Genomic DNA, 55724 nt, shown 5'->3' with positions numbered 1-55724 from the left:
CCTCGGGGTGGTCGGTGCAGCAGACGGCGAGGCCATAGAACGGGATGTTCGAGACGAAATCCTGAAAGCCCTTCCTCAGCGCGTCGAAACTGCCCCAATGCTCCATATGCTCGGGGTCGATGTTCGTGACGATCGCGATGGTCGCGGGCAGGCGGTTGAAGCTGCCGTCGCTCTCATCCGCCTCGACCACCATCCATTCACCGGCGCCGGCGCGCGCGTTCGAGCCATAGGCATGGATCACGCCGCCATTGATCACGGTCGGATCGAAGCCGCCCGCATCCAGCAGCGTCGCCACCATCGTCGTCGTCGTGGTCTTGCCATGCGTCCCCGCAATCGCGACGTTCGAGCGCAGGCGCATCAGTTCCGCCAGCATCTCGGCCCGGCGCACGATGGGAAGGCCGCGACGGCGCGCCTCCTCAAGCTCGGGGTTGCCCTTCTTGATCGCGGTCGAGATCACCACGACGCCCGCCTCGCCGATATTCTCGGCGCGCTGGCCCTCGAATATCGTCGCGCCCAGCGTCTCCAGCCGGTCGGTGATCTTCGAGCGTTTCGCGTCCGATCCCTGCACGGCATAGCCCAGCGTCATCAGCACCTCGGCGATGCCGGACATGCCGATGCCGCCGATGCCGACGAAATGGATGGGCCCGAGTTCGCCCGGGAGTTTGGTCGCTGCGTTCATGCGGTCAGGTCCGTCACTAGATCTGCAAGTCGCTGCGCCGCATCGGGGCGACCAAGGGCCAGAGCAGCCGCAGCCATCGAGGTGGCGCGTGCGCCATCCGAGAGAATCCCACGCATGTCGCGCCTCAGGCTCTCGGCGTCAAGCACGGATTCGGGAAGAAGCATGGCCGCGCCCGATTCCGCAAGGGCGCGCGCATTGGCGGTCTGGTGGTCGCCGCTGGCCGCCGCGAAGGGCACGAGGATGGAGGGACGCCCGATCACGGTGATGTCCGCAATCGAGGATGCGCCGGCCCGGCTGACGACCAGCTGGCTCTCGGCAAGGCGGCGCGGAACGTCCTCGAAGAAGGGCTGCACATCGGCCTCGACCCCGGCATCGCGATAGGCGGCGGTGACGCGGTTGCCGTCCTCGGCCCGCGCCTGATGGCTGACCCGCAGCCGCGCGCGGACTTCCTCGGGCAGGCCCGCGACGGCGGCGGGCACCATGTCCGACAGGACGCGCGCGCCTTGGCTGCCGCCGATCACAAGGATGTTCAACGCCCCCTCGCCCGGCGGCTGATAGGGCGTGCCGGCGCGGTCGCGCACGGCCTGACGCACGGGATTGCCGATATGGATGCCCTCGACCCCCTGCGGCAGTTCGGCGGGCCAGGTGCCGCAGGCGATCTTGTTGACATGCCGGGCAAAGGCCGCGTTCACGCGCCCCATCACTGCATTCTGTTCATGGATCATGCGCGGGATGCGCAGGGTCAGCGCGGCGGCCAGCGCCGGAATGGTCGGATAGCCGCCGAAGCCCACCACGACGGCGGGCCGGTCGGCCTTCAGCGCGCGCATCGCCGCCAGCACGCCGCTGCCGATCCGAAAGGGCGAGATCAGTTTCGCGCCGATCCCACCCCGGGCCGGTGTGGCGGAGTTCACGACCTCGCGCGTGACGGCATGGGGAAAGCCGCCGGAATAGCGGGCGCCGCGCTCATCCGTCGAGAGGGTGACGCGCCAGCCGCGGTCCAGCAATTCCTCGGCCAGCGACTGCGCCGGGAACATGTGCCCGCCGGTGCCACCGGCAGCGATCAGGCAATAGGGGATCTTCACGGTCATGTCCGCCCCCGCCCGAGGACGTCCGAGATCCGCCCCTGCGGCCGCGACCGGGTCAGCGCGAGGAGCATCCCCGCCGCGATCCCCGAGGCGATGACCGAGGAGCCGCCATAGCTGACGAAAGGCAGCGTCATCCCCTTGGCGGGCAGAAGCCGCACGGCGACGCCCATGTTGATCAGCGCCTGCACCCCGAAGGCGCAGGCAAGCCCGGTCCCCGCGATCCGCGCGAAGGGATCACGCTCGTTGCGCAGGCGCAGCAGCGAGCGCACGACGATGGTGACGTAAAGGACGATGATCGCCAGCACCATGATCAGGCCGTATTCCTCGGCCGCGACGGCGATGATGAAATCGGTATGCGCATCGGGCAGCGACCATTTGACCGAGCCCTCGCCGACGCCGACGCCAAAGAAGCCGCCCTCCTGGATCGCGTTCGCGGCATAGCCAAGCTGGGTGCGAGGATCGACCTCGGCGGCGAGGAAGCCGTCGATGCGGCGGGCAAAGTGTTCGGACGCGCCATAGGCGAAGACTCCCCCGACCACCGCGACGCCAAGGACGCTGCACAGCAGATAAAGCGGCGCGCCGGCGATGAAATACATCACGCACCAGGAAAACAGCACCAGCGAGGCCTGGCCGAAATCGGGCTGCAACGCCAGCAGCACCACGACAAGCCCCGCGATCCCGGCCGAGTAAAGGCGACCGGGCGGCCCGCCAACCTCCTGGCTGGCCGCCATGAACCAGGCGCAGATGCCGATGAAGCAGGGTTTCAGGAACTCGGACGGTTGCACCGACATGCCGCCCGGCAGGCGCAGCCAGCGCACCGCGCCCTTGCCGAAATCGGTGCCGATGAAGGGCAGCAGCACGATCGCGACCAGCGCCAGCGCGAATCCAAGGACCGCAAGCCGGCGCACGAAGCGCGGCGAGAAAGTCGAGATGACCAGCATCACCAGCAGCGCGCCAAAGCCGAACACCGCCTGTCGGGTCACATAGTAGAATTGCGGAAGGTTGTTCTTCTCGGCCAGCGGCACCGAGGCCGCGAGGCCCAACAGCAGCCCCATCGAAAAAAGCCCCAGCACACATGCAAGGGACCACCGATCGACTGTGCGCCACCAGCGTGGGAGAATCGGATCACCAGCCCGAACAGGTGTGGTGCCAAAGACCATTTCGGTCATGGATGAACCGCCGTCACTGCCTCTGCCATAACCCGTTTCCGGGCGCCCGTTTTCCGGGTCTGGGCGGGATGATAGCGCGATCTGCCTCATCGCGCTACAGCGGATTCGCCTTTTCGGCGAGACCCGCCCATCCGGCAGGGGCACCCCCCCTTTTCTATCGGCGCGCGCGGGCTTAACTGTCGCTGGACCCGGCAGAGGATGGCCCATGCTCTACGATACCAAAGCCGAATGGCTGGCGGCACCGCGCAGGCGGGTGCTCTTCTTCGGCATGTCGGGACTTGGCAAGACCTATCTCGCCTCCATGCTCAGGAATGCCGGCGACTGGTTCCATTACTCGGTCGATTACCGCATCGGCACGCGCTATATGGGCGAGCTGATCGCCGACAACTTCAAGCGCGAGGCGATGAAGGTTCCCTTCCTGCGCGAACTGCTGCTGTCGGATTCGGTCTATATCGCCTCGAACATCACCTTCGAGAACCTCGCGCCCCTCTCGACCTATCTGGGCAAGCCGGGCAGCCCGACACGCGGCGGACTTGAGTTCGACGAATACATGCGCCGGCAGGACCAGCACCGCATGGCCGAGATCGCCTCGCTTCTCGACAGCGGCCATTTCATCCGCCGCGCCGAGGAGATCTATGCGATCCCGAACTTTGTCTGCGATTCGGGCGGCTCGGTCTGCGAGGTGGTCGATCCCTTCGCGGATGCGGACCCGGTCCTCGACGCGCTGGAACGCGATATGCTGCTGGTCTGGATCCGCGGATCCGACGCCCATACCGCCGAACTGGTCCGCCGCTTCGACCGCGCGCCGAAACCCATGTATTACCAGCCCGAGTTCCTCGACCGCGCCTGGACCGCCTATCGGGTGGAAAAGGGCCTCCGCGAGGATCAGGTCAATCCCGACGACTTCATCCGCTGGACCTATGCCCGCGCCCTCGCCCATCGCCAGCCCCGGTATGAGGCCATGGCGCGGCGCGGCGTGACGCTGCTGGCCGAGGAAGTCGCCGAAGTCGGCTCGCCCGAGGACCTGATCGGTCTGATCGGACGCGCCATCGACAGAAAGGACGCATGATGCCCATTACCCTGCCAAATGACCTGCCCGCCTTTGACATCCTGTCGAACGAAGGCGTCATGGTCATGTCGCCGGGCCGGGCCGCGACCCAGGACATCCGGCCCCTGCGGATCGGCCTGCTGAACCTGATGCCGAAAAAGATCCAGACCGAGAACCAGTTCGCCCGGCTGATCGGCGCCACGCCCCTGCAGATCGACTTCCAGCTGATCCGCATGTCCGACCATGAAAGCCGCAACACCGCCGCCGATCACATGCAATCCTTCTACCGCCGCTTCTGCGAGGTCGAGGAGACGGGCGAGAAATTCGACGGCCTGATCATCACCGGCGCGCCGATCGAACACCTTCCCTTCCACGAGGTGACGTATTGGGCCGAGCTGGAGCGGGTTTTCGAGTGGACCCAGAGCCATGTGCATTCCACCTTCGGCGTCTGCTGGGGCGGCATGGCCATGGCCTGGCATTTCAACCGTCTGGAAAAGCACATCCTCGACCGCAAGGCCTTCGGCTGCTTCCGCCATCGGAACCTCGCCCCCGCCAGCCCCTATCTGCGCGGCTTTTCCGATGACGTGCTGGTCCCGGTCAGCCGCTGGACCGAGGTGCGCCAGGACGAGGTCGACGAGATCGCCGGCCTTCGCACCCTGATCGCCTCGGATCAGGTTGGCCCCTGCCTGATCGAGGATGCCGGCCACCGCGCCCTCTATGTCTTCAACCATTTCGAATATGACAGCACCACGCTCAAGGACGAGTTTGACCGCGACGTCACCTCGGGCAAGCCAATCAATGTGCCGGTGAACTACTATCCCGACGACGACCCCGCCCAGCAGCCGACGAACCGCTGGCGCAGCCATGCCCATCTGCTTTACGGTAACTGGATCAACGAGATCTACCAGACCACCTATTACGACATGGACCGTATCGGAAAGGGCTAGGCCGTGGCGAAGAAGTCCGACGACAAGGCGCTGACCAAGGCGCAACCCGACCTGCCCTATGTCGGCGCGATCACCCGCTATCTCGAGAAGGACGCGCCGCCGGGGATCCGCAAGGCGATCACGACGGCGGACAAGGATGACATCCTCGGCGACAGCTACCCCTATCCCGAGGAAATGAAGCCCAAGGATTACGACGAGCATATGGAGCTGCTGCAACTCCAGCTCGTCCGCATGATGCGCGACGTGATCCATACCGGCAAACGGGTCGTCGTCCTTTTCGAGGGCCGCGACGCCGCCGGCAAGGGTGGCACCATCGAACGCGTGCGCGAGAACCTTAACCCGCGCTCGGCCTATATCGTCGCCCTGCCCAAGCCCAGCGAGCGCGAGGCCGGGCAATGGTATTTCCAACGCTATGTCGACTGGCTGCCGACCAGCGGCGAGATCGCGCTTTTCGACCGCAGCTGGTACAATCGCGGCGTGGTCGAGCGGGTCTTCGGCTTCTCGACTGAGGCGCAGCGGGAAACCTTCTTCCGCCAGCTCCCCCAATTCGAGGCCATGTTCGCCGATGACGGCATCATCCTCGTCAAACTCTGGCTGAACGTCGGGCGGGCCGAACAACTCAAGAGGTTCCTCGACCGCGAACAGGATCCGCTGAAGCAATGGAAGCTCAGCGCGATCGACGTGGACGGGCTGAAGAAATGGGACGATTACACCGCGGCGATCAAGGACACGCTGAACCGCAGCCATACCCAGGTCGCGCCCTGGACGGTGATCCGCTCGGATGACAAGCGCCGCGCCCGGATCGCGGCGATCCAGACCATCCTGCGCGCCGTCGACTTCGCCGGACGTGACGACGCCCTGATCGGCCGGCCCGATCCCCTGATCGTCGGCGGCCCCGAGATCATCCGCCCCGACTGATCGGCCCCGCACCATTCCACAGCAGTCGAGGGTCGCGCCGCATTTTCCGGCGCGATCCCAGACCCTGACCGCGCAGGGCGCAGCGAATGCTTGCGAGGCAGGGTTGTGGCCGCTAGCGTTCGGGCATCTGCCACGCACAGCTCACAAGGTCCCAGATGAAACTTCTGCGCTCCTCCGCCCTCGCGCTCATCCTGTCGGGCGCGGCGTTTGCCCTGCCCGCCCATGCCGCCGATCCCCAGCTGACGGTCTTCGACTGGGCCGGGTTCGAGGAACCCTCGATCTTCCAGGGCTATATCGACAAGAACGGCGACAGCCCGACCTTCGCCTTCTATGGCGACGATGACGAAGCCTATCAGAAGCTCGCTTCGGGCTTCAAAGCCGACGTCGCCCATCCCTGTTCGCAGATGGTCTCCAAATATCGCGACGCCGGCCTGATCGAGCCCTGGGACGTCTCGAAGATCCCGGCTTTCGAGACGCTTGACCCGAAGTTCCTTGCTTCGCCGATCTTCAAGGACGATTCCGGCGTCTGGTATATTCCGACCGACTGGGGCGCGACCGCCATCGCCTATAACTCCGAGAACGTCCCGGCCGAGGACGTGGCCAGCCTCGATGTCTTCATCAACCCGAAATACCAGGGCCGCACCTCCCTGCCGGATTCGGCCGATGACGTCTGGGCGCTGGCCTATCTCGCGACCGGCGTGACCGACTGGACCAAGGTGACCGATGAACAGTTCGCCGCCGCCGCCGACTGGTTGCGCAAGGCGCATCAGAACGTCGCCGCATACTGGGCCGACCCGTCCGAGCAGGCGCAGCTGATGGCCTCGGGCGCGGTCGATGTCGCCTGGTCCTGGAATGACGGCGTCGTGCTCTTGCAGAACGAGGGCTTCCCCGTCGGCTTCCAGCGCGCACCGAAGGAAGGCTCCTCGACCTTCTTCTGCGGCTTCATCAACCTGAAAAACGGACCGGGCAGCGAAGACAAGGCCTATGACTTCATCAATGCCTGGCTCGCCCCGCCGGCGGCCAAGGGCCTTCTGGACACGATCGGCTACGGCCATACCTCGACCGTCGCCATGGAGACGATCAAGGACGAGCCCGCGGTAAAGGAGGGCCTGAGCGAGGTTGACGCCCCGATCCTCGCCCAGACCCCGAACGATCCCGCACAGCGCGAAAAGCAGCTCGCCGAGTTCGAGAAGATCAAGGCCGGCTTCTGATCCCGCATCGATCCCCGGGCGAATCGCGCGTTGCGAGCTTGGCATGGGTATTTGGAAAACGGTGAAACATCGCAATCTGCGACCCGTTTCACCGTTGAGAAATACCCCGAGGGGTGAATTGGCCCGCGAAGCGGGACAAGAGGGGAGCGGCGCTCCCCTCCCTTGCACTTGTGCGACCCTCCACCTATATTCGTCTGGTCCGGGTTCGCCCGGACTATGGACATAAACGCGCAGGTAATAAGCGGATCGGACCCGGGGGCGGTACCCGGCGACTCCACCAAACATCCCTCGTTGGGGGCGAATGGGGTCGAAACAGGATCGACGAACGTCTAAAGCTGTTTGCTTTGTCTCGGTGAGCTACCACCGATATCGGTGCAAATTGTACAGTTGCCAACGACAACCGTGCTCCGGTGGCTCTGGCTGCTTAAGCAGTTCGAGTACCGAAACTTAAGCCCTTGCGCCTAGCAGCGTAAGGCGGGGCCCGCAGGAGCCTGGCAACAGAATCCTGCACCTTCCCCTTTCCACTGGTTTTTCGCTGCCTGCGGGCCTATGTCTCGGGCCCATGCAAGGGAATGCCGCCATGAAAGACCTGACCTGTTCCGACGCCGATGCTCTGATCGCCGAACTGGGCGAACGGGCGCGAGATGCCGCGACCGTGCTGGCCGAGGCTTCGGCCGAGCGCAAGCATGCCGCGCTGATCGGTGCCGCCGACGCGATCCTGAAGGCCGAGGACGAGATTTTCGACGCCAACAACCTGGACATGCAGTTTGCTGCGGAAAAGGGCCTCGGCCCGGCGATGCTCGACCGTCTGCGCCTCGATGGTCCGCGCATTCGCGCCATGGCCGAGGGGTTGCGCGCTGTCGCAGCCCAACCCGATCCCGTGGGTCGGGTTCTGGCGGAATGGGACCGTCCGAACGGGCTGCACATTCGGCGCGTGGCAACCCCTCTGGGTGTCATCGGTGTCATCTATGAAAGCCGGCCCAACGTGACGGCCGACGCGGCGGCGCTTGCCCTCAAGTCGGGGAATGCGGTCATCCTGCGTGGCGGCTCGGAAAGCCTGAACAGCGCGGCGGCGATCCATCGCGCCCTCGTGACCGGGGTTCTGCAGGCCGGCCTGCCCGAGGCCGCGATCCAGCTTGTCCCGACCCGCGACCGCGAGGCCGTGGCCGCGATGCTGCGCGCGCAAGGCCTGATCGACGTGATCGTGCCGCGCGGCGGCAAGGGCCTTGTCGGCCTTGTCCAGAAGGAAGCCCGCGTCCCGGTCTTTGCCCATCTGGAAGGGATCTGCCATGTCTATGCCGATGGCGATGCCGATCTTGATAAAGCGCGGCGCGTGGTGGTCAATGCCAAGACCCGGCGCACCGGCATCTGCGGCGCTGCCGAATGCCTGCTGATCGACCGCGCCTTCCATGCCAAGCATGGGCCGGTCCTGATCCAGGACCTGCTTGATGCGGGCGTCGAGGTCCGGGCCGAGGGCGAGCTTGCCGCCATTCCCGGCACCGTGGCCGCCGAGCCCGGCGATTTCGGGCAGGAGTTCCTCGACAAGATCATCGCCGTTCGGCTGGTCGATGGCGTGGACGGGGCGATCGACCATATCCGCCGCCACGGCTCGGGCCATACGGAATCCATCCTGACCGAAAGCGATGCCGCCGCCGACCGCTTCTTCAAGCGCCTCGACAGCGCGATCCTGATGCGCAACGCCTCGACCCAGTTCGCCGATGGCGGAGAGTTCGGCATGGGCGCCGAGATCGGCATCGCGACCGGCAAGATGCATGCCCGCGGCCCGGTCGGCGCCGAGCAACTGACGAGCTTCAAGTATCTGGTCACCGGTGACGGCACCATCCGCCCATGATCCCGCCCCGTCGAGGCGGGCGGAACGGCTGCTGGATGATCCCCGCCACCGGGTCACGCTGTTTCGTGCGCCCGGCGGCAGCGACCGGGCTGTCGTCTGCTTCGAACCCGGGCGCGATCGCATGGACGGTTTCGACAAGACCACCTGCCCGCGCTTTGCCGAGCGGCTGGGCATCGACGCGCTGACCGTCCAGACCTCGCGCCGGGACTGGTTTCTTTCGGATGCCAGTGCGGCGCTGGCGGCCAGCCTCGACGCCGCGACGGCGGGCTATGACGAGGTCGTCGCCTCGGGCTTCTCGATGGGGGGCTATGGCGCGCTTCTCTATTCGCGGGCAGCGCGCGTCCGGCGCATCCTCGCCGTCTCGCCGCAATATTGCATCGACCCTGCGGTCGCGCCCTATGACCCCGGACGACACGGGAAATTCCGGCGCATGGGGCGTGCCATGCCGCGACCCGAGGAATGGGGCGATACTGGGATCCGGGGCGCGCTGATCTTTGATCCCGCCATCGTCGCCGATCGGCTGCACGCGCGAAACATCATGGCCGCGTTTCCGCATCTGGTGCCGGTCGCCCTGCCCCATGGCGGCCATCCCGCGACCGGGACCATCGCCGAGGCGGGCCGGATCGGCGCCATCTCGACCATGCTGGTCGAGGACCGGCTCGACGCCCGCCGCATCCGCCGCCTGCATCGCGAGGCGCGCAAGACCTCAGCGCGCTATCGCCTCAGCCTCGCCAGCGCCGGGCTCTTGCGGCATGGCGCGCGGGCCGGGGCTGAATTGCGCGCCCTTGCAGAAGGGGCCGCACCGCAATTGCGGCTGGAGGCGGGCCTCGCTCTTCTCTCGCATGACAGCGAGGCGGGCAGCCGGGCGCTGAGCCAGTTGCTGGACGAATTTCCCGATGCCCCACCCTCATGGGCGCGGCGCATCGGGCGCGCCCTGGCCGGGCTTTCGGACTAGAAGGCGATCTCGCCGCCCCGCTCGTCCAGCTCCCATGTCAGGCCGCGCCCCGCCTGTGCGGCAAAGGCCGCGAGAAGCGGGAAATGGATCTCGGAGGGCTGCGCCTCGGGCAGATCCCGCCCCGGCTCGGCCCCGAGCCAGGACCAGAGCGCCGGGTCGGCCTTGGTCCGCACCGCCTCTGCCACCAGCCGCCAGCCGACCGCGCCGCGGCAGACCAGGATGCCGCCGCCCCAGGGCAGCGCGGTCTCAAGGCACATGAGGCCGAGCAGGATCAGCCGCGCCTCGCTGCGGGGTAGATCGCCCTCGGCCTCCAGCCGAACCCGGATGCGCCCGGATTTCTCGAGGTCCGAGAGCAGCCCCGCAAGCTCGTTCAACCCCGTCCTCTGCTCGGCTGCGGCATGTCCGAAGGCCATGCGGAACCAGCGGATGCGCGCCCGCGCCGCCTCGACGCTGTCGGCGATCAGCGAATATTCCGGGCTTTTCGCCAGCCCCGGATAATCGCCCGACATGAGCAGCAGCTCCAACCCGTTGCCAATCGCGCCCAGGGGCGAGATCAGGTCATGGCAGAGGCGCGAGCTGACGAGGCTCGCCGCCTTTTCGGGCAGGACCGGGAATGGCGATGCCGGCTTGAGGTTGATTGTCACGTCGTCCATTGAGGTCTAGCCTTGCTCGGTAATGCTGGGAGAATGCGCGAGTGAACGAGATCCTTGAACCCGGAATGCTGGTTCGTCACCCGAACGCGCCGGAATGGGGCATCGGACAGGTCCAGTCGCGGATCGGCGACCGCATCACGGTGAATTTTGCCAATGCCGGCAAGCAGGTGGTGGATGGTCGCCATGTCAGCCTGGAACTGGTGGTGGAAGGGGGCTGAGCCCCTGCAACGACAAGCTAATACAACCTATGCGCGAGTCAACTGCCTCCGGGCGCCCACATATCTGTGCGCCAGCGGCATGTTGCAATAAGACCGGGACACGCCTAGACACGGTTGCGCAATGATGATGACAGGTTCGACGCCCAAAGATGACGCCAGAGAGCTCGTATTTCGAAACGCGGCTCGCCACTGACGAGGCGGACCTGCTGGCGGCACAACGCCTGAGGTATCGGGTCTTCGTCGAAGAACTGGGGGCCGAGGGATCGCTGGTCGATCACCACCAGAGGCTTGAGCGGGACGAATTCGACCCCATTGTCGATCATCTGATCCTCGTGGACCGCCGCCGCTCGGCCGCCAATCTGGACCATGTGGTGGGCGCCTATCGCCTGCTGCCGGGCGACCGGGCCGAGACTTTCGGGCGCTTCTATTGCGATTCCGAATATGACCTCGCGCCGCTGCGCAATTCGGGCCGCTCGTTGCTGGAGCTGGGGCGGTCCTGCGTGGACGCCGATCTTCGCGGCGGCTCGGGCATGTTCCTGCTGTGGAACGCGCTTGCGGAATATGTGCTGGATCGCGGGATCGAGCTTCTGTTCGGCGTCGCCTCGTTCCACGGCACCGATGCCGAGGCGCTGGCCCAGCCGCTCTCATGGCTGCATCACCATCACCTCGCCTTGCCGCAGATCCGCCCGCTGGCGCATCAGGGCGGGTTCCAGCGCATGGATCTGGTGCCGCCCGAGGATCTGGACCGGCGCGCGGCGATGACCTCGATGCCGCCGCTGATCAAGGCCTATCTGCGGATTGGCGGCTCGATCGGGGAAGGCGCGTTCCTCGACCGCGAATTCAACACCACCGATGTGTTCCTCCTCGTCGATACCGCCGCGATGTCGGAGAAGCACCGCAAATTCTACGAGACACGCTGGCAGGCCCAATGAGCGAGACCACCGACGCGCCCTCGGGAGCGACCCGCAGCCCGGCCTGGTATGGCGACGAACCGATCCCGAGCGTTCCGCGTCCGGGCCTTCTGGGCTGGTTCCTTGTCGGCACGCGCGGCTTCGGCATCGTCTCGGTCCTGATGATGGGGGTGATCCTCATCATGCCGCTGCGCCTGACCGAAAGATATTTCACCGGCCCGCGCCGGCCCCTGACCGGCCCCTGGGTGCAGGGGGTCTGCCGTCTCTGCCTGTGGATCATGGGGATCCGCTGGCAGCGCGAGGGCAGCCCGATGCGCGGCCCCGGCGCGATCGTGGCGAACCATTCGGGCTGGCTGGACATTCTGGCCCTGAACGCGGCCATGCCGGTGTTCTTCGTCTCCAAGGCCGAGGTGGCGGGCTGGCCGGGCATCAATATCCTGACCCGCGTGACCAATACGCATTTCGTGACCCGCGACCCGCGGCTTGCCCGCCAGCAGGCCGAGGAATTTGCCATGCGGACGCGGGCCGGGCATAGGCTCTTGTTCTTCCCCGAGGGCACCAGCACGGATGGCCAAAGGGTGCTGCCCTTCAAGCCGACATTGTTCCAGGGCTTCCTTGACCCTGCCCTGCCCGCGGATCTGGCAATCCAGCCGATGACCGCCGTTTACCGCGCGCCCGAGGGTCGTGATCCGCGCTTCTACGGCTGGTTCGCCGCCATGTCGCTGGGCACGCATCTGCTGGCCGTGCTGGCGCAGCCGCGTCAGGGAACCGTTACGGTGCGCCTCCATCCGCCGATCCCCGTCGCGGGAGAGAGCCGCAAGACCCTTTCGGCCAAGGCCGAGACGGCGGTGCGGTCGGGCTTCCCCCGCAGCTGAACCGCTCAGAGCGGCCAGAACAGCGGAATGGTCAGGCAGGCGACGATGCCGGTGATGATGTCCAGCGGCACGCCCACCTTGATGAAATCGCTGAACTTATAGCCGCCGGGGCCATAGACCATCATATGCGTCTGGTAGCCGATCGGCGTCGCGAAGGCGACGGTGGCCGAGAACATGACCGCCACGACATAGGCGCGCGGATCATGGCCCAGCGACTTTGCCAGCGCGATCGCGATGGGGGTCAGCAGGACCGCGACGGCATTGTTCGACAGGATCTCGGTCATGATCAGGCCGAGGAAATAGACGCTGACCAGCGTGACGAAGGGCGGCAATCCCGCCAGATAGGGCGCGACCGTATCGACGATCAGGTTGACGGTGCCGGTATATTCCAGCGCCTCGCCCACGGCGAGCATGGCGAAGATCATCGCCAGCAATCGGCCATCGACGAATGAGAACGCCTCCTCGGCATCGACGCAGCGTGTCACCAGAATGACCGCCGCCGCGATGAAGGAAAGCGCAAGGATCGGCGCCACGTCGAGCGAGGCGAGGATCACCACGGCAAGCAGGCAGAGGATCGCGATGGGCGCACGCTCGCGCCGATAGGCCCGCGCGGCCGGGCGCGAGACATCGACCAGTTCCATGTCCGAAGCGAGGCGGGCAATATCCTCGGGCGCGCCTTCCAGCAGCAGCGTATCGCCCACGCGCACGACCAGATCGTCAAGCTGGCGGCCGATATTCTGGCTGCGGCGATGGGCGGCCAGCACATAGACGCCATAGCGCCGGCGCAGGCGCATGTCCCCCAGCTTGCGCCCGATCAGCCGCGCGCCGGGCGAGATCAGCACCTCGACCGTCTCGGTGGCGACGGAACTCAGCTTGTCGACCATCTGGAGGTTCTTGTTGCCCTGCATCTCCAGCAGGTCGGCCATCTCGGTGCGCAGAACGACGCGGTCGCCCGCCTCCAGCACCACCTCGGCCAGGTTGCGGCGCAGCGAGGCATCGCCCCGCAGCACGTCAACAAGCCGCACGGCGTCGCGCTTGAACAGCGGCACTTCGGTGACGTTCTGGCCCAGCAGGGTCGAATCCTCGGGGATCGCCACTTCGGTGAAATATTTCATCTCGCGCCGGGTGCCCAGAAACCCCGCCAGCGAGGTGCGGTCGGGCAGCAGCTTGCGCCCGATCAGCGCGAAATAGATGATGCCCGCAATGGTCACGGCGGCACCGACCGGCGCGATCTCGAAAATGGTGAAATGCGCCAGCCCCGCCTCGCGCGCGACGCCATCGACAAGCAGGTTGGTCGAAGTCCCGATCAGCGACAGCATACCGCCCATGATGGTGAAATAGCTGAGCGGCATCAAAAGCTTGGAGGGCGAGATCCCGATCCTCAGCGCAAGCTGGATCACGATCGGGATCATCACCGCGACCACGGGCGTATTGTTCATGATCGCCGAGGCGAGGATGACGAAACCGAAAAGCGCACAGACCGTCAGGATCGGCTGCGTGCTGGCGCGGGAGGAGACCAGCCGCGACATCATCTCCAGCGCGCCGGTGCGCAGCAGGCCACCCATGATCAGGAACATGAAGGCGATGGTCCAGGGCGCCGCGTTCGACAGGACGCCCGCCGCGTCCTTCACCGGCAGCAGACCCAGAAGCATCATGGTCGCGGCAGAGCCGATCGCCACGACCTCGGGCGGATGCTTCTCGCGAATGAACTGCACGAAGGTGATGGCGACGATGATCAGCATCGCGATCGCCGCGTTGTTTCCGGTCAGTTGGAATCCCAGCATCCAGATCCTGTCCCATGCGCCGTTAATCACGGCCCTTTCGATGGGTTTTAGAATCTTTTTCTCCGCCGCCGCAAGCGAAAGCGCAGGCGGCAGCCCCCGGTCAGGCGGGAAGCTGCGTCTGGCTGAGGCAACCGCCCTGACGGACGGGTTCGATCGCGACGGCCTTGCCGCTGCGGTCGTCGGTGGTGACGAGGACGCCGCAGATCGTGGCCTCGCCCTCAGCCGGTGTGAATCGCTCAGAGGCCATGCCGGTCAGGAAGCGGCGCAGCGGCTCGGTCTTCTCCATGCCGATGATGCTGTCATAATCGCCGCACATCCCGGCATCGGACTGATAGCCGGTGCCGCGCGGCAGGATCATGGTATCGGCGGTCGGGACGTGGGTATGGGTGCCGACGACGAGGCTCGCGCGGCCATCGCACCAATGGCCGATCGCCATCTTCTCGCTGGTGGCCTCGGCATGGATGTCAACCACCGTCGCCTGCACAAGCCCGCCCAGCGGATGAGTTTTCAGCACCGTGTCGATGGCCGAGAAGGGATCGTCGAAGGGCCGCTTCATGAAGACCTGCCCCAGCACCTGCGCGACAAGGATCTTGCGGCCCCGCGTCGCCTCATAGACCCGCGCGCCGCGACCCGGCGCGACCTTCGAGAAGTTCAGCGGGCGGATGATGCGCGGCTCGGTCTCGATATAAGACAGCATCTCCTTCTGGTCGAAGGCATGGTCGCCCAGCGTGATGCAATCGGCCCCGGCATCGAGGATCAGCTTGGCATGCGCCCCGGTCAGGCCCATGCCGCCCGAGGCGTTCTCGCCATTGACGATGGTGAAATCCACCCCCAGCCGTTCCTTGAGCGGCTGGAGCCCTTCGGCGATGACGCGACGACCGGCCCGGCCCATCACGTCTCCAAGATAAAGAATGCGCATGGCCCGACCGTTAGGGCAAAGCCGCGCCACGCTCAAGCCCCGAGGCGCAGATCAGCCGAGCCATGCCCCAACGAGGACCGAGGCCAGCGCGACCACCGCCCCCACCGCCATGCCGCGCAGATAGCCCGACGGGCGCGGGCGGTCGTCGGGATGCTGCCCGTTCTCGCGCAGCATCTGCGGCATCCGGCGCTCCAGAAACTCGGGCAGTAGCGGGGCAAAGCGGCTGACCACCTGCACCGACCGCGCAAGATCGCGCATCGCCGCCTTGGGGCCGAGATTGTCGCGGATATAGCTTTCGACCACCGGCCGCGCGACTTCCCACATATTCATCTGCGGATCGAGCGAGCGGGACACCCCCTCGACCACGACCATGGTGCGTTGCAGCAGGATCAGCTCGGTCCGGGTGCGCATCCCGAAACGCTCGGTCACCTCGAAAAGATAGGCCAGCAGGTTTGCCATCGAGATGCGGCTGGCATCCGCGCCAAAGATCGGTTCGCCCACCGCACGAAGCGCGCGGGCAAATTCGGTCATGTCGCGGTCGGCGGGGACATAGCCCGCCTCGAAATGGACGCGCGCCACCCGCATGTAGTCGCGGCGGATGAAGCCCATCAGGATCTCGGCATAGACGCGGCGGGTATATTCGTCGATCTCGCCCATGATGCCGAAATCATACATGACGATATCGCCATCCGCCCCGACCTTCAGGTTGCCCTGATGCATGTCGGCATGGAAGAAGCCGTCGCGCAGCGCGTGCTGGAGGAAAAGCTGAAGCACCCGCGAGGCCAGCGCCGGTAGATCGTGCCCGGCCGCGCGCAGGGCCGCGACATCGCCAAGCGGCGTCCCCTCGGCCCAGTCGCTGGTCAGGACGCGCCGCGCGCTCAGATGCCAATGCGGGCGCGGCACCTTCATGCCCTCGTCCTCGCGCGTGTTCTCGGCAAATTCCGAGGCGGCCGCGGCCTCACGGCGCAGATCCAGCTCGCCCGTCACCACGGTCTCGAAATGGGTCACGACATCGCGGGGGCGCAGGCGGCGCGTCGCGGGCGAGATCAGTTCGATCATCCCGGCGGCGAAATGGAAGGCGTCAATGTCGCGGCGGAACCCGGCCTCGACCGAGGGGCGCAGCACCTTGACCGCGACCTCGCGCCCGTTATCGGCCCGCCGCGCCCGGTGGACCTGCGCGATCGAGGCCGCCGCGACCGGCTCGGAAAACTCGCTGAACATCGCCTCGACCGGCTGCCCCAGCGCATCCTCGACGATGCGCAGCGCCTGATCCTGCGGGAAGGGCGGCAGGCGGTCCTGCAGCATCGAAAGCTGCTCGGCCAGCTCTGGCCCGACCACGTCCGGGCGGGTCGAGAGGATCTGGCCGAACTTGATATAGGCCGGACCAAGCGCCGTGATCGCGCGTGTGACCGGCGGCAGCGCCGGATCGCCCTTGTAGCCCAGCCATGCGAAAGGCCAGCCCAGCACATGCGCCGCCATCCTGATCCGCGCGGGTGCGTTCATCGCATCGAGCGCAGCGCCCATCGCGCCGGTCCGCTCGAAGGTGGCGCCGGTGCGGATCAGGCGCCAGATATTATGTGGTCCCCGCATGGATCAGATCTTCCAGCCGGAATGCAGCGCCGCGATCCCCATGGACATGTTGCGATACTGCACCCGGCCAAAGCCCGCATGGCGGATCATCGTGGCGAAGCTTTCCTGATCGGGAAAGTTGCGGATCGATTCGACTAGATATTGATAGCTGTCGCGGTCATTGGCGACGACCTGCCCCATCGCCGGGATCACGTTGAAGCTGTAGCGGTCATAGAGCCATTGCAGCATCGGGACCGGCATCTGGCTGAATTCCAGCACCATCAGGCGGCCACCGGGCTTCAGCACGCGCCGCGCCTCGGCCAGCGCATCGGGGATGCGGGTGACGTTGCGAATGCCGAAGCTGATCGTATAGCGGTCGAAGCTTTCATCGGCGAAAGGCAGCGCCATCGCATCGCCCGTGACCCAGGCGAGCCGGTCGGCAAGGCGCCCGGCCTCGGCGCGCTTGCGCCCCTCGACCAGCATCGACTCGGTCATGTCGCAGACCGTGACGCGCGCGCCCGAGGCGCGCCCGAGGAAGCGGAAGGCGATGTCGCCGGTCCCGCCCGCCACATCCAGCAGGTGCTGGCCGTCGCGCGGGGCGAGCCAGTCCATCATCGCGGTCTTCCAGACGCGGTGGATGCCCACGCTCATCAGGTCGTTCATCACGTCATAGCGCGAGGCCACGCGTGAAAAGACGCCATGCACCAGCCCGGCCTTTTCCTCTTCCGCCACGGTGCGAAAGCCGAAATGGGTTTCCTTGCGCTGGTCATCGGTCATCTTGCTTGTCCATCCGTCGTTTCGCGCCCAGATAGACCAGACGCGCGCCGCGCACCATGCGACGAATGGAAGATAAATGCCAGAACTGCCTGAGGTCGAAACCGTCCGCCGGGGCCTTGCCCCGCATCTGGAAGGCCGGGTGATCGCCCGGATCGAAGCCCGCCGCCCCGACCTGCGCTGGCCCCTGCCGCCGGATCTGGTGCAGGTGGTCACGGGGGCGCGGGTGACGGGGCTGCGCCGGCGCTCGAAATACATCCTTGTCGATCTGGAAGGGCGAGGCAGCATCCTTCTGCATCTGGGCATGTCCGGGCGGATGCTGATCGAGGACGCGGTCCAGGGCGATTTCCACCGCGATCCCGCCATCCTGCCGCGCCATGACCATGTCGTGTTCTGGAACGACCTTGGCACCCGGATCACCTTCAACGACGCCCGCCGCTTCGGCATGGTCGATCTGGTGGCGGAGGGGAGCGAGCATCCGATGCTGGCCCATCTGGGGCCCGAGCCCCTGTCGGAGGGGTTCACGGCGGAAGTGCTGATCCGCGCGCTTGCCGGACGCCGGATGCCGATCAAGGCGGCTCTGCTCGACCAGCGCATCGTCGCGGGGCTGGGCAATATCTATGTCTCCGAGGCGTTGAGCCGCGCCGGGATCGATCCGCGCCGGCTGGGCGGGGAGGTCACGCAGGCAGAGGCCGCCCTGCTGGTCGGCCATGTCCGGGACGTCCTCGAGGAGGCGATCGCCGCGGGGGGATCGAGCCTGCGCGACCACCGGCAGGCCAGCGGAGAACTCGGCTATTTCCAGCATTCCTTCCGCGTCTATGGCCGCGAGGGCGCGCCCTGCCCGACCCCCGGCTGCGGCGGGACCGTCGAGCGCATCGTGCAATCCGGGCGATCGAGCTTTTTCTGCCCGAACTGCCAGAAGTGAAGCGGCGCTGGCGCGCCGCTGCCTCCGGCGGGGGTATTTGGAAAACGCTGAAGGACGCAGGGCGCTAGCCAGATGGTCGCGGCTTTGTTACGAGTCGCGAGCTAGATGCGAAAGGCTAGGTGCGATGGCTTACCAGACCCTCACCGTTGAGGTCGAAGATTATGTTGCGCTGATCCGGCTGAACCGGCCCGAGGCGCTGAATGCCCTGAACTCGCAACTTCTGAGCGAACTGGGGACGGCGCTTGCCGAGGCCGACCGGAACGAGAAGGTCCGCTGCATCGTCCTGACCGGCAGCGACAAGGCCTTTGCCGCAGGCGCAGATATCAAGGAGATGTCGACGAAGAGCTTTGTCGATGTCTATACGAGCGACCTTTTCGGCGCTGAGATCGACCGCATCACCGCGACCCGCAAGCCCATCATCGCGGCGGTGTCGGGCTATGCCCTGGGCGGTGGCTGCGAGCTGGCCATGGCCTGCGATTTCATCATCTGCGCCGATACCGCCAAGTTCGGCCAGCCGGAGATCAACCTGGGCGTGATGGCCGGGATCGGCGGCACGCAGCGCTTGACCCGCTTTGTCGGCAAGTCGAAGGCGATGGAGATGCATCTGACCGGCCGCTTCATGGACGCGGCCGAGGCCGAGCGTTCGGGCCTTGTCAGCCGCGTCGTGCCCGCGACGAAGCTGGTGGCCGAGGCCGTGGCCGCCGCAAGGAAGATCGCCGAGAAGTCGCAGATCGCCGTCCTTGCCGCCAAGGAAGCGCTGAACCGCGCCTATGAGACCACCCTGCGCGAGGGGATCCTGTTCGAGCGGCGCAGCTTTCAGGCCCTCTTCGCGACCGAGGACCAGAAGGAAGGCATGGCCGCCTTTCTGGAGAAACGCGAGCCGCAATTCCGCGACCGGTAGTTTCCCCTTGGCAATCCTGCCTACCGCCTGTATAGGCCCGAGCTTACATGCGCGTGGGCCCGCTTTAAGGCAAGAATCATGACCGTCCCGACTGGACGGTGCCGTGGGGCTTTTGCGTAATCGACATTCGAAGAACAGACAGGACCGCATCCCATGGCCAACACGCCCCAGTCGAAGAAACGCGCCCGCCAGATCGAGCGCGTCACCGCCGTCAACAAAGCGCGCCGCTCGCGCATCCGCACCTTCCTGCGCAAGGTCGAGGAAGCGATCGAGAGCGGTGATGCCGCTGTCGCCCGCGAGGCGCTGCTGCAGGCCCAGCCTGAACTGATGCGCGGCGTGACCAAGGGCGTCGTTCACAAGAACACCGCCGCACGCAAGATCTCGCGGCTGTCGTCGCGCGTGAAGGCGCTTGCCACCGCCTGACAGGCTGAGGCATTTCCGCAACTTGCGGTAGAATACATTTGGGCGCGCTCGCTCTGAGCGTGCCCTTTTCCGTTAGCGTTCTGTGCTAGCGCATTGAAACATATATAACTTCGTGCTGTCACGAACACGTCACCGCTCCGTGAGATTCGGAGAGGCAAAGTGACTGTCAAGCACGAAGATCGGTTGTCGGCGGAGCGCCGTTCTTGCTAGCTTCGGTCCTGCGATTCACATCGCACCTGGGGGACAAGCCCCGTGGATCGGCCTCTGCGCCGAAGGACGGGAAGCAGCATGATCGGGGGACGTTCAGCTGCCATTGAAGTCGGGGACCGGCTGCCACCGGTCACGATTCATGTATGGAGACGAGGCCGCAGTTGGCCTTTGCGCCGCGCACGTGGCGTAGGGGTTCTGTTGTCGTCACCTGTCCGTCGGGCGCCGATGTCGAATCAAACTCACGCCGGGCAAACCCGGCGGAACATGGGCAACGGAACGGACTTGGGCGAGATGGAAAAGATTTGGGGGCAGGCGCGTGAAGAACTTCAAAAGATCGTCGGAGCCGACAGTTTTGCGACCTGGATCGAACCTCTCCGCCTGGCCGGCGTAACCGACGGCACCGCCGTCATCGCCTGTCCGACCCGCTTTCTTTCGGACTGGGTCTCGCGCCATTACAGCGATGACATCCTGAAGGTCCTCGACCGCATTGGCGGCCCGGTTCACCGGCTGAATTTCGAGACCCGCAGCGCCGCCAGCCGCCAGCCCACGCCCGAGGCGGCCGAGCAGCGCCAGACCGCGCCCCGCGCCCCCGTCGCGGCCGCCGAGGAGGAGCTTACGGCCCCCCTCGACCAGCGCTTCACCTTTGACAATTTCGTCGTCGGCAAGCCGAACGAGCTGGCCCATGCCGCCGCGCGCCGCGTGGCCGAGGGCGGTCCCGTCACCTTCAACCCGCTTTTCCTTTATGGTGGCGTCGGGCTGGGCAAGACCCACCTGATGCACGCAATCGCGCGGGAGACGCAGGCCCGCCAGCCCGATGCGCGGGTGCTCTATCTTTCGGCCGAGCAGTTCATGTACCGCTTCGTCCAGGCGCTGCGCGACCGCACCGTCATGGATTTCAAGGAGCTTTTCCGCACCGTCTCGGTCCTGATGGTCGATGACGTCCAGTTCATCGCCGGCAAGGATTCGACGCAGGAAGAGTTCTTCCACACGTTCAACACGCTGGTCGACCAGGGCAAGCAGATCATCATCTCGGCCGACCGCGCGCCGGGCGAGATCAAGGACATGGAGGAGCGCATCAAGTCGCGCCTGCAATGTGGCCTTGTCGTCGACCTGCATCCGACCGATTACGAGCTGCGCCTCGGCATCCTGCAATCCAAGACCGACAGCTTCCGCGTGCAATATCCGGGGCTGCGGCTTGCGCCGGGCGTGCTGGAATTCCTGGCCCATCGCATCACCTCGAATGTGCGCGTGCTGGAAGGCGCGCTGCAGCGCCTCTTCGCCTTCGCGAGCCTGATGGGGCGCGAGATCACGCTGGACATGACCCAGGAATGCCTGGCCGACATCCTGCGGGCGAATGACCGCAAGGTCTCGATCGAGGAGATCCAGCGCAAGGTGGCAGAGCATTACAATATCCGGCTTTCCGACATGATCGGGCCGAAGCGGGTGCGCACCGTGGCGCGGCCGCGCCAGATCGCGATGTATCTTTCGAAACAGATGACCTCGCGGTCCCTGCCCGAGATCGGGCGGCGTTTTGGCGGCCGCGATCACACCACCATCATGCATGGCGTGAGGAAGATCGAGGAGCTGCGCGGCTCGGATCGGAGCCTTGCCGAAGATATCGACCTGCTGCGGCGCCTTCTTGAAGCCTGATCCGCTTGACCCGCCGGGCAAATCTGCGAAATTGCCCGGCACCGGGTTGGGCCTTATAGTCGTCCTTCCCGCCGCGAGAGTGACATAAGGACCGACCATGAAATTTGCGATCGAACGTGCCGATCTGGTGAAGGCAGTTTCTCAGGCCCAGTCCGTTGTCGAGCGGCGCAATACGATCCCGATTCTGGCCAATGTCCTGATCGAGACGACGCCGAATGGCGTCAGCTTCCGCGCGACCGATCTGGATACCGAAATCATCTATCTGGCCAATGCCCAGGTCGAGCGTCCCGGCGCGACGACCGTATCGGCCAGCATGCTCAACGACATTGCCCGCAAGCTGCCGGACGGGGCGCTGGTGCAGCTTGACCTCGACCCGTCCTCGGGCCGGTTGGCGGTGATTGCCGGGCGCTCGAACTTCAGCCTCGCCACGCTGCCGCGCGAGGATTTCCCGGTCATGTCGACCTCGGAATATTCGGCGAATTTCGCGGCTCCGGCCTCGGTCCTGCGCCGGCTTTTCGACAAGTCCAAATTCGCGATCTCGAACGAGGAGACGCGCTATTACCTGAACGGCGTCTATATGCATGTCGCGCAATCGGACGAGGGCCCCTGCCTGCGCTGCGTCGCGACCGATGGCCATCGGTTGGCGCGGATCGACGCCCCCCTGCCCGCGGGCGCCGGGGAGATGCCGGGCGTGATCGTGCCGCGCAAGACCGTGGGCGAGCTGCGCAAGCTTCTGGACGATGACGCGACCGAGATCGCGGTTTCGGTCAGCGAGACCAAGGTGCGCTTCGCCACCCCGACCATCACGCTGACCTCGAAGGTGATCGACGGCACCTTCCCCGATTATTCGCGGGTGATCCCGGCGGGCAATTCGCGCAAGCTGGAGGTGGATGCAGGCGATTTCGCCAAGGCGGTCGATCGCGTCGCCACGGTCAGCAGCGAGCGTTCGCGCGCGGTCAAGCTGTCTTTGGACGAGGACCGGCTGGTTCTTTCGGTCAATGCCCCCGATTCGGGCGCGGCCGAGGAAGAACTGCCAGTCGCCTATGCCGACGAGCCGCTGGAAATCGGCTTCAACGCCAAATACCTGCATGAGATCGCCGGCCAGATCGACCGCGAGAATGCGGTGTTCCTGTTCAACGGCTCGGGCGATGCGGCGCTGATCCGCGAGGGCGGCGATGTCTCTGCCGTTTATGTCGTCATGCCGATGCGCGTGTGAGGCTGACACGCCTGCACCTGACCCAGTTTCGGAGTTGGGCGCGTCTGGAACTTGAACCGGATGAAAGGCCCGTGGCGATTCACGGGCCGAATGGCGCCGGAAAGACCAATATCCTCGAAGCGATCTCGATGCTCTCGCCCGGCCGCGGGATGCGTGGGGCGACGCCCGGCGAGCAGGCCCGCCGTGGGCCTGATGTCGGCTGGCAGATCCGGGCGAGCGTCGGCGAGCGTGACATCCTGACCCGCGCTTTGCCCGGCCAGCCGCGCGAGGTTCTGATCGACGACAAGCCCGCGACGCAGGTGGCGCTTGGCGGTTTGCTGCGGGTGATCTGGCTGACCCCGGCGATGGACCGGCTCTGGACCGATGCGCCCGAGGGACGCCGCCGTTTCCTCGACCGCGTGACGCTGAGCTTTACCCCCGGCCATGCCGAGGAGTCGCTCGCCTATGAGAAATCCATGCGCGAGCGTAACCGCCTGCTGCGGGACGAGGTGCGCGACGCCGGCTGGTATCGCGCGCTGGAGGCCCGCATGGCCGAGGCGGGGGCCGCGATTACCAGGAACCGCCTCGACGCGATCGCCCGGATCACCGCGGCGCAGGAAGGGGCGGAAACCGCCTTTCCCGCCGCCCGCCTGACCCTTCTGCCGGGCGAGGGGGCGGCGGATGATCCCGAACCCGAAAGCATCGCCCTGCGCCTCGCCGAGACGCGGTCGCGCGACATGGCGGCGGGCCGCAGTCTGACCGGACCGCATCGCGCCGATCTGGGCGCGCATTGGGGGCCGCAGGACATGCCGGCGGCGCTTTCCTCGACCGGAGAGCAGAAGGCCCTGCTGCTCTCACTGATCCTTGCCAATGCACGGGCGCTGGACGGAGAGATCCCGGTCCTGCTGCTCGACGAGGTGGCGGCGCATCTGGACGCCGACCGCCGCGCCGCGCTTTACGACGAGATCTGCGCGCTTTCGGCGCAAGCGTGGCTGACCGGGACCGGGCCGGAACTGTTCGCGGCGCTGGAGGGGCGGGCGCAGTTCCTTTCCGTCGAGCGTCGGGGCGAGACTTCGGGCCTTGCAGTGGGTATTTGAAAAACGGTGAAACTCACGGGTCGAGCAAAAGATCGACCAGTTCGAAACTGCGCACGTCGACGATGCCCAGATCCGAGATGCGGAGTTCGGGAATCACCACCAGCGCCAGCAGCGAGTGCTGCATATAGGCGTTGTTGAGCGTGCAGCCGCAATCCTGCATCGCCCTGACGATACCCTGCGCGGCCTCGGCCACCTCCTCGGCGGGGCGGTCGGACATCAGCCCGGCAATGGGCAAAGCGACGCTGGCAAGCTCCGCCCCGTCGCGAAAGACGGTGACGCCGCCGCCGATCCGGCCCAGATGGTTCGCGGCCGCCGCCATCGTCTCGCGGTCGGTGCCGACGACGATCATGTGGTGGCTGTCATGGGCCACGGTCGAAGCGACCGCGACCTTGCCCTGATAGCCGAAGCCCGCGACGAAGCCGTTGACCACGCCGCCGGTGCCGCGATGGCGTTCGACCAGCGCGATCTGGCAGATCTCGCCCGTGCCCTCGACGATCCCGTCGCGGATCGGCAGATCGGCTTCCAGCGCGCGGGTGGGCGCCTGATTCTCGACCACGCCGATCACGCGGACGCGGGCGCTGTCGCCCTCGGCCCGGACCTCGAAATCCGGGGCGGCGAGTTTCTTGCCGAGGCGGACCGAATGGCGCGCGCGGTCGGGCCAGTCGATGCGCGGGCAATCGACGAGCAGGCGGCCACCCTCGGCCACGAGCCGGCCTTGCGCAATCACCACCTCGACCGGAAGTTCGCGGAGGTTGGAGGTAAGGATCACATCCGCCCGCCGGCCGGGGGTGATGGAGCCAAGCTCGCGCTCCTGCCCGAAATGGCTGGCGGGATTGATCGTCGCCATCTGGATCGCCACCAGCGGGTCGCAGCCGCAGGCAATGGCGTGGCGCACCACCCGGTTCATATGCCCCTCATGCACCAGCGTGCCGGAATGGCTGTCATCGGTGCAGAGGATGAAGAAGCGCGGGTCGAGGCCCTTTTCGGTGATCGCGGTGATCTGGGTCTCGACATCATACCAGGCCGAACCCAGCCGCATCATGCAGCCCATGCCCTGCCGGACACGGGCGATGCCCTGCGCCTCGCTGGTGGTCTCGTGATCGTCAGCCGCGCCGCCGGCGACATAGGCATGGAAGGGCCGGCCCAGATCGGGGCTGGCGTAATGGCCGCCGACGGTCTTGCCCGCCGCGCGCGTCGCCGCGATCTCGCCCAGCATCTGAGCATTACCCGCCGCGACGCCGGGGAAGTTCATCATCTCGCCCAGACCGATGATCCCCTCCCAGCCCATGGCCTGCGCGACCTCGCCCTCGGTGATCGGGCTGCCGGTGGTTTCCAGTCCGGGGGCCGAGGGCGCGCAGCTGGGCATCTGGGTGAACATGCTGATCGGCTGGATCAGCGATTCGTCCCGCATCAGCCTGACCCCTTCGAGGCCGAGGACATTCGCCACCTCATGCGGGTCGTGGAAGATCGTGGTGGTGCCATGCGGGATGACGGCGGCGGCGAAACCGGCCGGCGTCAGCATACCCGATTCGACATGCATATGCGCGTCGATCAGGCCGGGCAGCATGTAGCGGCCCCGCGCCTCGATCACCTGCGTTTCGGGTCCGATCGAGACCGTCGCATCCGGCCCGACATAGGCCACCCGTCCGTCCGCCACGGCCACGTCGGTCCCCTCGATCAACTCGCGCGTGTGGACGTTGACCCAGATCCCGCCCCGGATCACCAGATCCGCGAATGCCCGCCCCGCCGCCACTTCGACCAGTCTGGCTTGCGCTTCGATCCAGGGTTTCAACATGACATTCTCCTTGTTCACTTCCGCCAATCTGCGGCAGGGTGACGGCGAAGGAAAGGCGTGACGATGGAATGGCAGGGCGAGGCGACCGTGATGCGTCAGCGCAAGCATGGCGAGAACGCCGTGATCCTGACCGTCCTGTCGCGCGATGCCGGGCTTGTCTCGGGCCTTGTCCCCGGCGGGGCGAGCAGCAAGCGCGGCGCGATGCTGCAACCCGGAAACCGCCTTGGCCTGCGCTGGCGCGCCCGGATCGAGGAGCATCTGGGCACCTTCTCGGTCGAGCCGCTGCGCGCGCGCCCAGGCCTCATGCAAAGCGGCGATGCGCTGGCGGGGGTGAATGCGGTCACGGCGCTGCTAACCTATGCCCTGCCCGAGCGCGATCCCCATCCCCTGCTTGCCGATGCGACCGAGGCGCTGCTGGATCAGATCGACGCCGGGACGCCCTGGGCCGAGGCGTATCTGCGTTGGGAGATGCTGCTGCTGGAGGAGATGGGCTTCGGCCTCGACCTTGGCAGTTGCGCGGTGACCGGTACGCGCGAGGGGCTGGCCTATGTCAGTCCGCGTTCGGGCCGGGCGGTCAGTGCGGGTGCTGCGGGCGAATGGGCGTCGCGCCTGCTGCCGCTGCCGGCGATGCTGGGCGGGCGCGGCAATGGCGGGCTGGCCGAGGCTTTCGCCCTGACCGGCCATTTCCTGCACACCCGTCTGGCCGAGATCCACACCGGCAAGCCCCTGCCAGCCGCGCGGGCGCGGCTGGTGGCGCGGCTGGCCCCCGGAGAGGGGCAGCCGGGGCTAGAGGACCGTGGGGACGGTCACTCCTTCCGGTAGCCCGGCTCGAAGGTCAGGTATTCCGCCCCGGTGATGGTCAGAACCCCGCCGAGATAGCTGATGCCATCCGCCTGCGAGAGCGCGTTGAAATACCGCTGCTCAAGCCGGCCACGATTGCCGCCACAGGCCATTCGCGTCGTGGTCAGCGGCGAGAGCTTGAAGCCCGGCGGTTCCGCGGTCTGCGAGGCCGAGTAATGGTTGCAGGGCGCCTGCCCCGAGACCGAGCCATTCGCCTCGATCGTGATGCCGACATTGCGCTGCGGCACGGTATCCGAGCCGATGCCGACGAGAATGTAGGGCCCGGTCGGGATACTGCTGCCCGCCCCGCTGGATGTCGTAGGCTCGCAGGCGGCGAGCGTGGCCAGCGCGGCGGCCGCGGCAGAGAGACTGAGAAGGCGGGTCATTGGCAGCTCCGTTCTGTGCATTCCCGACATAATGCCTGAACGCCAACATCTGTCCAGTCGGGGTCCGTTTTTTCGCGCAAGGACAGTCACCTGCATGCAATGGCCTGCGCCGTCGCGGCCTTGCATCCGCCGGCCGAGCGGCTAAGGGTGGCGCATGCTCGGCCTCGACCCCACCGTTTTCTGGATCGCGATCGCGGTCACGCTGTTCTCCGGCTTCGTGAAGGGCGCGATCGGCTTTGCCATGCCGATGATCATGCTGTCGGCGCTGGGGTCGATCCTGACGGCGCAGCAGGCGCTGGCGGCAGTGATTCTGCCGGTGCTGGTCACGAATGTCCGGCAGGCTTTGCGACAGGGCATCGGCCCGGCATGGCAGACCACATGGGCCTTCCGCTGGCATATCGCCATGGTCGCGGTCTTCATCCCGATCAGCGCGATGTTCGCGACCCGTGTGCCGCAATGGGCGATGTTCGCGCTGCTGGGCGGTCCGATCATGCTTTTCGCCCTGTGGCAGCTCGCGGGCCGCAGCCTCGTGCTGCCGGTCCATCACCGCCGCCGGGTCGAGATCGTGACCGGCATCATCGGCGGCCTCTATGGCGGCATCTCGGGGATCTGGGGACCGCCGCTGCTGGTCTATCTGCTGTCGATCCATGCCCCCAAGGACGAACAGATGCGCGCGCAAGGCGTGGTCTTCACGCTGGGCGCGGCGGTGCTGACCCTCTCGCACCTGCATTCGGGCCTGCTGGCGGGGCCGAACCTGCAGCTTTCTGCGGCGCTGGTGATTCCCGCCGTAATCGGCATGGGGCTTGGCTATCTTGCGCATGACCGGCTGGATGTGGCCCAGTTCCGGCGCTGGACGCTGATCCTTCTGGTGCTGACCGGCCTCAATCTGCTGCGGCGCGCGCTGGAACTGCTGGGCGTGCCGGTGTAATCCGCCTGTGAACATCAGGAGACGACCATGACCGCAATCCCGGATCCCGCCGACCTGACCGCCCGTCTGATCCGCTGTCCCTCCGTCACGCCCGAGGAGGGCGGCGCGCTGGTCCTGCTGGCCGAGGAACTCGGCGCGGCGGGGTTCGAATGCCACCGCGTCGACCGGAACGGCACCCCGAACCTGTTCGCACGCTGGGGCGCCAAGGGCGCGGCGCGCAGCTTCGGCTTCAACGGCCATACCGATGTCGTGCCGCCGGGCGATCCGGCAAGCTGGACCCATCCCCCCTTCTCGGGCCATGAGGAGAACGGCTGGATCTGGGGCCGGGGCGCCACCGACATGAAATCCGGCGTCGCGGCCTTCACCGCCGCCGCCATCGCCTTCTCGCGCGGATGCAGCCCGGATGACGCGATCATCCTCGCCATCACCGGGGACGAGGAAGGCCCCAGCACCGATGGCACCACCGCGCTGCTCGACTGGATGGCCGAGAATGGCGAGCGCATGGATGTCTGCATCGTGGGCGAGCCATCGAACCCCGACCATATGGGCGAGATGATCAAGATCGGCCGTCGCGGGTCGATGAACCTCAGGATCGAGGCGCGGGGCGTGCAGGGCCATTCCGCCTATCCCCATCGCGCCCGGAACCCGATCCATGCCCTGACCCGCCTGCTGAACGAGCTGATCGCCGAGCCGCTGGACCACGGGACCGAGCATTTCGACCCCTCGGGCCTGCAGGTCACGACGGTGGATTGCGGCAATGCCGCCACGAACGTCATTCCCGAAAGGGCGCGCGCCGGCATCAACATCCGCTTCAACGACGCCCATACCTCGCATACGCTGGACCGGATGATCCGCGACAAGGCCGCCGGGATCGAGGTCGAGACGGGGGTGGAGTTCACGATCGAGACGCAGGTATCGGGCGAAAGCTTCCTGACCCGCCCCGGCCCCTTCGTCGAGATGGTGCGCGACGTCGTGCGCGAGGAGACCGGCCTCGACCCGGTCCTTTCCACCTCGGGCGGGACTTCGGACGCGCGCTTCGTCAAGGATCATTGCCCGGTCCTTGAATTCGGGCTGGTCGGCCATTTCATGCATCAGGTGAACGAGCGGGTGCCAGCCGATCAGGTCCGGCAACTCTCGCGCATCTACCTGCGCATTCTGGAGCGTTATTTCGCATGATCGAGAAAACCGACGATATTCCCGCCTGTCGGGCCATCCGGCGCGAGGTCTTCGTGGTCGAGCAATCCGTCCCCGAGGAAGACGAATGGGACGACCTCGACGGCGAGGCGATCCATCTGCTGGCGTTGGACGATGCCCGCCAGCCGATCGGCACGGCGCGCATCCTGCTGCAGGGCGACACCGGCAAGATCGGTCGCGTCGCGGTGGTGAAATCTGCGCGCGGCACCGGCATGGGCGCGGCGCTGATCCGCGCCGCGCTGGACGAGCTTCGGGCCCTGCCCGGCATCACCCGCGCCAAGCTGGGCGCGCAGACCCATGCGATCGGTTTTTACGAAAAGCTGGGCTTTACCGCCTATGGCCCGGAATATGACGATGCCGGGATCCCGCATCGCGACATGGTCCGGGAGTTGTGATTGATCCGGCCCGAGCTTGCCGAGAAACTGCGACCCTGGGCCGAGACGCTTTCGGCGCTGGCCGCAATGGCTTTCGGCTTCTGGGTGATCTCGCTCGGCGGCTGGGTGTTCTGGCCGCTTGGCGGGCTGATCGCTGCGGTATCGGGGGCATGGGCGCTTGATGCGCGCCGGCGGATGCGCTTTCGCCGCAGCGTCACCGCGCCGGGCGTCATCGAACTGGACGAGGGCGCGATCCGCTACCTCTCACCCGACCGTATCCTTGGCGGAGAGATCGCGCTGCGCGACCTGTCCGAAATTCGGCTGATGCGGCTTTCCGGGCGCAGCCATTGGCGACTGAAAAGCGTTGACGGACAGGCGCTTCTGATCCCGGTCGATGCCCGCGGGGCCGAGTTGCTGGCCAGCGCCTTCGCCGCGCTGCCGGGCCTCGACATGGGGCGCGTCTCGGCCGCGCTGGCCGAAGACGGGCCTGCGATCCAGACCCTTTGGCGCAGGCACGGATACACCCGCTTGACTTGAAGCGCAGGGCTTGCCACCTGTGGCATCCAAGGCAGATGAAAGGCCACCGATGTCCATTCCCCAACAGGGCGGCGGCCCGATCGAACGTCCCGAGCAGCTTGCCGAATACATTGCCTCGGGCGAAAAACCCAAGGAGGCGTGGCGCATCGGGACCGAACACGAGAAGTTCGGCTATCGCCATTCCGACCTGATGCCCCTGCCCTATGACGCGCCCGATGGCGCCCCCAGCGTGCGCGCCATGCTGGAGGGGATCGGCAAGCGCTTCAACTGGAACCCCGTCAGCGAGGCGGGAAAGATCATCGGCCTCGAACGCGACGGCGCGAATATCAGCCTCGAGCCGGGCGGCCAGCTTGAGCTTTCCGGCGCCCCGGTCGAGACGATCCACCAGACCTGCGACGAGGTGAACGGCCATCTGGCCGAGGTCAAGGCCGTCGCGGACGAGCTTGGCGCTGGCTTCATCGGCCTTGGCGCCGCGCCGATCTGGACGCAGGACCAGATGCCGATGATGCCCAAGGGGCGCTACCGGCTGATGACCGACTATATGGGCCGGGTCGGAGAGCTTGGCACGCAGATGATGTATCGCACCTGCACCGTGCAGGTGAACCTCGACTTCGCGAGCGAGGCGGACATGGTCCAGAAGCTGCGCGTGGCGCTGGCGCTGCAACCGGTCGCGACGGCGCTTTTCGCCAATTCGCCCTTCCTCGACGGCAAGCCCAACGGCATGAAAAGCTGGCGCGCGCATATCTGGCAGAACCTCGACGAGGCGCGCACGGGCCTGCTGCCCTTCGCCTTCGAAAACGGCATGGGCTATGAGGCTTGGGTGGACTACGTCCTCGATGTGCCCATGTATTTCGTCTATCGCGACGGGAAATATATCGACGCGCTCGGCCAGAGCTTCCGCGACTTCATGCAGGGCAAGCTGCCCGCCCTGCCAGGCGAGATCCCGACGCTTTCCGACTGGGCCGACCACCTGACCACGGTGTTCCCCGAGGCGCGGGTCAAGAAATTCATCGAGATGCGCGGCGCGGATGGCGGCCCATGGCGGCGGCTTTGCGCGCTGCCCGCGCTCTGGGTCGGGCTGATCTATGACCAAGGCGCGCTCGATGCCGCGTGGGATCTCTGCCGCGGCTGGAACGCCGAGCAGCGCAACGGCCTGCGCGTCGCCGCCGCCCGTCAGGGCCTTCAGGGCGAGTTCGAGGGGCTGAACCTGCGCGACATCTCCCGCGAGGTGCTGGACATCGCCGAACACGGGCTGAAGGCGCGGGCACGGACCGGCGCGGGCGGGTTGATCCCGGATGAGACGCATTTCCTGAACACGCTTCGGGAAAGCGTCGATACCGGCAAGGCCCCGGCCGATGAACTGCTGGAGAAGTATCACGGCGAATGGGGCGGCGATCTCAGCCGCATCTACGCCGAATATTCCTATTGAACGGAAAAGGGCCGGGGTGATCCCCGGCCCGTTTCACATCTGACTGGTCTTAGCTTTGCAGATCGCGCGGTTCGTTGCGGTTCTGCATGAACTGGTCGAACTCGGCCTTGTCCTTGGCCTCGCGCAGCTTTTGCAGGAAATCGACAAATTCGCGATGCTCGTCCTCGAGGCGCTTCAGCGTTTCGTCGCGATAGGCGTCGAAAGCTGCGTTTCCGGTCGGCCCCGAGAGGCCGCGTCCCGAAAAGCGGGCGTGGCGGTCATGGTGATGGCGGTGACGGCAGGAAAACATGCGTTTGCTCCAGATCATATAGCCGAGAATGGCGAGGCCGACGGGCCAGCAAAAGACGAAGCCGAGGATCATGGCGATGATCCAGGCCCCCTTGCCGCGTTCGTCCAGCCAGTCCCGGATCCCGGCAAGCGCCGATCCGATCCTGTCCATGAGGGACGGTCGCGGGGCGATAATGGTGTTCATTGGCGGTCCCTTTCAATGTGAATGTTAATCACATTTACATAGATGTGGCGCGCCAAAGCCGGCTTCAATAGGTCGGTCGAAAATTTATTCGGTGATGACGCCCAGCCCGCGCAGATAGATCAGGGTGCCGCTTTCCAGCATATCCTGAGGCGAGATGGGAGAGCGCCCGCCCGGCTTGCCGCGGCTGAAAAGCTCGACCACGCCATGGCTCAGCGCCCAGATATGGTCGGCGGCCATGCCCGCGGGCGGACGGCGACCGGCGGGGATGTGCTGGAACAGATCCTCGGCCGCGCGCAGCAGGGTGCCGCGCGCCCGCTCGGCCGCCAGCGTCAGGGCCGAGTTCCCGGCGATCGAGATGCCGGATTCGAACATGGCGATGTAATAACCCCGCCGCTCGGCCGCGAAGGCCAGATAGGCCTGCCCCATGGCGAGGAAGGAACTGAGCGGCGTGCGCCCCGTCTCCAGCGCCGCACCCAGCCGGTCGGCAAATTCCTCGAAGCCCTGCCGGGCGATCTCCTCGACCAGCTCGTCACGGCCGGTGAAATGCCGATAGGGCGCGGCGGCGCTGACGCCGACCAGACGCGCCGCTTCGGCCAGGGTAAAGCCCTGCGGCCCCTTCTCCTCGATCAGACGGACCGAGGCATCGACCAGCGCCTGGCGCAGATTGCCATGGTGATAGGATTCGCGGGCCACGGCGCAGGCCTTACATGCCTTCGCCGAAATAATCCCCGACAAGCGCGCTCAGCGCCTCGGCCAGCTCATGCGCCTGAACGCCGCGCGTGATCACCCGGATCGTGCTGCCGCGCGGCGCGGTCAGCATCAGCAGGCCCATGATCGAATCGCCCGACACGCTCAGCCCGTCCTTTTCCACGGTGGCGCTGGCATCGAAGCGTTCGACCGTCTCGACGAATTTCGCGCTGGCCCGCGCGTGCAGGCCCTTTTCGTTGATGATTTTCAGATCGCGGGCAACAGACCCGTTGCTCATGTCATTCATGAAGCGGCACGGTTCGGCACGGGAATGATATCGGCGGGCAGGACATCATAGCTGTTGATGTATTTCCGCCCCGCATCCTTGGCCAGCGTCACCGCATCGGCGACCGAGAGTTTGCGCGACTTCGCCAGCTTCACCAGCATCGGCAGGTTCGCACCATATAGTATCGAGCGGTTGCGCGCATGACAGGCCAGAAGCGACAGGTTCGACGGCGATCCCCCGAACAGATCGGTCACGACGACCACACCATCGCCGGTATCGACGGAGTCGGCGGCGGCGCAGATTTCTGCCTGCTTCTCTCCGCGATCGTGATTCTCCTCGATCATCACGGCTCGAATTCCAGCTTGTGGTCCCACGACATGCTCTACCGCCGAAAGATATTCCCGCGCGAGCCCTCCGTGCGCCACGATGACAATTCCGATCAACTTACCCCACCAAATATGGTCTGCCGTCAAAGCTGCGCCGGAACCGCGCGCTGGTCCAAGGTCTGACCGTCGTCCGCAGGTGCCGGCGCCTTCTCACGGCGTTCAAGTTCCCTATGTCTAGTTGACACCTGCCAGCCGCCTTTCGCAAGCGCATCAGCCATCTTTTCAGCCATAGTGACGGAACGGTGTTGCCCGCCAGTGCATCCGAAACCGATCACGAGATGCGCCTTGCCCTCTTCAAGATGGGCAGGCAGGGCAAAAAGAACAAGATCACGCACCCTTTCAAAGAACTCCGCGAATCGGGGATCGGCGGTGACATAGGCCTGCACCTCGGGATTGCGGCCATCCAAGGGGCGCAGCCCCGGTTCCCAATGTGGGTTGGCCAGAAAGCGGCAATCGAACATCATGTCGACGCCTCGAGGCACGCCGCGCTTATAGGAAAACGACTGGACCGACACGGTAAGACGCCGGCCCCGGTCGACCTCGAACCACCGCGCGAGTTCCGCCTTGAGGTCATGCGGCGACAGTTCGGAGGTGTCGACCAGCACATCGGCGCGCGATTTGACTGCGGCCAACATGTCACGCTCTGCAATAATCGCATCAAGCGGCGACCCCTCGCTGCGCAGCGGGTGGCGGCGACGGGTTTCATTGAAACGCCGCAAAAGCTGCTCGGTCGAACAGTCGAGATAAAGCACTTCCGGCTCGTAATCGGGCAGCCGGGTCAGCCGGTCGATCAGCTCGATCAGGTTCGCGGCCGAGAAATCGCGATTGCGGACATCCAGCCCCAGCGCCAGCGGCACGCCGCGCGCCGGCCCGTCCAGCAGGCGCGGCACCAGCGACAGCGGCAGGTTGTCGATCGCCTCGTAGCCAAGATCCTCGAGCACGTCGATCGCGGTCGACCGCCCCGCCCCCGAGGGGCCGGTGACCAGCACGACGCGCTGGGTATGATCGTCGGATTTCACCGTCTCTTCCATGCCGTCCATGGCCTGCCGCCGAATTGCCGCCAGAGTATCACCGCCGCAGTCAGGGGACCCGCGCCCATGCGCTGAGGTCAAGCCCCGTCGCGGTCCCAGCGTCCCGCAAGCAAATATTGTCGCAGGACTGGTGCAAGATGACCATGTCCCTGACCAAGGACAAGGGGCAGTTGAACGCCCAAGAGGCCAATCGTCCTGAAAGGCGGCAACCGGTCGGGCTCCGGGCGGTCCAGATCGACCGCAAGCGCCAGCTCGACCGGCCCCGCCGGGCTGGCAGAGAGGATCCCCACCCCCCGTGCCTCGATCCGACCGCGAATCGCTTCCGGGCAATCCGCGATCAGGACCGCACCGCGCCGTTCGATCCGCGTGCGGTCATCGGCGACAAGCCCCGCGCCAAGCGCCATCATCGAGAGCGCGAGCGAGGACTTCCCCGCCCCCGAGGCGCCGAGAATCACCACTCCCCTGCCCCCGATCGCGACACAGGAGGCGTGAATCGTCTGCGGTTCTCTATCATGCATCGTAGAAACTATTTTCTCGTTTTGGTTAAAAATCCGGCCGCCTGCCGCTCCGATCTTGTCCTGCAAGCCCCGGCAGGCACGAATGTTGGCGCGAACATTCGCTGGTTGCGCTAAACATTCGTTCATCGCCGGTTTCGCCACAGTTCTGCCATGCTATAGCACGGGCCAACGGCAGGTCTCGTACCGGCCAAGGATCATCAGGAGCTTTCAGGACATGTCCGAACCGCGCGTTAATCCGAATTGCCGTCTCGAGGATCAGGGGATCTCGGGGCTTGGCAATGTCCATTACAACCTGATCGAGCCCGCCCTGGTCGAGGCTGCCATCGCGCGCGGCGAAGGCAAGCTTGGTCTGGGTGGCACCTTCCTCGTCTCGACCGGCGCGCATACCGGCCGCTCGCCCAAGGACAAGCATGTCGTCCGCACCCCCTCGGTCGAGGATTCGATCTGGTGGGAAAACAACAAGCCGATGTCCCCCGAGGCCTTTGATACCCTCTATGCCGACATGCTCGCGCATATGAAGGGCAAGGACTATTTCGTGCAGGACCTTTATGGCGGCGCGGACCCGGCGCTGCGCCTTGACGTGCGCGTCGTGACCGAACTTGCCTGGCACAACCTGTTCATCCGCCACCTGCTGCGCCGCCCCGAGGCCGCGGAACTGGCCAGCTTCGTGCCGGAATTCACCATCATCAACTGCCCGACCTTCAAGGCCGACCCCGCGCGCCACGGCTGCCGCTCGGAAACGGTGATCGCGCTCAACTTCGACAAGAAGCTGATCCTGATCGGCAATACCGCCTATGCGGGCGAGAACAAGAAGTCGGTCTTCACGCTGCTGAACTACCTCCTGCCCGAGAAGGGCGTGATGCCGATGCATTGCTCGGCCAACCACGCGATCGGCAACCCGGACGATTCGGCCATCTTCTTCGGCCTGTCGGGCACCGGCAAGACCACGCTCTCGGCCGACCCGTCGCGCGTGCTGATCGGCGATGACGAGCATGGCTGGTCCGACCACGGCATCTTCAACTTCGAAGGCGGCTGCTACGCGAAGACGATCAACCTCTCGGCCGAGGCCGAGCCCGAGATCTACGCCACCTGCTTCAACTTCGGCACCGTGATCGAGAACATGGTCTACGACCCCGACACGCTGGAGCTGGACTTCGACGACAACTCGATCACCGACAACATGCGTTGCGCCTACCCGCTCGACCAGATCTCGAACGCGTCCGAGACCTCGCTGGGCGGCATGCCGAAGAACGTGATCATGCTGACCTGCGACGCCTATGGCGTGCTGCCGCCGATCGCGCGGCTGACCCCGGCGCAGGCGATGTATCACTTCCTGTCGGGCTTCACCTCGAAGACCCCGGGCACCGAAGTCGGCGTGACCGAGCCGACGCCGACCTTCTCGACCTGCTTCGGCGCCCCCTTCATGCCGCGCCGCCCCGAGGTCTATGGCAAGCTGCTGCAGGAGAAGATCAACTCGAACGGCGCGACCTGCTGGCTGGTGAATACCGGCTGGACCGGCGGCGCCTTCGGCACCGGCAAGCGCATGCCCATCAAGGCGACCCGCGCGCTGCTGACCGCCGCGCTCGACGGTTCGCTGAATGACGCACAGTTCCGCAAGGATCCGAATTTCGGCTTCGAGGTTCCGGTCTCGGTTCCGGGCGTCGAGGACAAGCTGCTGGACCCGCGCCAGACCTGGGCCGAACCCGAGGCCTATGATGCGCAGGCAAGGAAGCTGGTCGGCATGTTCAGCGACAACTTCGCCCAATATGCCGACAAGATCGACGCCGACGTCCGCGCGGCAGCCATCGGCTGAGCCCGCGTCCAGGGAATGAAGAAAAGGGCGGCCCGTCGAGGCCGCCCTTTTTCTGTTCAGGACCGTCGCCCGAGAGGGGGCTTCGCCCCCGCGCGTTCCGCGCTCCCCCAAGGGTATTTTGAAAACGGTGAATATCTGGGAGCCGCCAGAATGCGTCTTTCACTGTTTCTCAAATACCCCGCGGGGGTCCGGGGGCGCAAAGCCCCCGGCGCTAACGATCGCGGCGGATGCGGCGGCGCTTCTGCGCGCGCTTGACCTCGGCCAGCCGCGCCTGTGTGGCGCGCTTGCGCATCGGCCCCTTGCCGCGTTGGCCCGCGCCACCCTGCGGCATCGGGCGGCCACCGACCTCCAGCAGTTCCAGCATCAGCCCGCCGGTGGTCGGCACTGCCTCGGCGAGGCGGACGGTCACGCGCTGGCCGATGCCGATCTCGAGCCCGGATTCGGAGCCCATCAGGATCTGCGCCACGGGATCGTAGTGGAAATACTCGCGCCCGATCTCGCGGATGGGCAGGAGGCCGTCGGCGCCGGTCTCATCGAGGCGGACGAAGGCGCCGAATTTCTGCACGCCGCTGATGCGGCCGGTGAACTCAGCCCCCACGCGTTCGGCGAGGAAAGCGGCGAGGTAGCGGTCGGTCGTGTCGCGCTCAGCCGCCATCGAGCGGCGTTCGGTTTCGGAGATCTGTTTCGCCGTCTCGCTCAGATTCTCGATATCCCAGTGCGAGAGGCCGTCATCACCCCATTTATGGCCCATGATCAGGGCGCGATGCACGATCAGGTCGGAATAGCGCCGGATCGGCGAGGTGAAATGCGCGTATGAGCGCAGGGCCAGTCCGAAATGGCCGTAATTCTCGGGGTGGTAATAGGCCTGCTGCATCGAGCGCAGCGCGGTCATGTTGATCAGCTCGTCGAAATCCGAGCCCTCGGCCTGTTCGAGGAGGTTGTTCAGGTGGCGGGTCTGCAGCACCTGCCCCTTGGCCAGCGTGAAGCCCGAGGCCTCGGCCACCTCGCGCAGGGCCTCGAGCTTTTCGACCGAGGGTTCCTCGTGGACGCGGTAAAGCAATGGCCGGCGCAAGCGCTCGAGTTCCTCGGCGGCGGCGACATTGGCCAGGACCATAAATTCCTCGATCAGCCGGTGGGCGTCGAAGCGGTCGCGGAAGTTTACCGATTTCACCCTTCCGTCCGGGGTCAGGACGATTTTGCGTTCAGGCAGGTCCAGTTCCAGCGGCTGACGGCGGGCGCGCGCGGCCTTGAGCAGGTCATAGGCATGCCAGAGCGGGCGAATGACGCTCTCTCCCAGCGGCGCGGTCTGTTCGTCCGGGTTCCCGTCCGCCGCGGACTGCGCCTGTTCATAGCTGAGGCTCGCCGCCGAATGCATCATGCCGCGGTGGAAGCTGTGGCTCGTCTTGTTGCCCAGCGCGTCAAGCCGCATCCTGACCGCGATCACCGGCCGGTCCACCCCCTCATGCAGCGAGCAGAGATCGCCCGAAAGGATATCGGGCAGCATCGGCACCACCCGGTCGGGGAAATAGCTGGAATTGCCGCGCTTCCGCGCCTCGTGGTCGAGCGGAGTGTTCGGGCGGACGTAATGCGCCACATCGGCGATGGCGACCCAGATATCGGCGCCGCCATCCTCGCGGATCTCGGCCGCGACGGCGTCGTCATGGTCGCGCGCATCCGAGGGGTCGATGGTGACGAGCGGCAGGTGGCGCAGATCCTCGCGCCCCTTCATGGTCGCGGGCTTCGCCGCATCGGCCTCGGCCACGACCTCGTCGGGGAAATCGTCGGGAATACCGTGCTGGTGGATCGCGATAAGGCTGACCGCGCGCGGGGCCGAAGGGTCGCCCAGCCGTTCGAGGATGCGCGCGAAGGGCAGGCCCATGCGGCCCTTGGGGCCGGCCTGCTCGGCCTCGACCAGCTCGCCGTTCTGGGCGCCGTGGACGTCCTCGGGGCGGACCTGCCATTCCTTGTCCTGCCCCTTGTCGATCGGCAGGATGCGCCCGCCCGCCTCGGGATTGGCCGAATTACGGCGGAAGATCCCAACAAGGCGATGCTGGGTGGTGCCAATCCGGCGGATCAGCCGGGCCTGATACTGGTGATCCTCGTTATGGACCTCGATCAGGCGGGCGAGGATACGCTCGCCCGGCGCGGTCGCGGGATCGGCTTTCAGCGGAACATAGAGAATGCGCGGCATCGGCCCGTCGCCCTGCCATTCCATGGGCTTGGCGAAGATATCGCCATCCTTGTCGGGCGGCAGAAGCTGGATGACCGTCACCGGAGGCAGGCGCTCGGCGTCGTGGTAATGGCGGCGGCGGCGCTCCAGCAGCCCCTCGCCCTCCAGCTCCTTCAGCAGGCGCTTCAGCTCGATGCGCTCTGCGCCCTTGATGCCGAAGGCCTTGGCGATGTCGCGCTTGGCGGTGGCGTCAGGATGCGCATGCACCCAGTCGAGAATCTGTTGTCGGGAAGGTAGCTGTGCCATGCGGCCAAGCTAGCACGCGCCCCCGGCCGGGGGCAGGGGCAAAATCAGGCGGCATCGGGCAAGCGGACAAAGCGCGCCGCCTCGCGCACGACCGGATCGGCCTCGGCCCCACCTTCGATGTGGCGCACGAAGTCCTGCCGCATCCGCGGTGTCCAGAAGGCGTTGATATGGGCCGCCACCTCCTTGGCCGGCGCGCCGGGCTGGCTGCGGAAGAAATCGGCGATCTGGCCGGCCATGCGGATCAGCTTGTCATTGGGGTTATGGGACATCTCGGCCTCGGCTTCCGGCAATGCGCCGGGGATGGGTGTAGAGTTCGAATGCGGCGCCGCGCGCGCGGGCGATCAGCGTGATTCCAGCCCGGTCGGCCCAGTCGAGCGCGAGGCCGGTGGGCGCGCTTGCCCCGATCAGGACGGGGGCGCCGAGGCGCGCGGCCTTTTGCACCAGATCGACCGAGAGGCGCGAGGACATGACGATCGCGCCCTGCCCCGCGTCGATGCCCCGGCCCGCCAGCGCGCCCGCAAGCTTGTCGAGCGCGTTGTGCCGGCCGACATCCTCGCGCACCAGCGCCCGCCTGCCGTCCCAGAAAGCCGCGCCGTGGATCGCGGGCGTCTCGCGCCGCTTGATCTGCCCGTCGGCCAGCGCATTGACGGCGCGGGCCACGTCCTCGGGCGGCATGGTCCAGCCCGAGGCGACCTCGACGACCGCGGGCAGCGCCACGGCGATGCTGTCGACGCCGCAAAGACCGCAGCCGACCGGACCGAGCATGCTGCGCCGCCGCTCGGCCAGCCGGGCGGCAAGGCCCGGCCGCAGCCACAGCCGCGCCTCGCGCGCGGCAAAGCCGCCGGCCTCGACCTCGACCTCATCGAAACCCTCGACATCGGCGAGCGAGGCGATCAGCCCCTCGGTCAGGCTGAAGCCCAGGGCGAAGTCGCGCAGGTCATGCGGCGTCGCCATCAGGACAGCCTGCGAGGTGCCGTCGATGACGATGGCGACGGGGCATTCCTCGGGGCTGGGCGGCGGGGCGGCGGGGCGCCAGCCATCGCCGTCCCAGCGCAGGGGACCATCTGTCCTGTCCTTCATGCCGCCCTCACTCGGCGGCTTCGGCCAGGATGCGGCGGGCGAGGTCGGAATGGCTGCGATACTCCTCTTGCCAGTCCGACGGGCCGTTCGAGGGGCTGACCTGCACGGCGGTCACCTTGAACTCGGGACAGTTGGTGGCCCAGTCGGAATTGTCCGTGGTCACCACATTGGCCTGAGTCGTCGGGTGATGGAAGGTGGTGTAGACCACACCCGGCGCCACACGCTCGGTAATCAGCGCGCGAAGCGTCGTATCGCCCGAGCGCGAGGCGACGCGCACCCAGTCGCCGTCGCGCACGCCCCGGTTCTCGGCATCCGAGGGATGGATCTCAAGAATATCCTCGGGATGCCAGACCATGTTGTCGGTCCGCCGCGTCTGGGCGCCGACATTGTATTGCGACAGGATCCGCCCGGTGGTCAGAAGCAAGGGGAAGCGCGCCCCGGTGCGTTCCTCGGTCGCGACATATTCGGTGTGGATGAAATGCCCCTTGCCACGCACGAAACCGTCGACATGCATGAGCGGCGTGCCCAGCGGCGCCTTTTCGTTGCAGGGCCATTGCACCGAACCCTCGCGATCCAGCAGGTCATAGCTGACGCCCGAGAAGCTGGGCGTGGTCATCGCGATCTCGGCCATGATCTCGCGCGGGTGGGTATAGGTCCAGTTCCCGCCCAGCCGGTTCGCGAGCATCTGGGTGATCTGCCAGTCCTCATAGCCGTTCTTGGGCGTCATGGCCCGGCGGACCATGTTGATGCGACGCTCGGCATTGGTGAAGGTGCCGTTCTTTTCCAGGAAGGACGATCCCGGCAGGAAGACATGGGCATAGTTCGAGGTCTCGTTCAGGAACAGGTCCTGCACGATCACGATGTCCATGGCTGAAAGCGCCGAGGTGACATGCCGCGTATCCGGGTCGGATTGCACGATATCCTCGCCCTGGCAGTAAAGCCCGCGGAAGCGTCCGGCCAAGGCCTCGTCGAACATGTTCGGGATGCGCAGCCCCGGTTCCGGCGACAGCTCGACCCCCCAGGCGCGTTCATAGATCGCGCGCGTGGCCGGGTCCGAGACATGGCGATAGCCCGGATATTCATGCGGGAAGCTGCCCATGTCGCAGGAGCCCTGCACGTTGTTCTGGCCGCGCAGCGGGTTCACCCCGGTCCCCGGCACGCCGATATTGCCGGTCAGCATGGCAAGGTTCGCAATCGCCATCACCGTGGTCGAACCCTGCGAATGCTCGGTCACGCCAAGGCCGTAATAGATCGAGCCGCGCGGCGCAGCCGCATAGGCCCGCGCCGCCTGACGGATCAGTTCGGCCGGAACCGTGCTGAGCTTTTCGACCTCTTCGGGCGAATGCTTGGGGTCGAGCAGGAATTCGGAATAGGCCAGAAACTCGTCCCAGTCGCAACGGCTGCGGATGAACGCCTCGTCATAGAGCTTCTCGGCCACGATGACATGCGCGATCGAGGTGATGACCGCGACATTGGTGCCCGGCCGCAGCGGCAGATGCAGCCCCTGCCCCATATGCGGGGTGCTGAGCAGGTCGATCTCGCGCGGGTCGATGACGATCAGCCCCGCACCTTGGCGCAGGCGCTTCCTGAGGCGGCTGGCAAAGACCGGATGCCCGTCGGTCGGGTTCGCGCCGATCACCAGCGCCAGATCGGTCTCCTCGACCGAATCGAAGTCATGCGTCCCCGCCGAGGTGCCGAAGGTCGCGCCAAGGCCGTAGCCGGTCGGCGAATGGCAGACGCGGGCGCAGGTATCGGTGTTGTTCGTGTGCAGGACGGCGCGGGCCAGCTTCTGGACCAGATAGGTCTCCTCGTTGGTGCAGCGCGACGAGGTGATGACGCCGACGGAATCCACGCCATGCTCGGCCTGCGTCTTCCGCATCCGCCCGGCCGCGAAATCCAGCGCCTCGTCCCAGCTGACCACCTTCCAGGGATCGGTGATCCTGTCGCGGATCATCGGCTCCAGCATTCGGTCCTGATGCGTGGCATAGCCCCAGGCGAAGCGGCCCTTGACGCAGCTATGGCCACGGTTCGCCTTGCCATCCTTCGACGGCACCATGCGCACCACTTCCTCGCCGCGCATATGCGCGTCGAAGGAGCAGCCGACGCCGCAATAGGCGCAGGTGGTTTTCACGATATGCTCGGGCGTCCCGATCTCGATCACCTTGTTCTCGATCAGCGTCGCCGTCGGGCAGACCTGCACGCAGGCCCCGCAGGAGACGCAATCCGAGCTGAGGAAACTGTCGCTCTCCATCCCGGCGGAAACGCGGCTGTCGAAGCCCCGCCCCTCGATCGTCAGCGCGAAGGTGCCCTGCACCTCCTCGCAGGCCCGCACGCAACGCGAGCAGACGATGCATTTCGCCGGATCGAAGGTGAAATAGGGGTTCGACTGGTCCTTGGGCCGGTATTCGGGGTTCGGCCCCTCGGCGTCGCGGCGGGCGAAGTGGTTCGCCCCCGCCTCATAGCGCACCTCGCGCAGGCCGACCGCGCCCGCCATGTCCTGAAGCTCGCAGTCGCCATTCGCCGCGCAGGTCAGGCAATCGAGCGGATGGTCGCTGATGTAAAGCTCCATCACGCCCTTGCGGATGCGGGCAATGTCATCGGTCTGGGTATGGACGACCATACCCTCGGCCACCGGCGTCGTGCAGGAGGCGGGGGTGCCGCGCATCCCCTCGATCTGCACCACGCAAAGCCGGCACGAGCCGAAGGCGCTGACATGATCGGTCGCGCAAAGCTTCGGGACCGAGATCCCGGCCACCGCCGCCGCCCGCATGACGCTGGTTCCGGCCGGAACCGCAACCGGGATGCCATCGACCAGCAGGTTGACGGTCACGTCGGACTTCGCCGCGGGCGTGCCGAAATCGCGGTCGGGGATGATGAAATCCTTCATTCTGCGGCCTCCTTGACCGGCTCGCGCCGGCCGTCGAAATCTTCGGGGAAATGGGTCAGCGCCGACATCACCGGGAAGGGTGCAAAGCCCCCCAGCGCGCAGAGCGAGCCCCATTTCATCGTGTTGCAAAGATCGGTCAGGACCGGGATCGCCTCGGCATCGCCCGCCGCGATCCGGTCGATCGTCTCGACCCCGCGGACCGAACCGATGCGGCAGGGCGTGCATTTGCCGCAGCTTTCGACGGCGCAGAACTCCATCGCGAAACGGGCAAGCTTCAGCATGTCGGCACTGTCGTCAAAGACCGTGATGCCCGCATGGCCCAAAAGCCCGTCGCGCCCCGCCAGTTCCTCATAGCCGAAGGGCACGTCGAAATCCTTGGCCGGGATATAGGCCCCGAGCGGCCCCCCGACCTGAGCAGCCTTGACCGGCCGCCCGGAGGCCGTGCCACCGCCCACCTCGTTGATGATCTCGCCCAGCGTCATGCCGAAGGCAGCCTCGAAAAGGCCGCCATGCCGCACATTGCCCGAAATCTGGATCGGGATCGTGCCTTTCGACCTCCCGATCCCCAGCTTGGCATATTCCGCCCCGCCCTGCGCCAGGATCCACGGGATCGTCGCCAGCGAGACAAGGTTGTTGACCACGGTGGGCCGCCCAAGGAACCCCTCCAGCGCCGGGATCGGAGGCTTCGCCCTGACGGTGCCGCGCTTGCCCTCGAGGCTGTTCAGCAGGCTCGTCTCCTCGCCGCAGACATAGGCGCCGGCGCCGACTCTGACCTCCATGTCGAAGGCGTGGCCGGAACCCAGCACCGACGGCCCAAGGATGCCCGCCTGCCGCGCCAGCCCGATCGCCGCCTCGGTCACGCGGATCGCGTCGGGATATTCGCTGCGGCAATAGACATAGCCTCGCGTCGCGCCGACCGCGATCCCGGCAATCGCCATCCCCTCGATCAGGGTCAGCGGGTCGCCTTCCATCAGCATACGGTCGGCAAAACTGCCGCTGTCGCCCTCATCGGCATTGCAGACAATGTATTTCTGCGCGGCCTTGGCGCCCGCGACGGTCTTCCACTTGATGCCGGTCGGAAAACCCGCCCCGCCGCGCCCGCGCAGGCCCGATTGGGTGACTTCCTCGACAATCGCCTCCGGCCCCATCGCAATCGCGCGGCGCAGTCCGGCCAGCCCGCCATTCGCCTCGTATTCCTCGACCGAGAGCGGGTCGATCACTCCCACCCGGGCGAAGGTCAGCCGCAGCTGCGCCTTCATCCAGGGCAGCTCCTCGACCGGACCCAGCGCCAGCGGATGATCCTTGCCCGAACGGATCGCCTCGACCAGGACCGCGACATCGCCCGGCTCGACCGGCCCATAGCCATGCCGGACCCCGTCCCGCTCGACCTCGACCAGCGGCTCCAGCCAGATCATGCCGCGCGTTCCATTCCGCGTCACCTCGAAGTCACGCGCAAGCACTGCGGCAACCTCATCCGCGCCCAATGCCTTCGCGGCGGCGTCAAGGGGAACCCAGACCCTCATGCTCCCGCCTCCGCCACCAGCTTCTGCACCTTGGCCAAGGTCGCACGCCCGACCAGCCTCTCGCCCATCTGGGCCGAGGGCGCGCAGGCGCAAAGGCCCAGACAAAACACCGGCTCCAGTGTCAGCCGCCCGTCCGGCGTCGTCTCGTGGAAATCAATGCCCAAGGCCGCGCGAATCTCGGCGGCCAGCGCCTCCGCCCCCATCGACTGGCAGGCCTCGGCCCGGCAAAGCCGCAGCACATGCCTCCCCGAGGGGTGGTCGCGGAAGTCGTGATAGAAGCTGACGACGCCATGAACCTCAGCCCGCGTCATCCCCAGCGCCTCGGCGATTATCGGCTGCGCCGCCTCGGGAACAAAGCCCCATTCGGCCTGAATATCGTGAAGGATCGGCAAAAGCGGCCCCTCGCGATCCTTGTGAAATGTGATGATCGCGTCAAGGCGTTCGCGGAAATCAGCGGGAATCGCTGCAGAAGTCATGGCTAGGTCGGATCCGGGCTCAATTCCTGTACCCAGCAAGCCTAGGCCGGTGCGATAGGCCCAGCAATGTTGAAGTCCCGTCTATTGATTGGACTTTTCTATCAATCCCGCCGATTTCAGCAGCGCCTCGACCAGCGGCGGATGCGGCTCGCGCCGTGCCGTCACCAGCCCGACCATGTGACCCTTGCCGGTCAGGTTCCGCGCCGTCACCCCCTCGGGCAAAGGCAGGCCGCGCGCCAGGCTCCGCGGCAGGATCGCGGCCCAGTCGCCGGTCGCCACATGGGCAAGGATCGCCAGCATCGAGGTCGACTCGACCCGCGGCAGCGCATCCGCCCCGGCCTCCAGCAGATGACGCGTGACGATACGGCGGTTCTGCATGTCAGGGGTCAGCAGGCAAAGCGGCCGTTCCGCCGCCTCCGCCCAGTCGACCGGCCCCGAGGCGCTGTCGCGCGCGATCAGGCAGTAGGTCTCGCGGTAAAGCGGCAGGGCCGAAACCCGCCCCAGCGGCTCGCTGTCCAGATAGGTCACGCCGGCATCCAGCTCCAGCGCCTCGATCTCTTCGCGGATCTCGTCCGAGGACCGCGACAGGATCGACACCCGCGCCTCGGGATGGCGATGCAGAAAAGGACCGGTCAATTCCACGATGCGCGGCATGGCGGTCGGGATGACACCCAGCCGCAAAAGCCCGGTGACGCCCTTGCGGCTCGCCTGCATCTCGGCCTGCATGGTGCGGGCATCGCCGACGATGCGCCGCGCCCAGCCCAGCACCCGCTCACCCTCGGGGGTCAGCCCCTGAAAGCGCGACCCGCGCCGGACCAGCTGCACGCCAAGCTGCTCCTCCAGTGACTTGATCGCCGAGGACAGCGTCGGCTGGGTAATTCCCAGCACCTCGGCCGCGCGGCCGAAATGCTCCTCGCGGGCAAGGACCATGAACATGGACAGCTTGTCGATCACGAGGCGCGCGCCCTCCCCAAGCGCCCGTCTTCACCGTTTCCGAAATACCCCCGGGGTCCGGGGGCGGCGCCCCCGGCGGCGAGGTTTCAGACGATCTCGACGGCGTATTTCTCGATCACGGTATTGGCCAGCAGGCCCTCGCACATGCGCGCGACCTCGGCCTTGGCCGCATCGGCGTCGCCCGAGGTCAGGTCAAGCTCGATCACCTTGCCCTGCCGCACCCCGGAGACCCCCGAAAAGCCAAGTCCGCCAAGGGCATGGCGGATCGCCTCGCCCTGCGGGTCCAGAACGCCATCCTTCAGCATGATGGTGACACGGGCTTTCATCGGCGGGCCTTTCAGTTGATCAGCGTAGGCTTGGTGATATTGGTGGTGTTGGCGGGCATCAGACCCAGCCGGCGCGCCACCTCGGTATAGGCGTCGGTCAGGCTGCCAAGGTCGCGGCGGAACACGTCCTTGTCGAGCTTCTGCCCGGTCTTCACGTCCCAGAGACGGCACGAATCCGGGCTGATCTCGTCGGCAACGACAAGGCGCATGAAATCGCCGTCCCAGATCCGGCCGATCTCGATCTTGAAGTCGATCAGCTTGATCCCGGCGCCGAAGAACACGCCCGACAGGAAGTCGTTCACCCTGAGCGCGAGGCTCACGATATCGTCCAGATCCTGCTGCGAGGCCCAGCCGAAGGCGATGATATATTCTTCGGAAACGAAGGGATCGCCCAGCTCGTCGTTCTTGAAGCTGTATTCGACGATCGGGCGCGGCAGGGGCGTGCCCTCCTCCATGCCCAGACGCTTGGCGATGGACCCGGCGGCAAAGTTCCGCACGATCACTTCCAGCGGGATGATCTCGACCTGACGGACCAACTGCTCGCGCATGTTGATGCGGCGGATGAAGTGGTTCGGCACGCCGATATTGGTCAGCCCGGTCATGAAGAACTCGGACAGGCGGTTGTTCAGCACGCCCTTGCCCTCGATCGTGGCCTTTTTCTGGGCGTTGAAGGCAGTGGCGTCATCCTTGAAATACTGGATCAGGGTGCCGGGCTCGGTGCCTTCGTAAAGGATCTTCGCCTTGCCTTCGTAGATTTTCTTGCGCCTTGGTGCCATGCTGCGCGTCTCCCGTCCGCAAGGTCAGTGATATTCTTCTGGCGCTATAGGCCAGAATGAGGGTCATGGGCAATACGGGCTTGCGATGTAGCCCTCCTGCAAGCATACCATGGGAACGTGTCGAACCGACACGGACGAGGAGGCCCCGATGACGACTTTCGACGAGCGTGAGCGCTCTTACGAGGCGAAATTCGCCCGTGATGCCGAGTTGAATTTCAAGGCAGAGGCACGCCGCAACCGCCTGCTCGGCGAATGGGCGGCCACCCTTCTGGGAAAGACCGGCGACGACGCTCGTGCCTATGCGCTGACCGTGGTGACTTCGGATTTCGACGAGCCGGGGGACGAGGACGTCTTCCGCAAGCTCGCCAAAGACCTCGACGGCAAGATCGAGGAGGCCGCCTTGCGCGCCAAGATGGCCGAGCTGCGCCTGATGGCGCGCGAACAGATCGTGCGGGAACTCTGAGGCACAAGGCACTGTAATTCCACTAAGGAAGGCGGTCGGCCCGTCAGGCGCCGGCCCTCGCCACCTGCGGATAGAGGCGCCACATCGTCACCCCGCGCAACGCGTTCAGCGCCATCAGAGCCGCCCAGAGCCCGTGATTGCCCATGAAGCGCGGCAGCACCAGAACCAGCACCGCATAGATCCCGACCGCGACGATCATGGCATTGCGCATCTCGCGCGTGCGCGTCGCCCCGATGAAGATGCCGTCGAGCATCCATGACGCGACCCCGATCAGCGGCGCCGCCACTAGCCAGGGCAGATAGTGCCGCGCCTCGGCCCGGACATCGGGCGCCGTAGTCAGCAGATCAATGATCGCGGGTCCGAAAAGCGCGAAGACCAGCGCCAGCAGCAAGGCGCCGATGCCCCCGAGCTGCGAGCTTTTCAGCGCCGCCTCGCGCAGCCGGTCGGGCCGGCGCGCGCCGACGGCCTGCCCGACCAGCGATTCGGCCGCGAAGGCGAAGCCGTCCAGCAGATAGGCGACGAAGGACAGGAATTGCAGCAAGACCTGATTTGCCGCGAGCGTCGTGTCCCCCTGCCCGGCCGCGAGGAACATGAAGCTGGTGAACGAGCCCTGCAGCAGGACCGAGCGGATCAGGATGTCGCCATTCACCCGCCAGAGCCGCCTGAGCGGTTCGGCCGCGAAAAGCCCGGCCCGCAGGCCCGGCCGGATCGCTTCGCGCGCGAACCACAGCGCCAGCGCCAGACCCGACCATTCCGCGATCAGCGTCGCCGTCGCCACCCCGCCGACACCCCAGCCAAGGCCCAGGACGAACCACAGGTCGAGGACCACGTTCAACCCGTTCATCACCAGTTGCAGCACGAAGACCAGTCGCGTCCGCTCCAGCGCGATCAGCCAGCCGGTCAGCGCATAAAGCCCGATCGTGGCGGGCGCGCCCCAGATGCGGATGGAAAGATAGGTCCGCGCCATCTCCTCGACCTCGGCCGAGGCCGGGGCAAGGCGCAGCGCGCCCGCGACCAGCACGCCCTGCATCAGGATCAGGCCGAAGCCCGCCGCCGCAGCGATGACCAGCGCCCGGATCAGATGCGCCGCGACTTCGGCCCGGTCGCCCGCGCCATGCGCCTGCGCGACCAGCCCCGACGTGCCCATGCGCAGGAAGCCGAAGACCCAGTAGACCGAGGTGAGGATCACCGCGCCCAACCCCACCGCCCCGATCGGCGCGGCCTCGCCCAGCCTGCCGATGACGCCGGTATCGACAGCCCCCAGCAAAGGCACCGTCGCGTTCGAAAGCACGATGGGCAGCGCGATCGCCAGCACGCGCCGATAGGTCAGCGCGCCCCCGGTCGCCGCGCCGACCGCGCTCAAGCCAGAGCCTCAGCCATTCTGCGGCATCAGGAAATGCCCGGTCGCCTGCGCGAAAAGCCGGGTGCGCTGGTCCTGCCACGCCTCGACCTGCACGCTGGCATAGCGCCGGCCGGACCGCACCACGCGGGCCCGCGCATAGGCATCGCGCGGCAGACCCGAGCGCAGGTAATCCACGGTGAAGTCGATGGTTTTCGGCAGGCGCGGCAGGCTGTCGGGCATGGCGGCATCGGGCGCGATCCGCCCCTGCTCCATGTCCTCCCAGATCGCGGTCCATGTCAGTTCGACCATCGCCGCCACTTCGAGGAACGCGGCCGTGGCCCCGCCATGAATGGCGGGCAGCATCGGATTGCCGATCAGCTTCTCGTTGAAGGGCAGGATCGCGGTCAGCTCATCCCCGCGGCGGTCGAACTGGATGCCCAGCCAGCGGATATAGGGCACGCTCGCGACCAGCGCATTCAGCGTGTTGTTCCGGCGCGACTTGATCGCGGCAAGGGGTTCGTTGCGGTCGGCCATGATCAGCGCTCGAAGGTGAAGGCGCCGGTGGCCGAAGCCACGGGCCGGGTTTCGTCCTCGTCCATCGCCCAGGCGCGGACAAAGGCGACGCTGCGGGTGACGTGATAGCATTCGGCCCGCGCCCTGATCCCATGCCGGGGCGTCGCCGCCCGCATGTAGTCGATCCTGAGGTCAATGGTCGCGGTCATCCTGGGCCCGTCGGGATGGGCCATCACCGCCGCACCGCAGCAGGTGTCCATCAGGGCCGAGATCACCCCGCCATGGATCACGCCGCTATGCGGATCGCCGACCAGATCCGGGTTCCAGGGCAGCGAAATCTCGGCGCCGCTGGGCGAGAGATCGTCAAGCGACATCCCCAGCGCCTTGGCATGGGGAATCGCCTCGATGAACTGCCGCGCGATGCGTCGGCGCTGGTCCGATGCGCTTTCCTCGGTCATCACGGTCTCATTTTCCGAATGTGTTCATTGTTTATCAGGCTTATCCCCCCCACCTTGCTGTAACAAGGCCGCTTCCTTGCGGATAGTTGAGTTTGCGCAGACCCTCGGCTAGGTTTGGCGCCAAGATCGGCAGGTCCATTCATGACAGACAACGATTTCATCACGTTCAAGGAGATGTGCGCGCGCTTCGACGTGACGCCGCGAACCTTGCGCTATTACGAATATATCGAACTGCTCAGCCCCCGGAAGGAGGGCCGGTCGCGCTTCTATGGCCCGCGCGAGATCGCGCGGATGAAGCTGATCCTGCGCGGCCGCCGCTTCGGCTTCTCGCTCGAGGATATCCGGCAATGGCTGCTGATCTACGGCGAGAAAGGCACCCATGAGCAATACAAGGTCTGGATCGACTTTGCGAACCGGCAACTGGACGTGCTGACCCAGCAGCGCGACGAGATCGAGGGCGCGATCAACGACCTGCGCGCCCTGCGTGACGAAACCACCCAGATCCTCGCGAACATGGATCTGGAGGCGCAGAAGAACACGAAATCCGCCTGACGGCAGCGTAAGGCAGCGGCTTTGCGACGCCCGGCGGGAAACCTCGCCGGGCGCTTTCCATTTCTGGCCCCCGGCTCTGACGCCACGTCGCAGCTTACGCGCACGTCAACCTGACCTATATTCGACTCGAGCGACTGGAACCTTCGGGAGGGACGGCCATGAGCGATCAGTTGATGACCATCCGCCAGATGTGCGACGCCTTCGACGTCACGCCGCGCACCCTTCGTTTCTATGAATCCCGGGAATTGATCTTCCCCGAACGCCGCGGCCAGAACCGGTTCTACGGCCGCTCGGACCGCGCCCGGCTGACGCTGATCCTGCGCGGCAAACGCTTCGGCTTCTCGCTCGAACAGATCCGCCAATTGCTGGAACTCTACGACCCGGCCGAGCGCAATGTCACCCAGACCGAAGCGACGCTTGCCACCGCGCGCGAGCGGCTGGCCGACATGGAACGCCAGCATCGCGAGCTTGAAACCGCCATCACCGACCTTCGCCAGCAGATCGCCTCGGGCGAAGGCTGGCTTGCCGACCTTAAATCCGAAGCCCGCAATCGGGCCTGAATTCCCCGGAGGACACATGACCATCTACAACGCCCCCGTGCGCGACATCCAGTTCATCCTGCATGATGTGCTCGGGATCTCGCAGCAGGACGTGCCGGGCTATGCCGATCTCGACCGGGAATTCACCGAGGCGATCCTCGAGGCCGCAGGCAAGCTCGCCTCCGAGGTGCTGGCGCCCCTGAACGCGGTCGGCGACCAGCAGGGCTGCCACTTGGAAAACGGTGTCGTGCGCACGCCCGAGGGCTTCAAGGCGGCCTTCGACCAGGTCCGCGAAGGCGGCTGGACCGCGCTCGACTGCGACCCGGAATTTGGCGGCCAGGGGATGCCCTATGTGGTGGGCCTGTCGGCGGGCGAGTTCTTCAGCGCCTCGAACATGGCCTTCGCCATGTATCAGGGCCTGACCCACGGCGCCTACTCCGCCATCCACACCCATGGCACCGACGAGCAGAAGGCGACCTACCTGCCGAAGATGGTCAGCTGCGAATGGACCGGGACCATGAACCTGACCGAGCCCCATGCCGGCACGGATCTGGGTCTTCTGCGCACCAAGGCCGAGCCGCAGGCGGATGGCAGCTATCTGATCACCGGACAGAAGATTTTCATCTCGGCCGGCGACCACGACATGTCCGAAAACGTCATCCACCTCGTCCTGGCGAAGGCTCCGAGCGGCGGGGCGGGAACGCGGGGCATCTCGCTTTTCATCGTGCCGAAGTTCCTGGTGAACGCGGATGGCGCGCCTGGCGAGCGCAACAAGGTCTCGGTCGGCAATCTCGAGCACAAGATGGGCATCCACGGCAACTCGACCTGCGTGATGAACTATGACGGGGCGAAAGGCTGGCTGCTCGGCGACCTTCACAAGGGCATGAAAGCCATGTTCACGATGATGAACGAGGCGCGGATCGGCGTCGGCCTGCAAGGCTATGCGGTGGCGGACGCGGCCTATCAGAACGCGGTCGCCTATGCCCGCGACCGCTTGCAGGGCCGCGCGGTCACCGGGGACGCAAACCCGGCCGGCCCCGCCGATCCGCTGATCGTCCATCCCGACATCCGCCGCAACCTGATGGACCAGAAAAGCTTCCTCGAAGGGGCGCGAATGTTGGCTACCTGGTGCGCGCATCTGATCGACCGCAGCCATATTGCGGAGGATGCCGAGGCCGAAGGCCTGGTCTCGCTGCTGACGCCGGTGGTCAAGGGCTTCCTGACCGACAAGGGGTTCGAGACCACGGTGCTCGCCCAGCAGGTCTTCGGCGGCCATGGCTTCATCGAGGAACAGGGCATGTCGCAGTTCGTGCGCGACAGCCGCATCACCATGATCTACGAGGGCGCGAACGGCGTCCAGGCGCTGGACCTTGTCGGCAGGAAGCTCGCCGCCGAGGGCGGAAAGCCGATGATGCGCTTCTTCGAACTCGTCAAGGCCGAGATCAAGACCCATGAAGCGGACGAGGAATTGCGCGCAGGCTTCCTCGATCCCCTCAAATCAGCCTCGAAACATCTCCAGACGGCAACCATGTTCTTCATGGAACAGGCCATGAAAAACCCGAACGCGGCGCTCGCGGGTTCCTATGACTTCATGCATCTCTTCGGCCATGTGGCCCTGGGGCTGATGTGGACCCGGATGGCCGCCGCATCCCGCAAGGCGCTTGCCGAAGGCGCATCGGACGGCGATTTCTACGAAAGCAAGATCGCCACCGGCCGCTACTACATGGCTCGCCAATTGCCGATGACCGCAACGCATCTCGCGCGGATCCAGTCCGGTGCGGACCCGGTCATGGCCTTGGCCGAGGATCGGTTCTGACCGGAAAACCCTGTGAGAGCGGCAAGCATGGCATGGGTATTTATGAAACGGTGAAACACGAAAGTCGCGCCCCGGACTGCCGGGCCCTCCCTGCGGGACAGCGGAATGCCGGGCAACCGGGGCGCTTTCACCGTTTGCGGTCATCGGCTCCCCACCCTGTACCGCGAATCCGAGACTAGGGTGGATCGGTTAAGACAAACCTAACCGCTTCACCGTTTTCAAAATACCCGATCGCGGCAGCGGTCGCTGTCGAAAGGCTGGAGGAGGAAAACACATGGTGGCAAAACTTCACTGCTTCGGAGAGTCCGGCCACTCCTACAAGGTGGCGATGATGATGGAGATGACCGGGCAGCCCTGGCAGCCGATCTTCGTCGATTTCTTCGGCGGAGCCACCCGCAGCTCCGATTACCGCAACAGCCTGAACGAGATGGGCGAAGCGCCGGTGCTTGTCGAGGATGGGCAAGTCCTGACCCAATCCGGCGTCATCCTGCTGCATCTTGCCGAAAGGAGTGGCCGCTTCCTCGACGGTGACCGTAACGAGATCTTGCGCTGGTTGTTCTGGGACAATCACAAGGGGTCCGCGCAATTCGGCACCCTGCGCTTCCTGATGAACTTCCTGCCGCCCGAGAAGCGCCCGCCCGAAGTCATCGCCTTCCTGCAGGGCCGCGTGCGCGCGGCGTTGAAGACCCTCGACGGACATCTTGAGGGCCGGACATGGCTGGTGGGCGGGCAGGCAACCATCGCCGACCTCTCATGCTGCAGCTATCTCTATTATCCCGAGCCGTTCGGCTTCGAGCGCAGCAAATGGCCCCATATCGACGCCTGGCTGGACCGGATTGCGGAACTGCCCGGCTGGAAACACCCCTATGATCTGATGCCCGGAAACCCTGCGGACCGGGCAGCGAAGGAGGACGCATGACCGACGCATATATCTACGACGCCGCCCGCACCCCGCGCGGCAAGGGCCGCGCCGATGGCAGCCTGCACGAAGTCACCTCGGTCGCGCTCTCGGCGCGGCTCCTGAACGCGGTCAAGGAGCGCAATGGCCTCGAAGGGCACGCGGTCGAGGACGTGATCTGGGGCAACGTCACCCAGGTCAAGGAACAGGGCGGCTGCCTCGCGCGCTCCGCCGTGCTGGAATCCGATCTCGACCAGTCGATCCCGGGGCTCGCGATCAACCGCTTCTGCGCCAGCGGCATGGAGGCGGTGAACCTCGCCGCGAACCAGATCAAGGGCGGCGCGGGCCAGGCCTATATCGCCGGCGGGGTCGAGATGATGGGCCGCGTTGCCATGGGCAGCGACGGGGCCGCGATCGCGGTCGATCCATCCCTGACCTTCAAGACCTATTTCGTGCCGCAGGGCATCTCGGCCGACATCATCGCCACCGAATACGGCTTCACCCGCGAAGAAGCCGATGCGCTCGCCGTCGAATCCCAGCGCCGCGCGGCATTGGCATGGCAGGAGAACCGCTTTGCGAAATCCATCGTGCCGGTCCTTGACCAGAACGGGCTGACCATCCTCGGCCGCGACGAATACATGCGCCCCGGCACCAGCGTCGAGGATCTGGCGAAGCTCAAGGCCAGCTTCAAGGAGATGGGCGAGATGATGCCCGGCTTCGACAAGGTCGCGATGCTGAAATACCCCCATCTCGACCATATCGAGCATATCCACCATGCCGGGAACAGCTCGGGCATCGTCGATGGCGCCGCGGCCGTGCTGATCGGGAACGCGGAATTCGGCAAGGCCCATGGCCTGAAACCCCGCGCCCGCATCCGCGCCACCGCCAAGATCGGCACCGACCCGACGATCATGCTGACCGGCCCGGTCCCGGTGACCGAGAAGATCCTGCGCGATAGCGGCATGTCGATCTCGGACATCGACCTTTTCGAGGTGAACGAGGCCTTCGCCTCGGTCGTCTTGCGCTTCATGCAGGCCTTCCAGGTCGATCCCGGCATCGTCAACGTGAATGGCGGCGCGATCGCCATGGGCCATCCGCTTGGTGCGACCGGCGCGATCATCATCGGCACCCTGCTTGATGAGCTTGAGCGGCAGGACAAGACCGTCGGCCTCGCCACGCTCTGCATCGCCTCGGGCATGGGCGCCGCCACCATCATCGAGCGGGTGTGATGGCGAAAATCGACATCGAAGCCGCCCCGATCAAGCGGGGCACCACCTTCATGCCGGAACCCTTCGCCGCGCAGCTCGACGGGCGCTGGATGTATCGTCTGGGGGATCAGGCCGGCCTGACGCAATTCGGCGTCAATATCGTCACGGTCGAACCCGGCCGGATCAGTTCGATGCGGCATTGGCACCTGCAAGAGGATGAATTCGCCATCGTGCTCGAGGGCGAGTTGATCCTCGCCGAGGATGGCGGCGAGACCGTCATGCGCGCAGGCGATTGTGCCGCCTGGCAGGCCGGGATAGCGGTCGGCCATCACTTCGTGAACCGGACCGATCGTCCGGCGCGCTTCCTGGTCGTCGGCGGCAAGGCTGGCGACGAAGTGGTCACCTATACCGAAACCGACATGCAGCTGCGGCTGCAGGACGGTTCTGCGCGCATTACCCATCACGACGGCAGCGACTGGAGCGGCCCCCGCGACCTCGCGCCGAAGGGAGAGACAGAATGACCGATTTCACCATGCAGAAGGACGCCGATGGCGTCGCCGTCATCACCTGGGACGTGCCGGGCAAGTCGATGAACGTGCTGAGCCTCGACGGCGCGGCGGCCCTGAGCGGGCTGATCGACGACGCGCTGTCGGATGACGCCGTCAAGGGCATCGTCATCACCTCGGGCAAGAAGGATTTCGCCGGAGGCATGGACCTGAACGTCATCGCAAAGATGAAAGAAGGCGGCGCGCAGGCGGTCTTTGACGGCGTGATGACGCTCCACCACCTGCTG

The 55724-nt window shown here is 66.0% G+C and carries 57 protein-coding genes, 1 other RNA gene and 1 pseudogene (1 of these 59 running past the window's edge); 31 read left to right on the top strand and 28 right to left on the bottom strand.

Features of this window, described 5'->3' with window-relative positions:
• The 3 genes in view from murC to VNQ78_RS10915 are tightly spaced (each overlapping or abutting the next) and all read right to left on the bottom strand, a layout consistent with a single transcriptional unit that may run on beyond the window.
• Nucleotides 1-679, bottom strand: partial view of a UDP-N-acetylmuramate--L-alanine ligase gene (gene murC, locus VNQ78_RS10925; RefSeq protein WP_325689571.1) — the 5' end (the start) only. It extends 749 nt beyond the left edge of the window; the window shows 679 of its 1428 coding nt (coding positions 1-679); it begins with the start codon at nt 677-679; its stop codon lies beyond the left edge, outside the window.
• Nucleotides 676-1767, bottom strand: a complete 1092-nt coding sequence (gene murG / locus VNQ78_RS10920) for an undecaprenyldiphospho-muramoylpentapeptide beta-N-acetylglucosaminyltransferase (protein WP_325689569.1) — start codon at nt 1765-1767, stop codon at nt 676-678. Before murG ends, murC begins: the two co-directional genes overlap by 4 nt.
• Nucleotides 1764-2933, bottom strand: a complete 1170-nt coding sequence (locus VNQ78_RS10915; RefSeq protein WP_325689567.1) for a putative peptidoglycan glycosyltransferase FtsW — start codon at nt 2931-2933, stop codon at nt 1764-1766. The genes murG and VNQ78_RS10915 overlap by 4 nt, the downstream gene beginning before the upstream one ends.
• Before the next feature lie 205 nt (nt 2934-3138).
• Between VNQ78_RS10915 and VNQ78_RS10910 the strand changes: the two genes are divergently transcribed.
• The 7 genes from VNQ78_RS10910 to VNQ78_RS10880 all read left to right on the top strand — a co-directional run bounded on the left by VNQ78_RS10910 (nt 3139) and on the right by VNQ78_RS10880 (nt 9864).
• A complete protein-coding gene (locus tag VNQ78_RS10910) occupies nt 3139-4002 on the top strand; it encodes an ATPase (protein WP_325689564.1) in 864 nt (287 codons plus the stop codon).
• Entirely contained in the window at nt 4002-4928 is a 927-nt protein-coding gene (locus VNQ78_RS10905) for a homoserine O-succinyltransferase (protein WP_325689562.1), read from the top strand. The genes VNQ78_RS10910 and VNQ78_RS10905 overlap by 1 nt, the downstream gene beginning before the upstream one ends.
• A 3-nt stretch (nt 4929-4931) precedes the next feature.
• Complete coding sequence (gene ppk2, locus VNQ78_RS10900) at nt 4932-5846, top strand: polyphosphate kinase 2 (RefSeq protein ID WP_325689560.1); 915 nt, start codon at nt 4932-4934, stop codon at nt 5844-5846.
• 155 nt (nt 5847-6001) lie between these two features.
• The gene (locus VNQ78_RS10895) at nt 6002-7057 is read left to right on the top strand and encodes an ABC transporter substrate-binding protein (RefSeq protein WP_325689558.1); all 1056 of its coding nucleotides are present in this window, start codon (nt 6002-6004) and stop codon (nt 7055-7057) included.
• Between the two features lie 158 nt (nt 7058-7215).
• Nucleotides 7216-7569: a transfer-messenger RNA gene (gene ssrA, locus VNQ78_RS10890) on the top strand.
• Nucleotides 7570-7637: 68 nt separating this feature from the next.
• The gene (locus tag VNQ78_RS10885; protein ID WP_325689557.1) at nt 7638-8909 is read left to right on the top strand and encodes a glutamate-5-semialdehyde dehydrogenase; all 1272 of its coding nucleotides are present in this window, start codon (nt 7638-7640) and stop codon (nt 8907-8909) included.
• Nucleotides 8887-9864, top strand: coding sequence for an alpha/beta hydrolase (locus tag VNQ78_RS10880; RefSeq protein WP_325689555.1), 978 nt, complete (start codon nt 8887-8889; stop codon nt 9862-9864). The genes VNQ78_RS10885 and VNQ78_RS10880 overlap by 23 nt, the downstream gene beginning before the upstream one ends.
• Here VNQ78_RS10880 and VNQ78_RS10875 read toward each other — a convergent pair.
• Entirely contained in the window at nt 9861-10517 is a 657-nt protein-coding gene (locus tag VNQ78_RS10875) for a histidine phosphotransferase family protein (protein WP_325689553.1), read from the bottom strand. The two genes, VNQ78_RS10880 and VNQ78_RS10875, sit on opposite strands and share 4 nt — an antisense overlap.
• 41 nt (nt 10518-10558) lie before the next feature.
• On the opposite strand from VNQ78_RS10875, the gene VNQ78_RS10870 reads away from it, so the two are divergent.
• The 3 genes from VNQ78_RS10870 (at nt 10559) to VNQ78_RS10860 (ending at nt 12521) form a co-directional block, all read left to right on the top strand.
• A complete protein-coding gene (locus tag VNQ78_RS10870; RefSeq protein WP_325689551.1) occupies nt 10559-10735 on the top strand; it encodes a DUF3553 domain-containing protein in 177 nt (58 codons plus the stop codon).
• Between the two features lie 149 nt (nt 10736-10884).
• Entirely contained in the window at nt 10885-11667 is a 783-nt protein-coding gene (locus VNQ78_RS10865; protein ID WP_325689549.1) for a GNAT family N-acetyltransferase, read from the top strand.
• Nucleotides 11664-12521 carry a lysophospholipid acyltransferase family protein gene (locus VNQ78_RS10860; protein WP_325689547.1) on the top strand — a complete coding sequence of 286 codons (858 nt, stop codon included), beginning with the start codon at nt 11664-11666 and terminating at the stop codon, nt 12519-12521. Before VNQ78_RS10865 ends, VNQ78_RS10860 begins: the two co-directional genes overlap by 4 nt.
• Nucleotides 12522-12526: 5 nt before the next feature.
• Here VNQ78_RS10860 and VNQ78_RS10855 read toward each other — a convergent pair whose 3' ends face one another.
• The 4 genes from VNQ78_RS10855 to ubiE all read right to left on the bottom strand — a co-directional run bounded on the left by VNQ78_RS10855 (nt 12527) and on the right by ubiE (nt 17570).
• Nucleotides 12527-14305 carry an SLC13 family permease gene (locus VNQ78_RS10855; protein ID WP_325689545.1) on the bottom strand — a complete coding sequence of 593 codons (1779 nt, stop codon included), beginning with the start codon at nt 14303-14305 and terminating at the stop codon, nt 12527-12529.
• A gap of 100 nt (nt 14306-14405) precedes the next feature.
• Nucleotides 14406-15224 (bottom strand): TIGR00282 family metallophosphoesterase, encoded by an 819-nt coding sequence (locus VNQ78_RS10850; RefSeq protein ID WP_325689543.1) that lies wholly within the window; start codon nt 15222-15224, stop codon nt 14406-14408.
• A gap of 51 nt (nt 15225-15275) precedes the next feature.
• Nucleotides 15276-16814 (bottom strand): 2-polyprenylphenol 6-hydroxylase, encoded by a 1539-nt coding sequence (ubiB, locus tag VNQ78_RS10845; protein ID WP_325689541.1) that lies wholly within the window; start codon nt 16812-16814, stop codon nt 15276-15278.
• A 3-nt stretch (nt 16815-16817) separates the two neighbouring features.
• Nucleotides 16818-17570 carry a bifunctional demethylmenaquinone methyltransferase/2-methoxy-6-polyprenyl-1,4-benzoquinol methylase UbiE gene (gene ubiE / locus VNQ78_RS10840; protein ID WP_325689539.1) on the bottom strand — a complete coding sequence of 251 codons (753 nt, stop codon included), beginning with the start codon at nt 17568-17570 and terminating at the stop codon, nt 16818-16820.
• Between the two features lie 76 nt (nt 17571-17646).
• Between ubiE and mutM the strand changes: the two genes are divergently transcribed.
• The 6 genes from mutM to recF all read left to right on the top strand — a co-directional run bounded on the left by mutM (nt 17647) and on the right by recF (nt 23968).
• Nucleotides 17647-18492, top strand: coding sequence for a bifunctional DNA-formamidopyrimidine glycosylase/DNA-(apurinic or apyrimidinic site) lyase (gene mutM / locus VNQ78_RS10835; RefSeq protein ID WP_325689537.1), 846 nt, complete (start codon nt 17647-17649; stop codon nt 18490-18492).
• A 124-nt stretch (nt 18493-18616) separates the two neighbouring features.
• The gene (locus VNQ78_RS10830) at nt 18617-19393 is read left to right on the top strand and encodes an enoyl-CoA hydratase (RefSeq protein ID WP_325689535.1); all 777 of its coding nucleotides are present in this window, start codon (nt 18617-18619) and stop codon (nt 19391-19393) included.
• A gap of 153 nt (nt 19394-19546) precedes the next feature.
• Nucleotides 19547-19816 (top strand): 30S ribosomal protein S20, encoded by a 270-nt coding sequence (gene rpsT, locus VNQ78_RS10825; protein WP_325689533.1) that lies wholly within the window; start codon nt 19547-19549, stop codon nt 19814-19816.
• 501 nt (nt 19817-20317) lie between these two features.
• Nucleotides 20318-21676, top strand: a complete 1359-nt coding sequence (dnaA, locus tag VNQ78_RS10820) for a chromosomal replication initiator protein DnaA (RefSeq protein WP_325689531.1) — start codon at nt 20318-20320, stop codon at nt 21674-21676.
• A 97-nt stretch (nt 21677-21773) separates the two neighbouring features.
• On the top strand, nt 21774-22892 hold the full coding sequence (gene dnaN / locus VNQ78_RS10815) for a DNA polymerase III subunit beta (protein WP_325689529.1): 1119 nt from the start codon (nt 21774-21776) through the stop codon (nt 22890-22892).
• Entirely contained in the window at nt 22889-23968 is a 1080-nt protein-coding gene (gene recF, locus VNQ78_RS10810; RefSeq protein WP_325689527.1) for a DNA replication/repair protein RecF, read from the top strand. Before dnaN ends, recF begins: the two co-directional genes overlap by 4 nt.
• 13 nt (nt 23969-23981) lie before the next feature.
• Here recF and VNQ78_RS10805 read toward each other — a convergent pair whose 3' ends face one another.
• On the bottom strand, nt 23982-25763 hold the full coding sequence (locus tag VNQ78_RS10805) for an adenine deaminase (RefSeq protein WP_325689525.1): 1782 nt from the start codon (nt 25761-25763) through the stop codon (nt 23982-23984).
• Between the two features lie 63 nt (nt 25764-25826).
• Here VNQ78_RS10805 and recO point away from each other — a divergent pair, with 63 nt between their 5' ends.
• Nucleotides 25827-26585 carry a DNA repair protein RecO gene (recO, locus tag VNQ78_RS10800; RefSeq protein WP_325689595.1) on the top strand — a complete coding sequence of 253 codons (759 nt, stop codon included), beginning with the start codon at nt 25827-25829 and terminating at the stop codon, nt 26583-26585.
• Here the strand turns inward: recO and VNQ78_RS10795 are convergent.
• Nucleotides 26570-26989, bottom strand: a complete 420-nt coding sequence (locus VNQ78_RS10795; protein ID WP_325689523.1) for an META domain-containing protein — start codon at nt 26987-26989, stop codon at nt 26570-26572. The genes recO and VNQ78_RS10795 overlap by 16 nt on opposite strands.
• A 154-nt stretch (nt 26990-27143) precedes the next feature.
• On the opposite strand from VNQ78_RS10795, the gene VNQ78_RS10790 reads away from it, so the two are divergent.
• The 5 genes from VNQ78_RS10790 to VNQ78_RS10770 are packed head-to-tail and all read left to right on the top strand — an operon-like array spanning nt 27144 to nt 31451.
• Nucleotides 27144-27917 (top strand): sulfite exporter TauE/SafE family protein, encoded by a 774-nt coding sequence (locus VNQ78_RS10790; RefSeq protein WP_325689521.1) that lies wholly within the window; start codon nt 27144-27146, stop codon nt 27915-27917.
• 27 nt (nt 27918-27944) lie between these two features.
• Entirely contained in the window at nt 27945-29093 is a 1149-nt protein-coding gene (gene dapE, locus VNQ78_RS10785) for a succinyl-diaminopimelate desuccinylase (RefSeq protein ID WP_325689519.1), read from the top strand.
• Nucleotides 29090-29506, top strand: coding sequence for a GNAT family N-acetyltransferase (locus tag VNQ78_RS10780; RefSeq protein WP_325689517.1), 417 nt, complete (start codon nt 29090-29092; stop codon nt 29504-29506). The genes dapE and VNQ78_RS10780 overlap by 4 nt, the downstream gene beginning before the upstream one ends.
• A complete protein-coding gene (locus VNQ78_RS10775; protein WP_325689515.1) occupies nt 29507-30022 on the top strand; it encodes a hypothetical protein in 516 nt (171 codons plus the stop codon). It begins immediately after the preceding gene.
• Between the two features lie 49 nt (nt 30023-30071).
• Nucleotides 30072-31451: a glutamate--cysteine ligase gene (locus tag VNQ78_RS10770; RefSeq protein ID WP_325689513.1), complete on the top strand. Its 1380-nt coding sequence runs from the start codon at nt 30072-30074 to the stop codon at nt 31449-31451.
• Nucleotides 31452-31500: 49 nt separating this feature from the next.
• On the opposite strand, the gene VNQ78_RS10765 is transcribed toward VNQ78_RS10770, so the two are convergent.
• The 6 genes from VNQ78_RS10765 to VNQ78_RS10740 form a co-directional block, all read right to left on the bottom strand.
• Nucleotides 31501-31923, bottom strand: a complete 423-nt coding sequence (locus VNQ78_RS10765; RefSeq protein ID WP_325689511.1) for a DUF2852 domain-containing protein — start codon at nt 31921-31923, stop codon at nt 31501-31503.
• 84 nt (nt 31924-32007) lie between these two features.
• Nucleotides 32008-32616, bottom strand: a complete 609-nt coding sequence (locus VNQ78_RS10760) for a TetR/AcrR family transcriptional regulator (protein WP_325689509.1) — start codon at nt 32614-32616, stop codon at nt 32008-32010.
• A 10-nt stretch (nt 32617-32626) separates the two neighbouring features.
• Complete coding sequence (locus VNQ78_RS10755; RefSeq protein ID WP_325689507.1) at nt 32627-32917, bottom strand: HPr family phosphocarrier protein; 291 nt, start codon at nt 32915-32917, stop codon at nt 32627-32629.
• Nucleotides 32914-33339 (bottom strand): PTS fructose transporter subunit IIA, encoded by a 426-nt coding sequence (locus VNQ78_RS10750; protein WP_325689505.1) that lies wholly within the window; start codon nt 33337-33339, stop codon nt 32914-32916. Before VNQ78_RS10750 ends, VNQ78_RS10755 begins: the two co-directional genes overlap by 4 nt.
• A 26-nt stretch (nt 33340-33365) precedes the next feature.
• Complete coding sequence (gene rapZ, locus VNQ78_RS10745) at nt 33366-34322, bottom strand: RNase adapter RapZ (RefSeq protein ID WP_414694060.1); 957 nt, start codon at nt 34320-34322, stop codon at nt 33366-33368.
• 68 nt (nt 34323-34390) lie between these two features.
• Entirely contained in the window at nt 34391-34831 is a 441-nt protein-coding gene (locus VNQ78_RS10740) for an HPr kinase/phosphatase C-terminal domain-containing protein (protein WP_325689503.1), read from the bottom strand.
• Between the two features lie 214 nt (nt 34832-35045).
• Here VNQ78_RS10740 and VNQ78_RS10735 point away from each other — a divergent pair, with 214 nt between their 5' ends.
• The gene (locus tag VNQ78_RS10735; RefSeq protein ID WP_325689501.1) at nt 35046-36644 is read left to right on the top strand and encodes a phosphoenolpyruvate carboxykinase; all 1599 of its coding nucleotides are present in this window, start codon (nt 35046-35048) and stop codon (nt 36642-36644) included.
• Nucleotides 36645-36855: 211 nt separating this feature from the next.
• Here VNQ78_RS10735 and rnr read toward each other — a convergent pair whose 3' ends face one another.
• The 9 genes from rnr to purC all read right to left on the bottom strand — a co-directional run bounded on the left by rnr (nt 36856) and on the right by purC (nt 47142).
• The gene (gene rnr / locus VNQ78_RS10730; RefSeq protein WP_325689499.1) at nt 36856-39120 is read right to left on the bottom strand and encodes a ribonuclease R; all 2265 of its coding nucleotides are present in this window, start codon (nt 39118-39120) and stop codon (nt 36856-36858) included.
• 44 nt (nt 39121-39164) lie between these two features.
• A complete protein-coding gene (locus tag VNQ78_RS10725) occupies nt 39165-39389 on the bottom strand; it encodes a formate dehydrogenase subunit delta (protein ID WP_325689497.1) in 225 nt (74 codons plus the stop codon).
• Nucleotides 39379-40200 carry a formate dehydrogenase accessory sulfurtransferase FdhD gene (gene fdhD, locus VNQ78_RS10720; protein ID WP_325689495.1) on the bottom strand — a complete coding sequence of 274 codons (822 nt, stop codon included), beginning with the start codon at nt 40198-40200 and terminating at the stop codon, nt 39379-39381. Before fdhD ends, VNQ78_RS10725 begins: the two co-directional genes overlap by 11 nt.
• Before the next feature lie 7 nt (nt 40201-40207).
• Nucleotides 40208-43087: a formate dehydrogenase subunit alpha gene (gene fdhF, locus VNQ78_RS10715; RefSeq protein WP_325689493.1), complete on the bottom strand. Its 2880-nt coding sequence runs from the start codon at nt 43085-43087 to the stop codon at nt 40208-40210.
• Nucleotides 43084-44610 (bottom strand): formate dehydrogenase beta subunit, encoded by a 1527-nt coding sequence (locus tag VNQ78_RS10710; protein WP_325689491.1) that lies wholly within the window; start codon nt 44608-44610, stop codon nt 43084-43086. Before VNQ78_RS10710 ends, fdhF begins: the two co-directional genes overlap by 4 nt.
• Nucleotides 44607-45086, bottom strand: coding sequence for a formate dehydrogenase subunit gamma (locus VNQ78_RS10705; RefSeq protein ID WP_325689489.1), 480 nt, complete (start codon nt 45084-45086; stop codon nt 44607-44609). Before VNQ78_RS10705 ends, VNQ78_RS10710 begins: the two co-directional genes overlap by 4 nt.
• Before the next feature lie 81 nt (nt 45087-45167).
• Nucleotides 45168-46040, bottom strand: coding sequence for a LysR family transcriptional regulator (locus VNQ78_RS10700; protein WP_325689487.1), 873 nt, complete (start codon nt 46038-46040; stop codon nt 45168-45170).
• A gap of 86 nt (nt 46041-46126) precedes the next feature.
• Nucleotides 46127-46366 carry a phosphoribosylformylglycinamidine synthase subunit PurS gene (purS, locus tag VNQ78_RS10695; RefSeq protein ID WP_325689485.1) on the bottom strand — a complete coding sequence of 80 codons (240 nt, stop codon included), beginning with the start codon at nt 46364-46366 and terminating at the stop codon, nt 46127-46129.
• 11 nt (nt 46367-46377) lie between these two features.
• On the bottom strand, nt 46378-47142 hold the full coding sequence (gene purC / locus VNQ78_RS10690) for a phosphoribosylaminoimidazolesuccinocarboxamide synthase (RefSeq protein WP_325689483.1): 765 nt from the start codon (nt 47140-47142) through the stop codon (nt 46378-46380).
• A 148-nt stretch (nt 47143-47290) separates the two neighbouring features.
• Between purC and VNQ78_RS10685 the strand changes: the two genes are divergently transcribed.
• The gene (locus VNQ78_RS10685; protein WP_325689481.1) at nt 47291-47605 is read left to right on the top strand and encodes a DUF1476 domain-containing protein; all 315 of its coding nucleotides are present in this window, start codon (nt 47291-47293) and stop codon (nt 47603-47605) included.
• A gap of 43 nt (nt 47606-47648) precedes the next feature.
• Here VNQ78_RS10685 and VNQ78_RS10680 read toward each other — a convergent pair whose 3' ends face one another.
• The 3 genes from VNQ78_RS10680 to VNQ78_RS10670 are packed head-to-tail and all read right to left on the bottom strand — an operon-like array spanning nt 47649 to nt 49918.
• Entirely contained in the window at nt 47649-48968 is a 1320-nt protein-coding gene (locus VNQ78_RS10680) for an MATE family efflux transporter (RefSeq protein ID WP_325689479.1), read from the bottom strand.
• Nucleotides 48969-48977: 9 nt separating this feature from the next.
• The gene (locus VNQ78_RS10675) at nt 48978-49481 is read right to left on the bottom strand and encodes a PaaI family thioesterase (RefSeq protein WP_414694059.1); all 504 of its coding nucleotides are present in this window, start codon (nt 49479-49481) and stop codon (nt 48978-48980) included.
• Nucleotides 49482-49483: 2 nt separating this feature from the next.
• Nucleotides 49484-49918 carry a PaaI family thioesterase gene (locus VNQ78_RS10670; protein WP_325689477.1) on the bottom strand — a complete coding sequence of 145 codons (435 nt, stop codon included), beginning with the start codon at nt 49916-49918 and terminating at the stop codon, nt 49484-49486.
• Nucleotides 49919-50059: 141 nt separating this feature from the next.
• On the opposite strand from VNQ78_RS10670, the gene VNQ78_RS10665 reads away from it, so the two are divergent.
• The 7 genes and pseudogenes from VNQ78_RS10665 to VNQ78_RS10635 form a co-directional block, all read left to right on the top strand.
• On the top strand, nt 50060-50470 hold the full coding sequence (locus tag VNQ78_RS10665; protein ID WP_325689475.1) for a MerR family DNA-binding transcriptional regulator: 411 nt from the start codon (nt 50060-50062) through the stop codon (nt 50468-50470).
• 158 nt (nt 50471-50628) lie between these two features.
• Nucleotides 50629-51030, top strand: coding sequence for a MerR family DNA-binding transcriptional regulator (locus tag VNQ78_RS10660; protein WP_325689473.1), 402 nt, complete (start codon nt 50629-50631; stop codon nt 51028-51030).
• A 16-nt stretch (nt 51031-51046) separates the two neighbouring features.
• Entirely contained in the window at nt 51047-52825 is a 1779-nt protein-coding gene (locus VNQ78_RS10655) for an acyl-CoA dehydrogenase C-terminal domain-containing protein (protein ID WP_325689472.1), read from the top strand.
• A 274-nt stretch (nt 52826-53099) separates the two neighbouring features.
• Nucleotides 53100-53744 (top strand): glutathione S-transferase, encoded by a 645-nt coding sequence (locus VNQ78_RS10650; RefSeq protein WP_325689470.1) that lies wholly within the window; start codon nt 53100-53102, stop codon nt 53742-53744.
• Nucleotides 53741-54952: an acetyl-CoA C-acetyltransferase gene (locus tag VNQ78_RS10645; RefSeq protein ID WP_325689468.1), complete on the top strand. Its 1212-nt coding sequence runs from the start codon at nt 53741-53743 to the stop codon at nt 54950-54952. The genes VNQ78_RS10650 and VNQ78_RS10645 overlap by 4 nt, the downstream gene beginning before the upstream one ends.
• Nucleotides 54952-55452: a cupin domain-containing protein gene (locus tag VNQ78_RS10640; RefSeq protein WP_325689466.1), complete on the top strand. Its 501-nt coding sequence runs from the start codon at nt 54952-54954 to the stop codon at nt 55450-55452. Before VNQ78_RS10645 ends, VNQ78_RS10640 begins: the two co-directional genes overlap by 1 nt.
• Nucleotides 55449-55724, top strand: a pseudogene (locus VNQ78_RS10635) (3-hydroxyacyl-CoA dehydrogenase); the annotation flags it as partial. The gene VNQ78_RS10640 and the pseudogene VNQ78_RS10635, both read left to right, overlap by 4 nt.

The organism is Paracoccus sp. (in: a-proteobacteria), from assembly GCF_035556475.1.
In the GTDB taxonomy this organism is placed as follows: Bacteria; Pseudomonadota; Alphaproteobacteria; order Rhodobacterales; family Rhodobacteraceae; genus Paracoccus.
The sequence above is the reverse complement of the archived record's forward strand: the minus strand, read 5'-3'. Positions and strand labels throughout refer to the sequence as shown.

Coding starts and splice junctions, on each gene's coding strand:
- murG (WP_325689569.1), bottom strand. CDS start 1,767: ATGACCGTGAAGATCCCCTATTGCCTGATCGCTGCCGGTGGCACCGGC.
- VNQ78_RS10915 (WP_325689567.1), bottom strand. CDS start 2,933: ATGACCGAAATGGTCTTTGGCACCACACCTGTTCGGGCTGGTGATCCG.
- VNQ78_RS10910 (WP_325689564.1), top strand. CDS start 3,139: ATGCTCTACGATACCAAAGCCGAATGGCTGGCGGCACCGCGCAGGCGG.
- VNQ78_RS10905 (WP_325689562.1), top strand. CDS start 4,002: ATGCCCATTACCCTGCCAAATGACCTGCCCGCCTTTGACATCCTGTCG.
- VNQ78_RS10895 (WP_325689558.1), top strand. CDS start 6,002: ATGAAACTTCTGCGCTCCTCCGCCCTCGCGCTCATCCTGTCGGGCGCG.
- VNQ78_RS10885 (WP_325689557.1), top strand. CDS start 7,638: ATGAAAGACCTGACCTGTTCCGACGCCGATGCTCTGATCGCCGAACTG.
- VNQ78_RS10875 (WP_325689553.1), bottom strand. CDS start 10,517: ATGGACGACGTGACAATCAACCTCAAGCCGGCATCGCCATTCCCGGTC.
- VNQ78_RS10865 (WP_325689549.1), top strand. CDS start 10,885: ATGACGCCAGAGAGCTCGTATTTCGAAACGCGGCTCGCCACTGACGAG.
- VNQ78_RS10860 (WP_325689547.1), top strand. CDS start 11,664: ATGAGCGAGACCACCGACGCGCCCTCGGGAGCGACCCGCAGCCCGGCC.
- VNQ78_RS10855 (WP_325689545.1), bottom strand. CDS start 14,305: ATGCTGGGATTCCAACTGACCGGAAACAACGCGGCGATCGCGATGCTG.
- VNQ78_RS10850 (WP_325689543.1), bottom strand. CDS start 15,224: ATGCGCATTCTTTATCTTGGAGACGTGATGGGCCGGGCCGGTCGTCGC.
- ubiB (WP_325689541.1), bottom strand. CDS start 16,814: ATGCGGGGACCACATAATATCTGGCGCCTGATCCGCACCGGCGCCACC.
- ubiE (WP_325689539.1), bottom strand. CDS start 17,570: ATGACCGATGACCAGCGCAAGGAAACCCATTTCGGCTTTCGCACCGTG.
- mutM (WP_325689537.1), top strand. CDS start 17,647: ATGCCAGAACTGCCTGAGGTCGAAACCGTCCGCCGGGGCCTTGCCCCG.
- VNQ78_RS10830 (WP_325689535.1), top strand. CDS start 18,617: ATGGCTTACCAGACCCTCACCGTTGAGGTCGAAGATTATGTTGCGCTG.
- rpsT (WP_325689533.1), top strand. CDS start 19,547: ATGGCCAACACGCCCCAGTCGAAGAAACGCGCCCGCCAGATCGAGCGC.
- dnaA (WP_325689531.1), top strand. CDS start 20,318: ATGGAAAAGATTTGGGGGCAGGCGCGTGAAGAACTTCAAAAGATCGTC.
- dnaN (WP_325689529.1), top strand. CDS start 21,774: ATGAAATTTGCGATCGAACGTGCCGATCTGGTGAAGGCAGTTTCTCAG.
- VNQ78_RS10805 (WP_325689525.1), bottom strand. CDS start 25,763: ATGTTGAAACCCTGGATCGAAGCGCAAGCCAGACTGGTCGAAGTGGCG.
- recO (WP_325689595.1), top strand. CDS start 25,827: ATGGAATGGCAGGGCGAGGCGACCGTGATGCGTCAGCGCAAGCATGGC.
- VNQ78_RS10795 (WP_325689523.1), bottom strand. CDS start 26,989: ATGACCCGCCTTCTCAGTCTCTCTGCCGCGGCCGCCGCGCTGGCCACG.
- VNQ78_RS10790 (WP_325689521.1), top strand. CDS start 27,144: ATGCTCGGCCTCGACCCCACCGTTTTCTGGATCGCGATCGCGGTCACG.
- dapE (WP_325689519.1), top strand. CDS start 27,945: ATGACCGCAATCCCGGATCCCGCCGACCTGACCGCCCGTCTGATCCGC.
- VNQ78_RS10780 (WP_325689517.1), top strand. CDS start 29,090: ATGATCGAGAAAACCGACGATATTCCCGCCTGTCGGGCCATCCGGCGC.
- VNQ78_RS10770 (WP_325689513.1), top strand. CDS start 30,072: ATGTCCATTCCCCAACAGGGCGGCGGCCCGATCGAACGTCCCGAGCAG.
- VNQ78_RS10765 (WP_325689511.1), bottom strand. CDS start 31,923: ATGAACACCATTATCGCCCCGCGACCGTCCCTCATGGACAGGATCGGA.
- VNQ78_RS10755 (WP_325689507.1), bottom strand. CDS start 32,917: ATGAATGACATGAGCAACGGGTCTGTTGCCCGCGATCTGAAAATCATC.
- rapZ (WP_414694060.1), bottom strand. CDS start 34,322: ATGGACGGCATGGAAGAGACGGTGAAATCCGACGATCATACCCAGCGC.
- VNQ78_RS10740 (WP_325689503.1), bottom strand. CDS start 34,831: ATGCATGATAGAGAACCGCAGACGATTCACGCCTCCTGTGTCGCGATC.
- VNQ78_RS10735 (WP_325689501.1), top strand. CDS start 35,046: ATGTCCGAACCGCGCGTTAATCCGAATTGCCGTCTCGAGGATCAGGGG.
- rnr (WP_325689499.1), bottom strand. CDS start 39,120: ATGGCACAGCTACCTTCCCGACAACAGATTCTCGACTGGGTGCATGCG.
- VNQ78_RS10725 (WP_325689497.1), bottom strand. CDS start 39,389: ATGTCCCATAACCCCAATGACAAGCTGATCCGCATGGCCGGCCAGATC.
- fdhD (WP_325689495.1), bottom strand. CDS start 40,200: ATGAAGGACAGGACAGATGGTCCCCTGCGCTGGGACGGCGATGGCTGG.
- fdhF (WP_325689493.1), bottom strand. CDS start 43,087: ATGAAGGATTTCATCATCCCCGACCGCGATTTCGGCACGCCCGCGGCG.
- VNQ78_RS10710 (WP_325689491.1), bottom strand. CDS start 44,610: ATGAGGGTCTGGGTTCCCCTTGACGCCGCCGCGAAGGCATTGGGCGCG.
- VNQ78_RS10705 (WP_325689489.1), bottom strand. CDS start 45,086: ATGACTTCTGCAGCGATTCCCGCTGATTTCCGCGAACGCCTTGACGCG.
- purS (WP_325689485.1), bottom strand. CDS start 46,366: ATGAAAGCCCGTGTCACCATCATGCTGAAGGATGGCGTTCTGGACCCG.
- purC (WP_325689483.1), bottom strand. CDS start 47,142: ATGGCACCAAGGCGCAAGAAAATCTACGAAGGCAAGGCGAAGATCCTT.
- VNQ78_RS10685 (WP_325689481.1), top strand. CDS start 47,291: ATGACGACTTTCGACGAGCGTGAGCGCTCTTACGAGGCGAAATTCGCC.
- VNQ78_RS10675 (WP_414694059.1), bottom strand. CDS start 49,481: ATGGCCGACCGCAACGAACCCCTTGCCGCGATCAAGTCGCGCCGGAAC.
- VNQ78_RS10670 (WP_325689477.1), bottom strand. CDS start 49,918: ATGACCGAGGAAAGCGCATCGGACCAGCGCCGACGCATCGCGCGGCAG.
- VNQ78_RS10665 (WP_325689475.1), top strand. CDS start 50,060: ATGACAGACAACGATTTCATCACGTTCAAGGAGATGTGCGCGCGCTTC.
- VNQ78_RS10660 (WP_325689473.1), top strand. CDS start 50,629: ATGAGCGATCAGTTGATGACCATCCGCCAGATGTGCGACGCCTTCGAC.
- VNQ78_RS10655 (WP_325689472.1), top strand. CDS start 51,047: ATGACCATCTACAACGCCCCCGTGCGCGACATCCAGTTCATCCTGCAT.
- VNQ78_RS10650 (WP_325689470.1), top strand. CDS start 53,100: ATGGTGGCAAAACTTCACTGCTTCGGAGAGTCCGGCCACTCCTACAAG.
- VNQ78_RS10645 (WP_325689468.1), top strand. CDS start 53,741: ATGACCGACGCATATATCTACGACGCCGCCCGCACCCCGCGCGGCAAG.
- VNQ78_RS10640 (WP_325689466.1), top strand. CDS start 54,952: ATGGCGAAAATCGACATCGAAGCCGCCCCGATCAAGCGGGGCACCACC.